This is a genomic window from Xanthobacter sp. 91 (assembly GCF_000702385.1).
In the GTDB taxonomy this organism is placed as follows: domain Bacteria; phylum Pseudomonadota; class Alphaproteobacteria; order Rhizobiales; family Xanthobacteraceae; genus Xanthobacter; species Xanthobacter aminoxidans.
Genome location: NZ_JNIB01000001.1, coordinates 2,864,113 through 2,918,804, shown reverse-complemented (window position 1 = coordinate 2,918,804; position 54,692 = coordinate 2,864,113). Strand labels below are relative to the sequence as shown.

Here is a 54,692-nt window from a genome sequence, read left to right as displayed (position 1 = left end):
GACTTGGGCGTCGAGAGGCCGATCTTGGTCATGGCCTCGCGGAACAGCTCGCGGTCCTCGGCCTTGTCGATGGCCTCGGCGGTGGCGCCGATCATCTCGACGTCATACTTTTCGAGCGTGCCCATCTTCTTGAGCGACAGCGCGCAGTTGAGCGCGGTCTGGCCGCCCATGGTGGGCAGCAGCGCGAAGCCCTTGGAGCGGTCGCCGCGCTCCTTCTCGATGATCTTGGTGACGATCTCGGCGGTGATGGGCTCGATATAGGTCGCGTCCGCCATGTCCGGGTCGGTCATGATGGTCGCGGGATTCGAGTTCACGAGGACGACCCGGTATCCCTCCTCCTTGAGCGCCTTGACCGCCTGCGTTCCGGAATAGTCGAATTCGCAGGCCTGCCCGATCACGATGGGACCGGCGCCGATGATGAGGATGGTTTCGATATCGGTGCGTTTCGGCATATCCGTCTTTGAGCTCTCGACCGCCGCCACCCGCGCCGCTGAGCCGGCGAAGACAACGGGATCCGTTTCCATCAGGAGCCGCCCCGTCGCAGCGCCCGCCCCTTCCTAGCGCCCGCCGGGCGCAAAAAAAGGGCCGCGGGTCACGCGCCCCAGAAAGGTACGAGCTTGGCCGGGGCCTGCTCCCAGACTTGCGCGCGGGCGGGACGCGGCGCGGATGTCACACCTCACGGATGTCACACCTGCGCAATTTCCCGGGCCCTTGGCGCTGATGGGCTTCCTTAGACCATAATTTGCGGCGACGGAAGCCATGTCACCGAGATGACGCCGCGCCCGGAATACACATCCTCGCGGGGTGTCCGGCGCCCGCCCGCGCTGCCTCGGCCTGAAGGATTCCTGTTCGTTTTCCTGCCGGAGACGCCTGTGCTGCCGCCTTCCCTCGCCCGGACGGTCAATGAATACCGCGCGCGCCATGGCGACCTGATCCGCCAGTTCGCCCGATTCGTCGGTGTGGGCCTCACCGCCGCCGTGGCCCATTTCTCCACGCTCGCCATTCTGGTGGAGATGGATGCCGTCGGCCCCGTGCTGGGCTCGGCGGTGGGATTCGTCATGGGCGGCATCGTGTCCTACGTCCTCAACCGCCGCTTCACCTTCGACGCCACGCGCTCCCACGCCGGGGCGGTGCCGCGCTTCATCGTGGTGGCGGGAGTGGCGTTCGTGCTCAACGAAACGCTCATGTGGCTGTTCGTGCACGAGGTGGGGCTGTTCTATCTGCTCGCCCAGTTCCTCACCACGGGCATCACCATGATGTGGACCTTCACCGGCTACCGCGTCTGGGCCTTCGCCCACCGGAGCACTGTGCGCGGCTGAGGCGCCGCAGGGGCTTTTTGTGCTTTCGCCGCTCAGGCGCCGCGCGGGCTCTCGCTGCGCTGTCTACGCTCAAGCGCCGCGCGGGCTTGCTGCGCTGTCTACGCTCAGGCGCCGCGCGGGCTTGCTGCGCTGTCTACGCTCAGGCGCCGCGCGGGCTTCAGGCGCCGCGTTCGCCGATGAAGGCCATGCGCTGCTGGTTGTGGCCGACATTGGGCTCGACCCGCCGCGCCGCGAGGCCGGCCTTGGTGAGCAAGGCGAGCACCTCCGCCTCCTCGTAGGTCGTCAGCCCGAGTTCCGCGCGCAGCTTGCGATAGGGGGAGATGGCGGTGCGGGCGAGGCCGGCGACCGCGGCCAGCAGAAATTTTTCCCGCGCGGCGAGCCGGAGCAGCGCCTGGGCGTCGGCCAGCGCGCTCACATGGGGCGGGATGACGTCGGCAATCAGCAGCCGTCCCCCCGGCGCCAGCAGTCGCCGCCATTCCAGCACGAGGCTGGCGAGCAGGTCGCGCGAGAGATACTGCGCCACCGAATTGCAGATGATGAGGTCGAAGCTGCCGTCCGGCAGGGCCGAGACCTCCTCGGGGGCCAGCACGTCGATGCTGGGGGCGGCGACGAAGCGCCCCTTCAGGCGGCGCCGGACTTCGGGTGCGGCATCGGTGAGCACGAGGTGGGCGCAGCGCAGCGCCAGCTCGGCCGAGGCGAGGGCTTCGCCGCAGCCGAAATCCAGAACCCGCGCGTGCGGCCCCGGCAGGAAGCCGACGAGATCGGTCGCGATGGCCGCATAATGCACCGCCTTGTGCCGGTCATTCACATAGATGGCGTGACTACCATTCCAGAACGAGATCCAATCAGCCATCAGCAACTTTCCGAAAACAAGGCGGCGCCGGGGTCAGCGCGCGAACTGGATGCCGGCCTCGGTCTCGCCGATGGCCCGGTCCACGAGGTCGATGGCGCGCTCGCGATGGCCGCCCTTGTTGGGCTCCGCCTGCTGCAGGAAGGCGCGCGCGGTGCGCAGCGCCTCGAGCGCGCGCTGCATGTTGGGCTGGTCGGCGAAGGCCGACTGCACGAGCCCGGCGGTCGCAAGGCCCGCGGCGAAGGTCAGCGCGAGGGTCAGCGGGCGCAGGGCGGCCCTGGGGCGGATCATGATGTCTCTCACGGTTTCGAGGAGCGACGTCCGGCGGCAGCGGGGTGCTGGCACGCAGGGGTGAAACGGCACCATCAAGACGGCACCATCATGGCAGACGGCCACAGACGCGAACGCCCCGCCGCGGGGTGCGGGCGGGGCGCGCGTCTAACGGCGGAAGATCAGGCTCACCAGCGGCAGTGCAGGCCGCCATAGGGGCCGCGCCAGCAGCCGCCGCCACCCCAGCGGCCGGGTCCGGGACCCCACCAGCGGTGATAATGCCACCAGTCGATGAACAGGCTGGCATTGGCGCCGGAGAGGGGCTTGTCCTCGCTGAGGAGTTTGTAGTCGTAGGTCAGCGTGTCGCCGGAGAGCACCGGGTTCGACAGCTCGATCACCGACAGGTTGGGCTCGCCGTTCACCGTCACCGAGAGGGTGGCGTTGGGCGGGTCCTTCTGGAAGCTGTCCTTGCCCTCGTTCCAGATCTTGATGAAGGTCGCCGTCGAGGCGTCGCCGGTGATCCGCTCCGGGCGGTCGGCGAACATGATGACCTGCGGCGCGACGCCCTTCAGCGTGATGGTCTTGTCGGTGACGGAAATGGAATCCGCCACCTGCACGAACAGCCACTGGACGCCCTTCAACTCTTCGATGTTTGCGGGCGGACCGTTCATGCCGCCGGCGGGTCCGCCGGCCATGGGGGCGTTGGCGGGCGCCCCCTGTGCGAAAGCCCCGCCGACGGCGCAAACGGCCCCCAGCAGCGCTCCAAGGATCAGGCGTTTCATTGGGAAAGTCTCCTACGCGCAGCAAGGTTCGCGGCGCGCAGTGGCACTCTACAACCGCCACGCTTCTTGGAAAGGCGACGGCGCGGGCTCAGCGGTATTTAGAGAGCGTTAATCTTAACGTCGGCGCTGGTTTCGCAATTCGCGACGACCGGCGCCCTTCCCCCTACCGGTAATTCACCCAGAACACGCCCACGCTCGGGTTGGCGGCGCGGATGGCGGGATCGTTCGAGGTGTAGACCTTGGGGCCGGAAACGCGCGCCTGCGCGCCGTCCGAGGCTCCGGCCGAAAGCGCCAGCTGCGCCCCGAGCACGCAGCCGCCGCCCAGATTGCCCAGCCGGCCGCCGCGCCAGTCGGCCACCACGCCGCCGGCATTGCCGCCGAAGCCCTGGATGCGGAACGGCTTGCCGTTGGCCCGTTCAAGGTCTGCGAGGCTGGTGCCGATGCCGATGCCGTTCACGGTCCAGGCCGAGCTTTCGGTGAAGGCCACCCGGCGCGGGGCGGCCATGTTGGCCGGGTCCTTCCAGGCGATCTCCAGGCTCAGGGCGGGATCGTTGGGCAGGAGGATGATGCCCGGCGCGGTGCTGCCGTCCGGCGACATGATGTTGCCGGTGATGACGTTCGCCTGCCCGAAGTCGGCGGCGATGTTGATGGCGGTGGTGTTGGGCGCGAAGGGGCCCGTGCATTCGAACTGGCGCGGCCCGGCGGTGGGCTTGGGGACGGAGACCACCGTCTCCGAATAGTCGCCGAAGGCGTCCGTCTGCTTCACCACGCCGGTGCCCCAGCTATCCGGATTGCCCTGGCAGGCGGCGAGGGCGAGGCTCGCGGCGAGGGCCGCGAGGGACAGGGCAGAGACGCGGGAAAAGACCATGGGAACCTGCGGCGCCGGACGGGAGGGGGCGCGCCTTGCGCTGAGAGGCCGCGGAAACGGCCGGGCAGCACGCCGGTGAACGCCTTTCTTAGCCGCTCCCCTTTCGGCCCGCCAGCCCCCGGGACGGTAGCCGGCCCCGCGACCGTCATAGGCAATTCACGGCTCGCGCTCTTTCTGTCACGCTGGAGCGTGGGGGAAGGCCATGAACGAGATGCGGGACCTGCGCGGGTTCGACCACAAGCGCTCGGTGCAGGATTATATCGACGAGACCCCGATCTGGCGCGACGGCACGCGGGTGGCGGCCACCCCCATGACCGCCATGCAGTGGCGCATCTGGTGGCTGGCCGCTGCGGGCAAGTTCTTCGAGGGCCTCGTGGTGTTCATGACGGGCGTGACGCTGCCCCTCATGTCCCGCGAATTCGGCATGGACGCCTTCCAGCACGGCCTTGTCGGCGCGGCGAGCCTCGCCGGCATCCTCTTCGGCGCGCTGCTGCTGGGTGGCCTCGCCGACCAGTTCGGCCGCAAGCTCATGTTCGTGGCGGAGATGGTGATCTTCATCATCTTCCTCGCGCTGCTGGCGGTCAGCCCCTCCTTCGGCTGGACCGTGGTGTTCCTGTTCGGCATCGGCATCGCGCTCGGCTGCGACTATCCCACCGCCCATCTCGTGATCTCCGAGAGCATCCCCTCCGTGGCGCGCGGGCGGCTGGTGCTCAGCGCCTTCGGCTTCCAGGCGGTGGGGGCGCTCACGGGCACCCTGCTGGGCTATCTCGTCCTGTCCAACATCGAGGCCGTCTCCGCCTGGCGCCTCATGTATGCGGCGGCCATCCTGCCCGCCGTGGCGGTGGCGGTGGCCCGGCTGTTCGTGCCGGAAAGCGCGAGCTGGCTGCTCGCCCACGGCCGCGTGGAGGAGGCCCAGCAGGCGGCGCAGCGCCTGCTCGCCCGCTCGCCGCAATATCCGAAATCCATCGCGCTCAGCCATCGCCACCACGGCCATGCCGGAGGGGCAGCGCACGATCAGGGCCACGATCGCACCCCGGCCGCCCTGTTCAGGACTCCGCACAACCGGCGCGCGACCGTCCTCGCCGCGGTGCCCTGGTTCCTGCAGGACCTGTCCACCTACGGCATCGGCATCTTCACGCCGACCATCCTCGCAGCCGCCTTCGGCCATCAGGCGGATGTCGGGCGCAATTTGAGCGATCTCGTCTCGGCGGACCTGCTCGCCTCGGAGGGGGCGGCGCTGATCGACCTGCTGCTGCTCGTGGGCATCGGCGCGGCGGTGGCGCTGTCCGACCGCATCGGCCGCATCCCGCTGCAGATCGCCGGCTTCGTCGGCTGCGCGGCGGGCCTGCTGGTGGCCGCGCTCTCCACCTATTACAGCGGCGACCGCGCCGTCACGATGGTGGTCATCGGCTTCATGCTGTTCAACTTCATGACCAATCTCGGCCCCAACGCGCAGACCTACCTGATCGCCGGCGAGGTCTTCCCCACCCGCATCCGCGGCATGGGGGCTGGCTTCGCCGCGGCCTTCGCCAAGATCGGGGCGGTGCTCACCGCCTTCCTGTTCCCGATCCTGCTGGCGGACCTCGGCACACGCACGCTGCTGTTCGTGCTGATCGCCGCCTCGCTGCTTGGCGCGGTCGTGACCTGGCACTACCGCATCGAGACGCGCGGGCGCAGCCTGGACGATATCGGGGTTTGATTATTCCGCCGGTTCGGGAACGGGCACGCCCCACCACGCATCGATGGAAGCCGGCACCGCCGGGCGCAGCTCGGCGAGGTCGCCGGCGAAGCCCGCCCATTCGGCGGTGATGCTGGGCGAGACCGAGGTGAGGACGCACAGCTCGGCCGCCACCGCCGCATGGAAGGCAGAGGTGAGGCCGCGGCCCTCGGCCTCCTGCCGGCCGAACTTGGAGAGCACCACCACCGTGTCGGACAGGTCGCCGCCCTCGGCGAGGCGATCGGCGATGGCCCGCTCCACCCCCGCCGAGGCGGCGGCGAGGCCCGCCGGATCGAGGCTGCACCCGGCCGCGCCGGGGCCGAGGTCCTGATGCAGGCGGTTGGTCTCGCCGGAGACGAGATCGAGCAGCAGTACGTCCTCATGGGCGCAGCCGGGGGTGAGGTGCTCCACCACGCCGAGCACGCGCACGCCCTGCGCGGCAAGCCGCCGCGCCGCTTCCGCCAGCAAGGACTGGATCGCTTCCCGGTCGCCGCCCTGAAGGGCGAGGATCATCGGCCGTTCGTCCCCCGTCATTCCGAACATCCGTCCTCTGCGCCGTTGCCGGCCGATCCGCCCGTCGCCCCCGACAGCCGAAGCTGTATCGTGAATACCATAACACGCAGGGGCTCCGGCGGGCGAGACCCCTCTTCCCTACCACGCCACCGTCCCGTCCCATCCCTGCCACAGATTCGGCCTAGAGGCGGCACGCTTCCCTGTCTGCGGAGATGCTCCCGCCGTGATTCGCCCGCTCGTGCTGCCCCTCGTCCTCCTCACTGCCGCAACGGCCGCTCCGGCGCTCGCCGGTCCCGGCCGGCACGACGACATGATGCTCCATGTGGACCCCGGCACCCGCATCGAGCAGCGCTGCAACGCCCGCGCCATGGGCGAGATCGGGCGCGAGCACAAGGACATGCGGCCGGAAGAGGTGGTGGCCTATGCCTTCGCCGATCCCAAGCTCGGCGACTTCCGGCACGGCGACGCCGCCATCTCCGCCCCCGGCGCGGCCATCCGCAGCCGGCAGCACTGGTATCACCTCTCCTATCGCTGCAAGACCAGCCCGGACGGCATGGATGTGGTAGCCTTCAGCTACACCTTGGGCGCCGAGGTGCCGCGGCACGACTGGGACGCCCACAGCCTCGTGCCCTGACCCGCCTTCCCAGATCCCAAGCCGCCCGATCCCAGCCCCCCGATCCGAGAACATGCGATGACCGCCGATCCAGAGACCGAGGCCGAGGCTCCCGCCGCAACGCCCGCCCGCAGGCGCCACATCCGCAAGGCGGCCGTGGGGGCCGGGGCAGTCGGCGCGGGCACCGTGGGTGCGGGATCTCTGGGCGCCGGGTCCATCGGCGCCATCGCCATCGGCGCGCTGGCTTTCGGGGCGCTCGCGGTGGGCGCCGTCGCCATCGGCCGCCTCGCCATCGGCCGCGCCCGCATCCGCCGGCTGGAGATCGACGAACTGGTCATCGGGCGCATCAGCCGGCGCGGGTAGCCGCCATGCCCCGGCTCGTCCGGGGCATCCACTGCGCCCCTCGCCGGGTGCCAAAAAGCAAAGCGCCAGCCCGGCCGCTCCGTGGACCCTCCGGACAAGCCGGAGGGTGACGGTTCATTTTAGACCACCTCATCCGACCCCTATTTGCAACCAGAGGGCGACTCTCTAACATTCAAAAATTGTTTAGTGGGAGCGACGCACTTGAGCGAGCCACTGCCAGATCAGAAAGCCCTAAGATCGGAAGCGATTGAGGAATACAAACTTCTTTTCCAGAGATGGGACGACATCGACCGAAGAGCACTAACCATGAAGGGCTGGAGCACGGCAGGCTTCGCACTTGTTGCAGCAATATCAAATAAGCAAAATTTACTCTCAATAACATTTCTAATTATTCTTTTCTTGTCGATATGGGCTATGGAGGGAATTTGGAAATCTTGGCAGCACTCATTCGAACCAAGAATTCATTATATTGAAAAATATCTCAAAAATGGAGGAGACTTTTATCCGTTTCAGGTAACGGAGTTTTGGAAGGCACAATATCAGCCAGACGGAATAAGCCGAACAAATTTCCGCCTCATGCTCCTAGAAATGATTCGATTCCCGTGCATGCTACCATATGTCGTTTTCATATTATATTTTGTTTGTGCTTTATTATATTCATATATGCACTATCAAATTCTCGAAATACCGCAATAGCCCTTAAAATCAGATCCACCGAATCACCCCTTCCGCCTGCCACCCTTGCGATAGCCCTTGGTGCCGGGATCGGGCCGCGGGCCGGGGCGGAAGGTGTCTTCGGCCAGCGGCACCACGCGGTCGGAGCCGGGGCCCATGTCGTCGAGGGACGGCTTGTGGGCGCGCGTGGATAGAGGCGCGGCCAGCGGCGTCTCGGCGGGAGTGCGGGCGGCCTTCGGCGTGGCCGCGCCCGGCGGGATGTAGGGCGCCTGCGCCTCCCCCATGCCCTCATCATCGGCGGCCGCGCCGCGCCCCTTGGCTGAGGGCTTCCCCCGGCCGCGCGGCAAGAGGCGCCCGGCCTCCTCCTTCGGCGGCAGGTTTGCCGCCTTGCCGTATTTGCGCGCCCCCTTATAGCCGCCGGTGCGGTCGTCCACCGCCTCCTGCCGCGCCAGCGGATCGTCGGAGACGGCCAGCTCCGTGGCCTCCAGCCGGCGGATCTCGTCGCGCAGGCGGGCGGCGGTCTCGAAATCGAGATCGGCGGCGGCGGCGCGCATGCGCTTTTCCAGGTCCGCCATGACCGCCTTGAGATTGTGCCCGAAGGCCGCCCCCTCCTCCGCGAGGCCCGCATCCACCTGCACGTGGTCGCGCTCGTAGACGGAATTGAGGATGTCGCCGATGGCCTTCTTCACGCTCTCGGGCGTGATGCCGTGCTCGGTGTTGTAGGCCACCTGCTTCTCGCGGCGGCGGGAGGTCTCCGCCATGGCCCGCTCCATGGAGCCGGTGATGTGGTCGGCATAGAGCACCACCCGGCCGTCCACGTTGCGCGCGGCGCGGCCGATGGTCTGCACCAGCGAGGTTTCGGACCTGAGGAAGCCTTCCTTGTCCGCATCGAGGATGGCGACGAGGCCGCACTCGGGAATGTCGAGGCCCTCGCGCAGCAGGTTGATGCCGATGAGCACGTCGAACGCCCCGAGGCGCAGATCGCGGATGATCTCGATGCGCTCGATGGTGTCGATGTCCGAGTGCATGTAGCGCACGCGGATGCCGTTCTCGTGCAGATATTCGGTGAGGTCCTCCGCCATGCGCTTGGTCAGCACGGTGACGAGGGTGCGATAGCCCTTGGCCGCCACCGCCCGCACCTCGCCGAGGAGGTCGTCCACCTGCGTGCGCGCCGGGCGCACCTCCACCGGTGGGTCGATGAGGCCGGTGGGGCGGATGACCTGCTCCACGAACACGCCGCCGGTCTGGTTCATCTCCCATGAGCCGGGGGTGGCGGAGACGTGGACCGTCTGCGGCCGCATGGCCTCCCACTCCTCGAAGCGGAGCGGGCGGTTGTCCATGCAGCTCGGCAGGCGGAAACCGTATTCCGCCAGCGTCGCCTTGCGGCGGAAGTCGCCGCGATACATGGCGCCGATCTGCGGCACGGTCACGTGGCTCTCATCGATGAAGACGAGGGCGTTGTCGGGCACGTATTCGAACAGGGTGGGCGGCGGCTCGCCCGGCTTGCGGCCGGTGAGCCAGCGCGAATAGTTCTCGATGCCGGCACAGGAGCCGGTGGCCTCCATCATCTCCAGATCGTAGCGGGTGCGCTGCTCCAGCCGCTGGGCCTCCAGCAGGCGGCCCATCTTGTACAGCTCGTCAAGCCGCATCTTCAGCTCGGCCTTGATGCCGGAGATGGCCTGGATCAGCGTCGGGCGCGGGGTGACATAGTGCGAGGCGGCGTAGACGCGCACGCTCTTCATGTCGCCGCTCTTCTGGCCGGTGAGCGGATCGAACTCGGCGATGCTCTCCACCTCGTCGCCGAACAGGGAGACGCGCCACGCGCGGTCCTCATAGTGGGCGGGGAAGATCTCCACGCTGTCGCCGCGCACCCGGAAGGTGCCGCGGGCGAAGTCCGACTGGATGCGCTTGTATTGCAGGGCCACGAGATCGGCGATCAGGCCGCGCTGGTCGATGCGCTCGCCCACCTTGATGTCGAAGGTCATGGCCGAATAGGTCTCGACCGAGCCGATGCCGTAGATGCACGACACCGAGGCGACGATGATCACGTCGTCCCGCTCCAGCAGCGCGCGGGTCGCCGCATGGCGCATGCGGTCGATCTGCTCGTTGATGGAGGATTCCTTCTCGATGTACGTATCCGTCCGGGGCACGTAGGCCTCTGGCTGGTAGTAATCGTAGTAGGAGACGAAATATTCCACCGCATTGTCGGGGAAGAAGCTCTTGAACTCCCCGTAGAGCTGCGCCGCGAGCGTCTTGTTGGGCGCCAGCACGATGGCCGGGCGCTGCAACTGCTCGATCACCTTGGCCATGGTGAAGGTCTTGCCCGAGCCGGTGACGCCCAGCAGCACCTGGTCGCGGTCCCCCGCCTCCGCCTGCGCGCACAGCTCCTTGATGGCCTGCGGCTGGTCGCCGGCGGGCTGGAAGTCGCTCTTCATGGTGAAGGCGACGCCGCCTTCCGACTTCTCAGGCCGCGGCGGACGGTGCGGCACCCAGGTCTGGCCGTTCACCTCCGGCCGCCCGGTCTCGATCAGCCGCGACAGCGCCTGCACCGTGGCCGAAGCCCCGGCCGATTCGAAGTCGAGCGAAAGCGCCCCCGGCTCCAGCCCGAGGGATTTCGCAACGGCGGGATCAAGCGCCTGCTGGGGCGCCGGCTCGAAATGACGCTGGGAGCGCTCACCGAGCTTTCCGGGACGGGATGCTTTGGCCATGGGGGGAATATGGGGGCGATCACCGACCATGAAAAGGCGGTACCGACAGCCGAAGTGCCGGCTCCGCAGCACTGGACTCCTGATGCAAAAAAGACACGCTATGATAGAATGATTAATAAACAACTACTTTTAATTGCAGACGCCACCCACCCCACCATCATGGGTGGAGGGGGAGGCAATCATGCAGATGAAATTCGGGCGTCGGGGCACCACAATTCTGATGTTCGTCACGGGCTTCGCCCTGACGGGATGCGAATCACTGCCAGCCGGGATGCGGGCACCCATGCGCCCCACAACCCTCGTCGACTACAACCTGCGACTGTCCTACGTGGACCAGCAGAATGGGCGTACCGTCACTGCGCTACCTGCCGCGTCGGCCGCCGGTGAAACTGCCACGCCGCAGCCGTCGGCCTTTTCCGGCCGTTACGTGCCGCTGATCGATTGGGATATCCTTGACTTCGCCCAGCGCAGCACAGCCAACCGTGATTTCGTCCAGGACGCGCTGATGCAGCGGTCGGACGTGCTGTGCGAAGCTTTTATCGACGATCTCTATGTCCGCGTATCGCACCGCAAGCTCTTCCTCGGCGAAATCGCGATGGTCGCCTCCACCGTTGGCGCATTTGCTGGCGGACAAGCGGCGCAGGCGCTCAATCTCGTCTCCGCTCTGGCCCAAGGCACCGACACGCTCAGCGACAGCACGTTGATGCAGAACCAATTGGTTTCGCTGATCGCCAACCAGATTCAGGCCAATCGCACCCGCATTCGCGACCAGATCATCGCCAATCGCAAAACCGCGACACTGGCGGACTATTCGGTCGCCCTCGCGCTACGTGATGCACAGTCATACCATCAGGCCTGCTCTTTCATGTCCGGCGTGACCAGCCTCGCCGTAACCTCCAACAAGCCTGACGCGCAGGCCGCCAACGCTGCCTCGGTGACGCCGCAGGCCAAGGCGGCTGAAAAGCTAAAATAGGCGAGGCCCACCGCCGCGCATTCCGTGCTAGACGGCGGATCGGTTCAGATCCGCCGGAACACTGCCTTATGCCCCCCCTGACGAACCTTCTGCCCCCCCAAATCCTGCCCATCGTCATGCTCGTGGCCTCGAACGTCTTCATGACGTTCGCCTGGTACGGCCACCTCAAGCACAAGTCGGCGCCGCTCGTTCTCGCCATCATCGCGAGCTGGGGCATCGCCTTTTTTGAATATTGCCTCGCCGTGCCGGCCAACCGCTTCGGCTCCGAGGTCTATTCCACGGCCCAGCTCAAGACGATGCAGGAGGTCATCACCCTCATCGTCTTCGCCGGCTTCTCGGTGCTCTATCTGAAGGAGCCGCTGGGCTGGAACCACCTCGTCGGCTTCGCCTTCATCTCGGCCGGCGCCTTCTTCATCTTCCACAAGTTCTGAGCAACGCGGCGCGGCATCGGCGCCGCGCGTTCAGCCCGCGCGGCGCCTGACCGACGGCAAAGCCGAGAACCGCTCAGGCCAGCGCGCGGCGCACCAGCGCCTCGACGGCGTTCACGGGCTGCTTCAGCCAGCCGTATTCGGCCGGGATCACCGCCTCGGCCAGCTGGTCGGCGAAGCGCTCCACGTGGCGGCGCGGGTCGGCCCGGAACTGGGGCTGGGCCATGAAGAACTGCACCGACACCGTGGAGCACGGGTGCTTGGAGGCGGCCGAGAGATAGAGCGGCACCTTCTTGGGCGGCCACCAGAATTTTCCGAAGCGCCGGTCCGCGTGATAGTGCTCGAACAGGCGCGGATAGCCGTGGTGGTTCAGCGCGCGGCCGGTGACGGCATAATTGTTGGTGTAGATCACCCGCTTCAGCGGCCGCAGCTCGATCAGCGGGACGGTCTGGGATTCCTCGTAGGTGGTCAGCTGCGGGCCGACCAGGATCGAGCCCCACCAGATGCCGTTGAGCGGGCGCGGGCAGGCCTTGTCCAGTTCCTCGAACAGGCCGGGGGAGAGCCAGTCGTCGTCATCCACGAAGGCGATGAGATCATCGCTCGCGCGCTTGGTCTCGCGCAGCACCTCGTGGGAGATCACCTCGGCGCCCCGCACGGCGGCGAAGCTCGCGCGGGAGAGCTTGGCGATCTCGTCGCGGAAGCTGCGGTAATCCACCTTCAGGTTGCCATCCCACAGCGCCATGAAATCCACGAGCAAATTCTCGTCGATGTGGTGGCGGCGCAGGAAGCGGCGGGTGTCGTCGTCGGTCAGGGCGAGCCAGTCGGGACTGTAGCGCACCGCGACGATGCGTTTGCCCATCGTCAACTCCGGACGGTCGTCTTCAAAAAAGCAGCGCCGTTTCCGGCACCGGGAGGGCGGGCCGCCAGCCGCCGCGGTCGTCTTATCAAGCTGAAGCCAAGCGCGCCAGTTCGGCGGCCATGGCGTTGTGCCGCGCCACCGTGGCGGCAAGGTCGATGGTGAGGAGCCGCCCGTCGCGCACCACCACCCGCCCGTTGATGACGCTGAGGGAGACATCCTGCGACTGGCAGAAGATGAGTGCCGCCACCGGATCGTGCAGCGCCCCTGCGTAAGCGAGGCGCGACATGTCGAAGGCAATGAAATCCGCCGCCATGCCCGGCACCAGCGCGCCGATGTCGTCACGCCCGAGCACCCGGGCGCCGCCCAGCGTCGCCATTTCCAGCGCCGTGCGCGCGCTCATGGCATCGGGACCATGGGCGACCCGCTGCAGCAGCATGGCCTGCCGCGCCTCCCCCAGAATGTGGCCGCTGTCGTTGGAGGCGGAGCCGTCCACCCCGAGCCCCACCCGGATGCCCTCGGCGAGGAAGCGCTTCACCGGCGCGATGCCCGAGGCGAGGCGCATGTTGGAGCACGGGCAATGGGCGATGCCCGTCCCGGTCTTGGCAAACAGGGCGATGCCGTCGTCGTCCAGCTTCACGCAGTGGGCGTGCCAGACATCCGGCCCCACCCAGCCGAGCGAGCGCACATATTCGGTGGGCCCCATGCCGAAGGTCTTCTCGGAGAAGGCGACGTCGCTGTCGTTCTCGGCGAGGTGGGTGTGGAGCGTCAGGTTGTTGTCGCGGCCGAGCTTCAGCGTCTCCAGCATGAAGTCACGGCTCACCGTGAAAGGCGAGCAGGGCGCGAGCACGATGCGCAGCATGGAGTAGCGGGCGGGGTCATGATAGGCGCCGATCAGCCGCTCGGTGTCCTTCATCACGAAGCCCTCGTCCTCCACCACCCGGTCGGGCGGCAGGCCGCCCTTGCTCTCGCCAATGGTCATGGCGCCCCGCGCCGCATGGAAACGCATGCCGATGCGCCGCGCCGCGCGGATGGAATCATCGAGCCGCGCGCCGTTGGGGTAGATGTAGAGATGGTCCGAGGAGGTGGTGCAGCCGGAGAGGATCAGCTCCGCCATGGCGGTTTCCGTCGCCGCCTCCACCATCTCGCCGGTGAGGCCCGCCCACAGCGGATAGAGCGCGCGCAGCCAGGTGAAGAGTTCGCCATCCTGCGCCGCGGGCACCGCCCGGGTCAGGCTCTGCACCATGTGATGGTGGGTGTTCACCATGCCCGGCATCACCACATGGCCGGAGAGGTCGATCACCTCGTCGGCGCTCGCCGGCAGGTCCTGCGGCCGGCCCAGGGCGACGATGCGGCCATCCTCCACATAGAGCCCGCCGCCCGCGATCTCCCGCCGTTCGCCGTCCATGGTCACGAGCACGAGGGCGTTGCGGGCGAGCAGGGTCGAGGCCATGGGAACTCCGGGTCGGACGCCGCGCGGCTGCGGCGGTCCGATCTTAGGGAGCTTCAGGGGAGGAGGGAATCCGCTCAGCGCCCGGCCGGCACCACGCGCAGGATCTCGCCCGTGCTCTCGGCGGCGAGCCAGAGCGCGCCGTCCGGCCCCATGCGCACGTCGCGGATGCGCTTGCCCAGCGGCAGGCGCTCCTCGCCGATGACGGCGCCGTCGCGCACCTTCACCATCACCAGCGCCTGACCCGCCAGCGCGCCGACGAAGAGCTGGCCGCGCCAGCCCGGCAGCGCATCGCCGGTGTAGAAGGCGGCGCCGGACGGGGCGATGGAGGGGTCCCAGTAGAACAGGGGCTGCTCCATGCCCTCCTTGGCGGTGCCGACGCCGATCTGGGCACCGGAATAGTGCCGGCCATAGCCGATCACCGGCCAGCCGTAATTCTCGCCCGCCTCCGGCCGGTTCACCTCGTCGCCACCGCGCGGGCCATGTTCGACGGTCCACAGCGCGCCGGTGCCCGGCTCGATGGCCGCGGCCTGCACATTGCGGTGGCCATAGCTCCAGATCTCAGGCCGGGCGCCGACCCTTTCGACGAAGGGATTATCGGCCGGAATTGAGCCGTCGGGCGCGATGCGGACGACCTTGCCCAGGGTCGTGGAGAGGTCCTGCGCCTTGTCCATGTAGTTGAACCGCTCACCGAGGGTGACGAACAGCATGCCATCGGGCGCGAACACGAGGCGGGAGCCGAAATGGTTGCCGCCGGAGACCGCCGGCTGCTGGCGGAAGATCACGTCCAGGTCGGTCAGGCGTGTGAGGTCTTCGGAGAGCCTGCCGCGGGCGACGGCGGTGGCGGCGCCTTCCGGGCGCGGCTCGGCATAGCTGAGATAGATCAGGCGGTTCTGCGCGAATTTGGGGTCCAGCACCACATCCAGCAGGCCGCCCTGCCCACGCGCGGCTACCTGCGGCACGCCGGAGACGGGGGCGCCCACCTTGCCCGTCGCATCGATGGGGCGCAGCCGGCCGTCGCGCTCGGTGACAAGGAGGCGGCCATCGGGGAGGAAGGCGATGCTCCAGGGCGTGTCGAGGCCGCTGGCGAAGGGCACGACGCGCACCTGCGCGCCGCCGAGCCGGGCCTCCACGGGCTGGGCGAACGCGTAGGTCGCGACCGCAAGGAGAATGAGGAGAAGGATAGAGCCGAGCGCCGCACCGCCTGTGCCGCGCCGCCGCTTCGTGCGCGGCCCGGCCGCACGCTGCGCCTCGGGCAGCGCGTCGTTCAGCGGCGAAGGCGTATGCCGCGCGGCCGGATCAACGAGACCGCGCACGCGCGCGGGTTTCAATGCGCGACGTCGCAAAACGCCGCGCCGCAAGGGCCGACAGGAGAACCGCGCCGCCGACCACGCCGAGCGACAGGAGGAAACCGGAGGATTCCTTGACGCCACCGGCGATCAGATCCCCCGCCATGGCCGCATGACCGCCGAGCACCAGCGCCACGGCGCCGATGGCGACCATGAGGGCAAAGGTGAGAACCGCCTGGGCCAGCGCGTCGCCCTCCTTGTGGGCGCGCACCGCACGGGCCAGCAGCTCGGGATCCGCCGGCGACTGGCGCACGGCCCGGCGGGTGAGGGAAAAGTGCCCTGCTTCCATGTAACCGCCGACGTCACAACGTCCGGACATGATGGTCTCGCTCATTGGGGCAGCCTCCTCATCCCCTGATCCGCGCGCTCTCCAGCAACGTGAAAAGGGGCGAATCAGTTCCGCCGACATAAGGCAGGGTGGAAAAGAATCGTGGCGCGACGGCGGCTTAGCCTTCACGGATGATGGCAAGATGATGTCGATCGCTCACGGACGCGCGAGCCGTCCCCGCTGTTTTGGCGCGCCATTGCGTCGCTCAGGATGGCGTCGCTCAGGATCGCGTCGCTCAGGCGTGCGCCGGGTCGGCCGCCGCGTTTCCGGGCCGCCAGTCCATGTCCACATGCCCCGGCTCCGCCGCCACGCGGGCGAGCCAGTCGCGCACGGCAGGGAAAGCGGCGAGGGAGAAGTCGCCCTCCTCCGCCACATGGGTGTGGGCGAACAAAGCGATGTCGGCGATGGTGAGCCCATCGCCAACGAAATAGCGGCGGGCGGACAGGTGCCGCTCCATCACCTTGAGCGCCGCATAGCCCTCCTCCATCCAGCGATCCACGTCGTGGGCGCGCAACTCACGCCCACCGCGCACCTGCCGCAGCCAGAAGCGGGCTGTGGCGATGCCCGGCTCGTGGCTGTTCTGCTCGAAGAACATCCAGCGCAGCACCTCGGCGCGGGCGAAGGCGTCGGCGGGCAGAAGCGGCGTGCCCTCGGCGAGATAGAAGAGGATGGCGTTGGACTCGGCGAGGAAGCGCCCGTCCACATCCAGGAGCGGCACCCGCCCCTCCAGATTCATGGCGAGGAATTCCGGCGTGCGATGCTCGCCGGCGAAGATATCCACCTCCACGAGGCGGAACGGCCAGCCGAGCTTCGCCAGCATCAGGCGCGCCTTGTAGGAATTGCCCGACGACTGCGTGGAATAGAGCGTCAGCACCTCAACCGTCCTCCCCGCCCCCGAACGCCCAGCATGTGGCGGCAGGCCGGGGAGGCCGCAAGCCCCGGATCAAAGCCCGCGCGGCGCCTGAGCGTAGGTAGCGCAGAGGGCCGGTCGGCACCGCGCCCCGACCCATCAATCCGGCGTGGCGCGACATTCACGATCCTTGCTTGTTCGCGGCAAAGCTCTGAACTAGTGTCCGCCCCGCCGGCATCCGGCCGGCCCTCGACCTGTCATCGTTGCGCCCGTGCCGCGGCATCCGCTCCGCCCACGATCGCGCGTCCCGGAGCCCAAAGGCCATGAGCCTCCTTTCGTCCGCCCTCAAGCGCATCAAGCCCTCCCCCACCATCGCCATCTCCAACAAGGCGCGGGAGCTGAAAGCGTCGGGGCGGGACATCATCGCGCTCTCGGCCGGCGAGCCGGACTTCGACACCCCCGAGAACATCAAGGAAGCCGCCATCGCGGCCATCCGTCGCGGCGAGACCAAGTACACCGCCGTGGACGGCATTCCCGAGCTGAAGGCCGCCATCTGCCGCAAGTTCAAGCGCGAGAACGGGCTCGACTACAAGCCCTCGCAGGTGACTGTCGGCACCGGCGGCAAGCAGGTGCTGTTCAACGCGCTGGTCGCCACAGTCGACGCCGGTGACGAGGTCATCATCCCGGCGCCCTTCTGGGTGAGCTACCCGGACATCGTGGAATTCTGCGGCGGCACCCCGGTGCCGGCGATGACCACGCTGGAAGACAATTTCAAGCTGCGTCCCGAGGTGCTGGAAGCCGCCATCACGCCGAAGACCAAGTGGCTGATCTTCAACTCGCCCTCGAACCCCTCGGGCGCCGCCTACAGCTTCGACGAGCTGAAGGCGCTCACCGACGTGCTGGTGAAGCATCCCCACGTGTGGATCCTCACCGACGACATGTACGAGCACCTCGTCTATGACGACTTCAAGTTCGTCACCCCGGCGCAGGTGGAGCCCGCGCTCTACGACCGCACGCTGACCATGAACGGCGTCTCCAAGGCCTATTGCATGACCGGCTGGCGCATCGGCTACGCCGCCGGCCCGGAGGCGCTCATCAAGGCCATCGGGACGCTGCAGTCCCAGTCCACCTCCAACCCCTCCTCCATCGCCCAGTGGGCGGCGCTCGAGGCGCTGGACGGGCCGCAGGACTTCATCGCCGAGAACAACAAGGTGTTCAAGGAGCGCCGCGACCTCGTGGTCTCCATGCTGAACCAGACCAAGGGCCTCACCTGCCCGAAGCCGGAAGGCGCCTTCTACGTGTTCCCGTCCTGCGCCGGCACCATCGGCAAGACCACGCCCACGGGCGTGAAGATCACCAACGACGAGGTGTTCGCCACCGAGCTGCTCAATGCAGAAGGCGTCGCGGTGGTGCACGGTTCGGCCTTCGGCCTCGGCCCGGCCTTCCGCATCTCCTACGCCACGGCCACCACGGACCTCGAGGAAGCCTGCCGGCGCATCCAGCGCTTCTGCGGCTCCCTGGGCTGACCCTGCGAGAGCGAGCGGCACCCGTCGCTCGCTCTCGACCCGGCCGCCGCGCCGGCCCCGCGTCCGCCCGGCCTCCCGTGAAATTTACCTTCCGGGAGGGTGGGAATTGCAACAGCGACGGGAAAACGGAACCCTGCGCCAACTGGAGCGTTGGCGCCGCGGTGAAGTCTGGGCTAAGGCTGCGCGGTCGTCGGGCGCCGGATTCGACCCGCCCGCTTCCCACAGGAGGAACGACATCATGAAGACTGTTCTCAAGGCCGGCCTCGCTGCTGCCGCCGTGCTCGTCGCCGGCGCGCTTCCCGCTTCGGCCCAGTCCCGCGTCCAGGTGGGCACGCTGACCTGCAACATGGCGCCCAACGTGGCGTTCGTGATCGGCTCGGTCCGCGAGATGAGCTGCGCGTTCCGCCCGGCCGTCCACGGCGCCAAGCGCGGCACCTATCAGGGCACCGTGCGCCGCTTCGGCCTCGACATCGGCGTGAACGGCCGCGGCACGCTGGTGTGGGGCGTGTTCGCCCCGTCCGCCAAGGTTCCCGCCGGCGCCCTGCGCGGCACCTACGTGGGTGCGGCCGGCTCCGCCTCCATCGGCGTGGGCCTCGGCGCCAACGTCCTCGTGGGCGGCTCCCAGAACACCTTCGCGCTGCAGCCGCTGTCGCTCGAAGGCCAGACCGGGCTCAACCTCGCCCTCGGCGTGTCGGACCTCACCCTGCGCTGATTCGGCCCTGCCCGGCGGCAGGACGGCCCAAACGCCTCCTGCCGCAACGGCATCTGCCCCATCTGCAAGCCTGCCCCGCGCCCCCGGCCCAACCGGGGGCGCGAGCATTTTCAAGCCTCTGTCTCCGCCCGCTGCGCCGGATGATTCCGCGCGCGCCAAGCCACCCGGGGCGGAGATTGCACGGGACTCCCCGACGACGTACCTCTCGAGCGTCGCCATCCGGGGGATTGTCCATGCGCGCCACCATCGCCGCCGCCCTTCTTGTTGCCTCGACCGTCCTCGCCGCCGCGATTCCGGCTGCCGCCCAGCCCCTCCCGCCGGTGCAGCTTCCCCCGCCCCCGACGGGACCGCTGGTCCAGTCCGGCATGCTGGTGTGCAAGGTGGCGCCGTCCATCGGCTTCGTGCTCGGCTCCATGCGCGAGGCGGCCTGCGAATTCCGGGACAACGCGGCGCAGCCCTATGTGGTGCTGTCGCGCTACAAGGGCACCATCTCCCGCTTCGGCATCGATCTCGGCGTGCTCGCCGCCGACACCCTCGCCTGGGCCGTGTTCGCCCCCACCGCCCGGCCCAACCCGAGCGACATCGCCGGCAGCTATATCGGCGTCTCGGCGGATGCCGCCTGGACCATCGGCGCGGGCGCCAACGTGCTGCTCGGCGGCTCCAGCAACCAGATCGCCCTGCAGACCATTTCGGTGGAGGGCATGGTGGGTGCCGACGTCGCGGCCGGCATCGCCGACCTCACCCTGATTCTGCTGCCGAACTGAAGGTATTTCGCGACCCACCATAAAAGGGCCGCAGCCTTCGTGGCAGATTGAGCTTTGCCTCGGCCGGACGACATGTTCCCGCCGAGGCGCCATCCCTGTGCGGAGGGGTTCGGCATGTTCAGGTTTGTGTCTCGTTCGGTGGCGGTCGCGCTTTGCGGCGCCGGCCTCGCCGCCATGCTGGCGCCGGCCTTCGGCGGCCCGGCGATGCCCCAGGTGGCGGCCGGCTTGCTGGAATGCCGCAGCGCCTTCGCCACCGGCTACGGCTTCGGCTCCTCGCGCTCCGTGAAATGCGAATACCGGCCCTCCATGGGGGTCAATCACTATTACAGCGGCACCATGGAGCGGATCGGGCTCGACTTCGGCGTGTCCGATCAGGCCAGCATGCTGTGGGCGGTGATCGCCACCTCGCCGGCCGTGGCGCCCGGCGCGCTGGCGGGGAAATATGTCGGCATCTCCACCGGCTTCTCCCTCGGCCCGGGTTTCTCCGCCAACATGCTCGCCTCCGACGACGCCACCAAGCAGGTGACGCTGCAGCCCCTCAGCGTATCGTCCGACAGCGGCCTCAGCGTTTCCATCGCCGGCGCGACGCTGACCCTCGAGCAATCCGCCGCCGCCCCCCAGTGAGCCCACCGGAGAGGACTCACACCGGCGCATAAGACACGCCCGTGTGAGACACGCCTGTGTGACTTGCCCCTTCGTCCCCCCGCCCCGATCTTGGCGCCGCGACGGAGGACACTGAATGCTCATCAGATCAAGGCGCGGCTGGGAACTTCCCGAATCGGCGGCAACGCCGGAGGACGTCTATCTCAACCGCCGCCAGGCCATGGGTGCGGGGGCCATGCTCCTCGCCGGCCTCGGCGCCGGGACGCTCTCCAGCCCTGCCGCAGCCCAGCGCGTCGGCGACATTCCCGACCCCTCGGCCAGCCTTTACCCCGCCCCCCGCAACCCCCGCTACACACTTGAACGGCCGGTGACGCCGGAGGCGAAGTCGAGCCTCGTGAACAATTATTACGAGTTCAGCTACGGCAAGGTCGTCGGCCCCTCCATGACGCGCTTCCAGCGCCGGCCGTGGCTGGTGAAGATCGACGGGCTGGTGGAGAAGCCCCAGGAGATGGGCATCGATGACCTCTTCAAGAAAGTGAAGTTCGAGGAGCGCCTCTATCGCCACCGCTGCGTCGAGGCGTGGTCCATGGCGGTGCCGTGGACGGGCTTTCCCATGAAGGACCTCGTGGCCCTCGCGGCCCCCACCTCGGGCGCGAAATACATCAAGATGGAGACCTTCCTCGATCCCAAGGTGGCGCCCAACCAGCGGGACTTCCGCTATACGTGGCCCTACGTGGAAGGCCTGACGCTGGAAGAGGCGACCAACGAACTCGCCTTCCTCGTCACCGGTGTCTACGGCAAGCCCGCGCCCAACCAGTTCGGCGCGCCGCTCCGGCTGGTGCTGCCGTGGAAATACGGCTTCAAATCCATCAAGGGCATCGTCCGCTTCACCTTCACCGACAAGCAGCCGGTGAGCTTCTGGGAGCAGCTCCAGGGGTCCGAATACGGCTTCTGGGCCAATGTGAACCCTAAGGTGCCGCACCCGCGCTGGAGCCAGGCGAGCGAAGAGGACATCGCCACCGGCCAGCGCGTGCCGACCGAGCTCTTCAACGGCTACGGCGCGTATGTGGCCGACCTCTACAAGGGCCGCGAGACCCAGAAGATCTGGTTCTAGGGCCGGGACCTCACCATCCCTTTCGACCGTCATCCCCCGGCTTGTCCGGGGGATCCACTCAGCGGCCGGGCGGCCTATCGGGAAACAAAACATCGCTCTGTCGGCACGGTGGATGCCCCGGACAAGCCGGGGCATGACATCTCAGGTTGAAGGCTCAGCCTTTCCTTACCCCTCCACACCACCCCGCCGCTCGGGCTCGGCGAAGCCGTCCGGCGCCTCACCGGCGTCGAACGGCGTCGTCACCTCCACGAAGGTGTCGGGGTAGAAGCCGTTGAAGCGGGTGCGCAAAGAGAGGGAATAGGCCCCGATGTGGCCGATCTCGATCCAGTCGCCCGTATCCACGCTCTCCGGCAGATAGAAGGGGCGCGAGAGCACGTCCACGCTGTCGCAGGTGGCGCCGTAGATGCGGAACGGCGCCATCACGTCCGCCCGCCCCGGCCGGCGGCGGCGGGCGGGATCGGGGATGTGACGCACCGGAAGAAGGATTTTCCCCGTCCACGAATCCGACAAGGACGACCACACCCCGTCATTGATGTAGAGCCGCTGCCCCTTCTTCAGCAGCACCCGCACGATGACCGAGAAGGCGCGGGCGACGATGACCCGCCCCGGCTCCGCCACCAGGGGGATGCCGGAAAAGCCGTGCCGCTCCACCGCCCCCATCAGCCCGCCGACAATCTCGCCCAGCGGCGGCATGGGCGGCACCGGCCGGCGCGGGTCTACCGCATAGGTCGCCGGAAAGCCCCCGCCCACGTCGAGCACCGAGATGGGCACCTTCGCCGCGTCGCGCACCTCGGCGGCGGTGGCGACGGCGCGGGCATAGGTGTCCACATCCTCCACCTGGCTGCCCACGTGGAAGCACAGGCCGCAGCGGATGCCGAGGCCATGGATGCGCTGGAGCAGCTCCGCCGCATGGCCCGGCGCCGCACCGAACTTGCGCGACAGCTCGTAGGCCGCCTCCCCCTTGGAGGCGATGCGCACGAACAAGGTGAGGTCTTCCGGATCGAGATCGAGCGCGCGAACGATGCGCAGGATCTTCGCCACCTCGTCCTCATGGTCGAGGGCGGTGGCGCGGATGCGGTAATGTTCCAGCGCGAGGCGGATGTCCGACTGCGCCTTCACCGGGTGCATGTAGAACAGCTCCGCCCCCGGCGCCGCGGCGCGCGCCGCCGCGAACTCGGCGGGAGAGGCGACATCGAAGGCGTTGATGCCCGCGCGCGCCAGCACGTCGAGCACCATGGGCTCGCCATTGGTCTTCACCGCATAGGCGGTCTTGCCGGGAAAGGCCTTGAGGAAGGCCGCGGCGTCCGCCGCCAGCACCTCCGGGCGGAAGCAATAGACCGGCTGGTCTGGCCGCATCTCCAGCGCCGCCTCCCGCCCGGTGGAGAAGCGCGGCAGGCCCGAAGGCACAGGTGCGCTCCGGCCGGCGGTCACGAGGTGGGGCGTCGTTTGCGGCATTCGGGGCTCCTCCCGCGAGTCGGACCCAGGCAGCTTGCCGTTCTTTTCCGGCGAGAGCACGACAGGCGCCATCGAACCGCTCGTTCATTTTCTCTTAAGGTGTTGCCGCCGCGTCCTTGACCGCGGCCGAACCCGGCCGCATCGTCCCGCCGAGGTACGCCCGGAGGGGCGGAAGGCCGAAGTGGAGACGACCATGGGTGAGCGGGCGCTGGGCGCGAAGGCCGTTGGCGAAAAGGCTGGCGGCAAGATGAAGCGCGTGCGCGCGGCCTTGGGAGCCTCCATCGGCCGGATCGCCGCGACGGCGGCCGTGGCTGCTCTTGCGTTCGCGCCCGTGTCCGTCGCCCCGGCCAAGGCGGCGAACCTGCTGGAGCTGAATTTCTGGCTCTCCGGCCCGAACTATTCCGGCGTCGTCCCGGCCTGCGACAGCCAGGAGGCGCTCGACCTCATCGCCACCCGCTTCGCCGAGACCGAGCGGCGCTTCTGGGCCTCCAGCCTCTCCATCACCGACTTCGAGAAGGTGCACGAGATCGCCTTCCGGCCGTGGGGGCAGGAATACCAGCCGCGCCGCTACTGCCGCGGCACGGTCTTCACCAACGACCTCAAGAAGCGCGTCATCTATTATTCCATCATCGAGGACGGCGGCTGGACCGGCGCCACTTGGGGCGTGGAATGGTGCGTGGTCGGGCTCGACCGCAACTACGCCTATGCTCCGTCCTGCAAGATGGCGGGTCCGTGACGCGGCCTTTGGCGCAGGCCTCTTTCGCGCAGGCCTCTTTCGCACAGGCCCTGCGGACGACCGCAGGCCGGCTCGCCGCCGGTCTCGCGCTGCTGCTGGCGCTCGCGGCTTTCGGCCCGGCGCGGGCCGAGGGCCAGCCCGGCCAGTTCGATTTCTATGTGCTCTCCTTGTCCTGGTCGCCGACCTATTGCGAGGACCAGGGCAAGCGCGCGGACAGCGAGCCGCAATGCTCGCTCACCCGCCCCTACGCCTTCGTGGTGCACGGCCTGTGGCCGCAATATGAGCGCGGCTTCCCGCAATATTGCCAGAACCCGCCGCCCTACGTGCCCAACCCGCTCGTCAATTCCATGCTGGACGTGATGCCGAGCCGGCGCCTCGTCATCTATGAATGGAAGAAGCACGGCACCTGCTCCGGCCTGTCGCCGCAGGCCTATTTCGATCAGGTGCGCGCGGCGAAGGCGAAGGTGGTCATCCCGGCAGAGTTCTCCCGCCTCGACGACTACAAGATGGTCGCGCCGCAGGAGGTGGAAAATGCCTTCCGCGCCGCCAATCCCGGCCTGGAGGCTGGCATGATCTCGGTGGACTGCGACCGGCGGCGCCTCAGGGAAGTGCGGGTGTGCCTCAGCCGCGACCTCGCCTTCCAGCCCTGCCCGGAGGTGGAGCGCCGCGCCTGCCGCCTCTCGCGCATGGTGATGCCGCCGGTGCGCGGCGGGCGCTGAGGGCACCCGCCGGCCGGTTTGCGAACCTGCCTTACGGCTGCTTGGTGAGGCGCGCGCAGAGCGCCAGCGCGTCGTCATCGTCCGCTTCGAGATAGCAGAGGTCGATCACGCCGTCGGGCTGGATCGTCCCGATGTGGATGCCGTCGTCACCCGAGAGATAGAGGGTTTTCAGATCGGGCGTGAGCGTGCCGAAGACCGGCTCGGACTTGGTGCCGCCGCGCACCGGATAGACCACCTTGGCCTTGAAGGAGCGGCCGCGCTGCTCCTCGACGACGAGGCCGTAGTCGGCGTTCACATAGCCCATTTCCATGCCCACACCGTCGCTCGGCCCCTTCCAGGTCCCGACGAGGGAGGGCGCCTGCTGCGCCGAAGCGGGCACCGCGACCGCGAGCGTGGCAACAAGGGACAGCGCGAAAACGAGAGGCTTCATGTTTCCCTCCTGCGGACGCGGGGGGCGCGGGTGGAGCACTGCCGCTTGACGTCCCGGCGTCCATGCGTCACGCCGGAACGGTCGCACGGCGTCACGAGGGCCACAATACCGCTACGTCACAGCTGCCCGCGCCATCCACACCCTCCCTTCCGCGCCATCGCCGAGCCGAGATGAATTATCGCCACGCCTTCCACGCCGGAAACCCGGCCGATGTCATGAAGCACGCCGCGCTTGCCCGCGTGCTCGCCTATCTCGGCAAGAAGGATGCGCCCTATCGCGTGCTCGACACCCATGCCGGCACCGGGCTGTATGATCTCGACGGCATCAACGCCCGCAAGACCGGCGAGGCGGATGCCGGCATCGAGGCGGTGCTGGCGGCGCAGGACGCCGGCACCCTCCCCGCCCCCGCCGCGGCGTTGCTCGCGCCCTATCTCGATTGCGTGCGCGGCCTGCGCGAGGGCGGGCGCAAGCTCTATCCCGGCTCGCCGGCCCTCGCCCTCGCCCTGTCGCGGCCGCAGGACAAGTTCCTGTTCTGCGAGCTGAACAAGGAAGAGCGCGTGAAGCTGGAGAAGCGCGTGGGCGAGGACCCGCGCGCCGAGGGCCGGGTGAAGATCCTCGCCCAGGACGGCTGGCAGGCGCTTGCCGCGCATCTCCCCCCGCGCGAGCGGCGCGGCGTGGTGCTGGTGGATCCGCCGTTCGAGGAGCCCGGCGAATTCCAGCGCATGGTGGCGGGGCTGGAGGCGGCGCACCGGCGGTTCGCCACCGGCATCTTCATGCTCTGGTATCCCATCAAGGATTTACGCGCGGTCGACGCCTTCCGCCGAGACGTGGCCAGCCTGAGGCTCCCCAAGACCCTGCGGGTGGAACTGGATTTCGCGCAGGTGCGCGCCCTCGACACCCTCTCCGGCTCGGGTCTCATCATCGTCAATCCGCCCTTCACGCTGGCGGACGAGATGAAAACCGTGCTCAACGCCCTCGCCCCGCTGCTGGCGCGGGACGGCAAGGGGCGGGCGCGGGTGTCGTGGCTGACGGAAGCCGGCTGAGGCGCCGGAAGAACGGGGTAGCGACGACGCTGCGCCGAATCCCGTTGTTTTTGCGTGGCAGCATGGCCACGGCCGGGCTATCCAGAAGGTCCCTCCTCCCGTCCCCACGGACCCCCGCCCATGCTGCTCCGCCACTCCCCCACCTCTCCCTTCGTGCGCAAGGTGCGCGTCGCCGCTGCCATCCTCGGCATTCCGCTCCAGCTGGAGCCGGCCGACACGCTCGACCCCAACGACACGCTGCGCCAGCAGAACCCGCTGGGGAAGATCCCCGCGCTGCTGGCCGACGACGGGCAGGTGCTGTTCGATTCGTCGGTGATCCTCGCCTATCTGGACCATCTGGCCGGCGACGGGCGCATCCTGCCCACCGCGCCGGCTGCGCGCATCAAGGTGCTGCGCCGCGAGGCCCTCGTGGACGGGATGATGGATGCTGGCATCCTCATTCTCTATGAGGCGCGCTTCCGGCCGCAGGAGAAGCACGAGCCGCGCTGGCTGGAGCATCAGGCCGGCAAGCGCCTGCGCGCGACCGATGCGCTGGAGATGGAGGTGGAGCCCTATTCCGGCACGCCGAACGTGGGCGACATCGCCCTTGCCTGCGCGCTGGGCTGGTTCGATTTCCGTTTCGGCGGCGACTGGAGGGCCGAGCATCCCAAGCTCGTCGCCTGGTTCGACGCCTTCAGCGCCGCGCATCCTGAGTTTGCGGGCTCCGCGCCGGTGGCCTGACACGCCAAAGGCGCCACCCCGAGGGGTGGCGCCTTCGACGCGGTACCAGCGCTTTCGTCACTCGACGATGTAGACCACCTTGCGGGTCTTGGGCTCGACGATGACGCGGCGGTCGTTCACCACCGTGTATTCATACTCGCTGTTCTGCGGGATATCGTAGAGCGTCACGCTGGGCGGAAGCTGGCGGCCCACCACCACCTCCTGCTCCATGCGGACGGAGGGACGGCGCTCCTTCATCACGTAGGTGCGCACCTCCTGCGGGGGCTCGGCGGCCGCGCCGACACCGGCACCGACCACGCCGCCCACCACCGCGCCCACGGGGCCACCCACCACCGCGCCGACGGCGGCACCGCCGACCGCGCCCGTGGCGGTGGAGGCCTGCGCGAAGGCGGCGGCGGGAGCGATCACGGGAGCCGCAAGGGCGGCGATCACGGTACTCATCAGCAACGTCTTTCGCATCTTACCTCTCCTGCTGCGTTCAGATCGCATCAGAAACAGTGGTCGAGGCAAAAACGTTCCCGGCAGCATCCAAGAGCTGCAGATACCTGGGACTGACTTGGGGAAAACCGGGGGCGAAAACCTTGGCCTTCGCCCCAATGCCGTCATCTTTGACTTCGGCTTTGCCGTGCGCGGTGCGCTCAGGCGCTCGCCACGGCCTTCGCAGGCACGCGCGGGACGGGAACCATCATCCCGCGCTTGATCAGCTCCGCATGGGTGAGGTCCAGCACCCGCCAGGCGGTGGCGACCAGTTCGTCCGCCTCCTCGTGCGACAGGGTGAAGGGCGGGGCGAGGATCATGCCGTCGCGCACCGCGCGCATCACCAGCCCCTCCTTGAAGGAGAAATCGCGGCAGATGAGGCCCACCGTGCCCTCCTCGGCCGCGAAGGCGGCGCGGGTGGACTTGTCGGGGGTCAGCTCCATGGCGCCGATCAGCCCCACCATGCGCGCCTCGCCCACCAGCGGATGCTCGGCCAGCTTCAGCCAGCGTTCCTGCAGGTAGGGGCCGATATCGGTCCGCACCCGGTCCACCAGCTTTTCCTCGTGCATGATCTTGAGGTTGGCGAGCGCCGCGGCGCAGCCGCCGGGATGGCCGGAATAGGTGTAGCCGTGGTTGAAGTCGCCGCCATGCTCGATGAAGCCTTCGGCGAAATGATCGCCGACGATGACCCCGCCCAGCGGGAAGTATCCCGAGGTCACGCCCTTGGCGAAGGTGATGAGGTCCGGCTTCACGCCCATGTATTCGGAGCCGAACCAGCGGCCCGTGCGCCCGAACCCGCAGATCACCTCGTCGCAGATGAGGAGCACGTCGCGATCGCGGCAGATCTTCTCCACCTCGGGCCAGTAATTGGCGGGCGGGATGATGACGCCGCCGGCGCCCTGGATGGGCTCGCCGATGAAGGCGGCCACATTCTCCGGCCCCGCCTCGTCGATGGCGCGGGCCACCTCGCGCGCGGCATAGAGGCCGAAGTCCTCGCGGCTCATCTCGCCACCCTCGGCCCACCAATAGGGCTGGGCCACGTGGATGATGCCGGGAATGGGCAGCCCGCCCTGCGCATGCATGGGCTTCATGCCGCCGAGCGAGGCGCCGCCCATGGTGGAGCCGTGATAGCCGTTGCGGCGGGAGATGAAGATATGCTTCTCGGGCTTGCCCAGCGCTGCCCAATAGTGGCGCACCATGCGCAGCACCGTGTCCACCGCCTCCGAGCCGCCGGAGGTGAAGAACACATGGTTCATATGGGCCGGCGCCACCTCGGAGATGGCCGCCGCCAGCTCCGCCGCGGCGGGGTGGGTGGTCTTGAAGAAGGTGTTGTAATAATCGAGCTGGTAGAGCTGCTGCGCCATGGCATCGACGATGGCGTGCCGCCCGTGCCCCACCTGCGAGCACCACAGGCCCGACATGCCGTCGAGGATCCTGTTGCCGTCGCTGTCAAAGACATAGACCCCCTCGGCCCGCGTGATGACCCGCACCCCTTCGGCGTTCAGCGCCTTCGTGTCGGAGAACGGATGCAGGTGGTGCGCCGCATCCAGCGCGCGCCAGTGGGCGGTGGAGTTGGACAGGGGGGCGGACGTCACGATGGCGATGCTCCGTGTTGAACCTCTGCGGTTCTAGAGCATTTTCGAGCGAAGTGGATTCCGGTTCGCGTGAAGAAAATGCGTTTCGCCAAAAATCTCCGGCGAACCGGAGTTCGCCGGTCATGCTCCAGCGCGAAAGCGGGACCGTGGGCCACCCCCGCGCTGTCGCCGCCCGCCTGATCTGCTAAAGCTGCGGCGGTGATCGAGCGTGCGGAGGCGAGGGCATGGAACCGGGGTTCTGGCAGGCGCGGTGGGAGACGAAGCAGATCGGCTTTCACGAGGGAAAGCCCAACGCCTATCTGGTGAAGCACCTCGACCGCCTCGGCCTCGCGCCCGGCGCGCGCATCTTCCTGCCCCTGTGCGGCAAGACACGGGACATCGCCTATCTGCTGGGGCAAGGCTTCGCCGTGGCCGGCGCGGAACTGAGCCGCATCGCGGTGGAGGAGCTGTTCGCCGAGCTGGAGGTGGTGCCCGAGATCACCGCGGCCGGCGACCTCCTGCGCTTCAGCGCCCCCGGCCTCGACATCTTCCAGGGCGACATCTTCGCGCTCGAAGCCGAGACCCTCGGCCCGGTGGATGCGGTCTACGACCGCGCCGCCTTGATCGCTCTGCCGCCCGACATGCGCCCGCGCTATGCGGCCCATGTCACGGCCATCACCGGGGCGGTGCCGCAGCTGGTGGTGACGCTCGTCTATGACCAGTCCCTCGTCGGCGGCCCGCCCTTCTCCGTGCCTTCGGTGGAGGTCCATGCGCTGCACGACGCCGGCTATCAGGTGACGCACCTCGATGCCGTCACCCGTCCCGACGCCCTCAAGGGCCAGTGGGAAGCGACCGAAGAGGTGCATCTGCTAGAGCGGCGGTGAGGGGTCTCGCATCCCGGCCGACTGGAGCGCAGCGGAAGGAGAGCCGGGATCCAGCGCAAGGACGACCGCGCAGCGGACAATTCCTGCAACCGCCGGATTTTAAAGCGCCTGCGGCGGACTTTTGCGCTGGCCCCCGGATCGGCGCTCCACCTCCGGTGTCGCTTGTCCGGGGAGCCGGGCCGCTCCAGTCTCAGAGCCGCGTCCACACCGTCTTGAGGTCGGAATACTTCTCCAGCGCGTGGAGGGACTTGTCGCGCCCGAAGCCGGACTGCTTCACGCCGCCGAAGGGGGTGGTGATGTCGTCGGCGTCGAAGCAGTTCACATAGACGATGCCGGCCTTGAAGCGCCGCGCCACCTTGTGCGCGGCGGCAAGGTCGGCGCTCCACACCGAGGCGCCGAGGCCGTAAACGGTGCCGTTGGCGATCTCCACCGCCTCGTCCAGCCCGTCGAACCCGATCACCGACAGCACCGGCCCGAAGATCTCGTTCTGCGCCAGCGCGGAGGACGGCGCCACGTCGTCGAACACGGTGGGCGCCACGAAGGCGCCGCCGGTCTCGGTGCGCACCGCCGTGCCGCCCGTCACCAGCCGTGCACCGCTCTCGCCGCCGGCCTGGATGGCGGAGAGGATGCGGCCCTGATGCTCGCGGCTCACCACGGCACCGGCCGGCGCGTCGGGATCGAGCGGATCACCCGGCATCCAGCGCGGGGCGAGCGCGGCGACACGCTCCACCAGCTCGGCGCGGATGCGGTTGTCCACGAGCAGCCGCGAGGCCGCCGTGCACATCTCGCCTTGATTGAAGAAGATGCCGCCGGCCACCGCCTCAGCCACGGCGCCGAGGTCCTTCACGTCGTGGGCCACCACGAAGGCGGTCTTGCCGCCCAGTTCGAGCGCCACGCGCTTGATGTTGCTCTCGGCGGAATAGCGCAGGAAATAGCGGCCCACCTCGGTGGAACCGGTAAAGGCGATGGCGTCCACATCCATGTGGAGCCCCAGCGCCTTGCCGGCCTCGACGCCGAGCCCCGGCACCACGTTGAACACCCCGGCGGGAATGCCGGCCTCCGCCGCCAGCTCGGCGAGGCGCAGCGCGGTGAGCGGGCTTTCCTCCGCCGGCTTCAGCACCACGGAATTGCCCATGGCGAGGGCCGGCGCCACCTTCCAGGCGGCCATGATCATGGGGAAATTCCACGGCGTCACGCAGCCGACGATGCCCAGCGGCTCGCGCAGCACGAGGGCGAGGTTGTCGTCGGTGGTGGGCGCGACCTCGCCATAGACCTTGTCGCAGCACTCCCCGTAATAGGCGAAGCAGTCGGCCGCCGCGCGCACGTCGATGGCGCGGGCGTCCGAGATGGGCTTGCCCATGTTCAGCGTCTCGGTGAGGGCCAGTTCATCCCGGTGGGTGCGGATGAGCTCGGCGAAGCGCAGCAGGGCGCGCTTGCGCTCCAGCGGGCGCTGGCCGGCCCAGCGACGATCCTCGAAGGCGCGGCGCGCGGCCTTCACGGCCCGGTCCACATCCTCCGCATCGCAGGCCGCGACCTCGGCGATGGCGTGGCCGGTGGCGGGATTGACGGCGCTGAAGGTGCGGCCGGAGGCGGCCGGCACGAAGGCCCCGTCGATGAAGGCGTGGGTCCGGAAGGAAGGAATGTCCGCCGCCGCCCGTTCCACCGCCGCCATGATGTGCGCTCCGCTGCCAGACCCGGCCCGTGCCAGACCTGCGGCACCCTCGCGCGCCGTAACGGGAGCCGTCAAGGTGGGGCGGCGGGCGCCTATTCGCGCTCGGGCGGGCCGCTCTCCCCGTCCTCGTCCTCTTCGGGACGGCCGGGGATGGCGTAGCTGCCGGACAGCCAGCGGTTGAGGTCCACGTCGGCGCAGCGCTTGGAGCAGAAGGGCTTGTAGCGCTCCACCGGCGGCTTGCCGCAGATGGGGCACGGCCGGGCGGCGGGGATGGGCTTGGCGGGGGTATCCGCGCTCACGCCGCGCGCTCCACCCAGCCAGCGCGCACGTCGTAGCCCTGGCCGGTCAGCAGGCCGAGGGTTTCCGAAAGCGGCAGCCCGACCACGTTGGTGTAGGAACCCACGAGCTTCACCACGAAGCCGCCGGCGATGCCCTGGATGGCATATCCACCGGCCTTGCCGCGCCACTCGCCGCAGGCGAGGTAATCGTTGATCTCGTCGCGCGACAGCCGCTTGAAGCGCACCCGCGTCTCCACGAGGCGGGTGGCGGTACGGCCGCGCGGATCGATGAGGCAGACGCCGGTATAGACGCGGTGGGTGCGGCCGGAGAGCAGGCGCAGGCACGCCTCCGCCTCGTCCACCAGGTCCGGCTTGGGCAGGATGCGCCGGCCCACCGCCACCACGGTGTCGGCGGCGAGCACCAGCGCGTTCATCTCGGCGTCCTTGGCCCGGCCGGCCACCAGCTTCGCCTTCTCCTGCGACAGGCGCTGGGCGAGGCGGCGGGGCAGCTCGCCGCGCTCGGGCGTCTCGTCCACGTCGGCGGGCATGAGAAGGTCCGGCTCGATGCCGGCCTGGTTCAGCAGCGCGAGGCGGCGGGGAGAGCCGGAGGCAAGGACGAGCTTCACCTGATCGTTCACGGAGCAAAATCCTCCCGGGCCGACCCGCGTCGGCCCCTGTCTGGTCGTGGTCTAGCGGAATTGGCCGGGCCTGTGAACGCCTTCAACTGCCCGTGATGGCTCCGCCGGCCTGTAACCGCTCGGGCCCGCTCCCCGAAAAGCCGGATGTCGGCCAAGCGCAGCCGATCCAGGGAAGAAGGACGCCATCCATGTTCACCCGCCGTTTCACCCTCGCCTTCGCGATCGCCCTCCCCCTCGCCGCAGCCGCCTTCGCCGGCGCATCCGCCCTAGCCGGCACCGAACACGGCGCCACCACACACGCCGCAACCGAACACGCCGCCTACACGCCCGCCGCCTTTGCCGACGCGCAGAAGGCGGGCAAGCCCATCCTCGTGGAGATCCACGCCAGCTGGTGCCCGGTGTGCGCGGCCCAGGCCCCCATCCTCGGCGAGTTGCTGGCCACCCCCAAGTTCAAGGACGTGGTGGTGTTCCGCGTGGATTTCGACAGCCAGAAGGATGCGGTGAAGGCGTTCGGCGCCCGCTCGCAGAGCACCCTCATCGTCTACAAGGGCAAGACCGAGGAAGGCCGTTCCGTGGGTGATACCGCGAAGCCCTCCATCGAGGCACTGCTGGCCAAGGGCGTCTGAGGCGACCATGGCCCTCGGCAGCCTCGGCCTCGCGTTTCTCGCGGGCGTCCTCTCCATCCTGTCGCCCTGCGTGGTGCCGCTGCTGCCTTTGGTGCTCGGCGCGGCAGCGGCCGAGCACCGCCTCGCCCCATTGGCGCTGGCGGTGGGGGTGACGCTCTCCTTCACCGTCATCGGCCTGTTCGTCGCCACCGTCGGCTACGCCATCGGGCTGGAGGGCGACGCTTTCCGCATGGTCGGGGCGGTGCTGATGATCGGCATCGGCGCGGTCCTCGCCGTGCCGCCCTTGCAGACGCGGCTCGCCACCGCGGGCGGGCCGGTGAGCGACCTCGCCAGCCGGCACCTCTCCGGCTTCGCGACCGAGGGGGTGGGCGGCCAGTTCGCCGTCGGGCTGCTGCTCGGCGCGGTGTGGAGCCCCTGCGTCGGCCCGACGCTCGGCGCCGCCTCGGTGCTCGCCGCGCAGGGCCGCAACCTCGGCGAGGTGGCGGCGGTGATGGGCCTGTTCGGCCTCGGCGCCGGCCTGCCGCTGGCGCTTGCCGGAACCCTCTCGCGCCCCACGCTGATGCGCTGGCGCTCGCGGATGATCTCCGGCGGCAAGGGGGCGAAGGCGCTCATGGGTCTCGTGCTGGTGGTGGTCGGCCTTTTGATCGCCACCGGCGCCGACAAGCGGATCGAAGCGGCGCTGGTTCAGGTCTCCCCGGCCTGGCTCACCACGCTGACGACGCGGTTCTGACCTCCCGCAGGTCGTCTCCGCTTCGATCCAGAGACGGGCCGAACAGGGGCCGTCTCCCTCCGGCCGCAGGTGTCCTGCTCGTCCCGCAGGCTGTGGCCGGCGCCCGGTGGCGCACGCCTATCCCACGTGCGCCGCCGGGCTCTTCGTGTGTGCGGGGGTATGCCTCTTGCATGGGCGCGGGTGAAAAGGACCCGCGCGGCATGAAAACCTTTCTGGATTGGTCGGCTTACGACACCTACGGCATCGGCGACGCCTATTCCGGCATTCCCGCCACGGGCGGGAACTACGCCAAGGCCGTGGCCGTGTGCATGCACAGCCGCGATTGTCAGAATACCGGCAAGGGCGTGATGTGCCCGAGCTACCGCATCACCGGCGACCGCGCCCACTCCACCGAGGCCCGCGTCGCCGCCTTCAAGGCGGCTTTGAACGACGGCGGCGACGCGGCCGCGTTCGCCGATCCCCGGCTCGACGCCGCCATGGACCTGTGCGTGTCCTGCAAGGCCTGCAAGAAGGAATGCCCGAGCGCCGTCGACATGACGCTCATCAAGACCGAGTATCTGGCGCAACGGCACGAGATCAAGGGCGTGCCCCTGCGCACCCGCCTGTTCGGCGGGGTGCCGGAATGGACCGGCCGCCATCGCCGCCTGCTGCGCCGCGCCATTCTGCTGCGCAACCGCGTGCCGCTGATGGCCCGGCTCGCCGAGTGGTTCCTCGGCATCACCGCCCGCCGGCCGATCCCGGAGCCGGCACCAGCGGCCTATGTGGCGCCGCCCGCCGCGCCGCATCTGGCGGAACGGGGCGACGTGATCCTGTTCGTGGATACCTTCTGCCACCATTTCGAGCCGGAGGTGGCTGAGGCCGCCCGCGAGGTGCTGACCTTCGCCGGCTATCGTGTGCGCATCGCCAAGCCCGACCCATCAGACGCCGAGCCCGACCGGCCTTTGTGCTGTGGCCGCACCTATCTCACCACCGGCATGGTGGAAAAGGCGCGCAGCGAGGGAAAGCGCGTACTCGCCGCCTTCGAAAGCGAGATCGCCACCGGCACGCCCATCATCGGCCTCGAGCCTTCCTGCCTGCTCTCGCTGCGGGACGAGCTCTACAGCCTCGGCCTCGGCCCGAAGATCGGCGCGCTGGGCAAGCAGCTCTACCTGTTCGAGGAATTCCTCGCCCGCGAGCACCAGAACCGGGGCCTGCGGCTGAAGCTCAAGGCGCTTCCCGGTGCGAAGGCGGTGCTGCACGGCCACTGTCACCAGAAGGCGTTCGGCGTGATGAAGGCGACGCGCAAGGTGCTCTCCTTCATTCCCGGCTTCTCCTACGACATCGTGGAAACGAGCTGCTGCGGCATGGCCGGCAGCTTCGGGCTGGAGGCCGAGCATTATGATGCCTCCATGCAGATGGCCGAGATCGCCCTGCTGCCCGCCATGCGCGCCGCACCGGACGACGCGCCCCTGATCGCCAACGGCTTCTCCTGCCGCCACCAGATCGAGCACGGTTCGGGCCGCAAGGCGCGCCACATCGCGCTCCTGATCCGGGATGCGCTGGACCGGGACTGAGGCACAGGGGTAGGCGCCACGGGGAAAAGCTTTATCGGCGACGCTGCGCCAGCTATCTATGGGAGAACCGTCGTCGGCCCGATGCGTGAACCGTCGGCCTCAATGCGAGCGCCCCCATGAACGCCATCACCTCGCTGAAGTCCTTCATCCTCGACCGGGTCGAGATGATCGGCGCCCCCTTCTATACCGACGCCCACCGCCTTTCGGTGCCCGAGGACGACCCCCACGACACCCTCGCCGCTGGCGCGGCGGAGGACCATGACCCCGCCGACGGGCAGTCCTTCGCCATCGATTATGTGGACCATGCGGGCAATATCAGCCACCGCCGCATCTCGGTGTGGGCGGTGCAGCGCAATGTGGAGGGCGTGCCCATCCTCATCGCCAAGTGCCACGAGCGGCAGGCGGCGCGCGCGTTCCGGGTGGACCGCATTACCGGTGTGACCGACCTCGACGGGGCGAAGCGCGAGCCGCTGTCGCGCTTCTTTTACGAGACCTTCGGTTTCATCTGGCCCAAGGACGCCGAGGTGGTCGCCCCCGAGGAGCCCGAGGACCAGCGCTGGGACCGCATCCGCATGGTCATCCGCAAGGCCGGCATCGCGCTCCTCGCCGCCTTGGCGCGGGCGGACCGGGAGATCGGTGCCGCCGAGGTGGAGGAGATGGTCTTCTTCTGCGAGCGCGCCTGCGCCGCCGAGGAGATCGACCTCACCGGCGCCGAGCGCGAGCGCCTTGCCGCCTGGGTCGCCCGCCTGCGGCCGACGCCCGAATCCGTGGAAACCTCCCTCGACACCCTGTTCGAGAGCGGCACCGAGGCCATCGCTACCCTGCTGAAGGCCGGCATGCGCGTCATCAACGCCGACGGCTCGCTCAAGGAAGCCGAGGCCGAGATGCTCGACGCCTTCTGCTATGCCCTCACCGGCCGGCACGTAAGATAGGGTTCACCGAAAGCAGAGGCGCGGCGGCACCATATGGCCGCGCCTGCGTTGTCCTCCGAAACCATCCGGAGGACACAATGCCGTCTGCCCGCCCGATCCGCCTCTTTCGTCCCGTCCTTGCGGGAGCCTTCCTCGCGGGTGCGCTGCTGAGCGGCCCCGCGCTGGCGCAGCAGGCCGCCCCGGCCGATCCCCTCCCCTCGCGCCCCGCGCCCGCCACGGCCGCGCCCGCACCGGCGACATCGCCTGTCGTCTCGCCCGAGATCGCGCCGCCGCTGGCCGCGCCAAAACCGGGGGATGCGCTGAAGGCGCGGGCGGAACAGACCGTCACCGAGGAGGCGCTCAAGGACGCCGAAGCCGAGGCGCCCGAGGATGCCGAGCGCGCCGCCGCCTGCAAGGCCCATGCGATGGCGCGGCTCAAGGCCCGCTCGCCCTCCGTCGACGACATCTTCATCGACATGGACGGCCTCACCATCGCCAAGGCCGACGCGACCGTGGGGCAGGAGAAGATCACCGCCGTGCTGATGGGCGAGGCCTATATCAAGCGCGACCGCTCGGACAAGGCCCACCGCTTCCTCTGCCTCGTGGGCGAGAAGGACAAGGTGGTGATGACCTTCTTCACCGAACGATAAGCCTCAGGTCTCGACCAGACCCGTGGTGTTGCCGGAGGCCACCGAATCCGTGCGGCCGTGGGGCTTGGCCAGATATTCGTCCGAGCGCATCTCGTGCAGGCGCGAGATGGTGCGGGCGAACTCGAACGCCTCCGCCCCCTCGGTGCCGAGATAGAGCTGCTCCGGCTCGGCGGCGGCCGAGGCGATGAGCTTCACGTTGGCGTCGTAGAGCGTGTCGATGAGCGAGATGAAGCGCTTCGCCTCGTTGCGCTGGTCCGGCCCGAGAATGGGGATGTGCTCCAGCACGATGGTGTGGAACTGGCGGGCGAGGCTGAGATAGTCCGGGTTCGGTCCCAGCGCCGCCTCGCACAGATCAGCGAAGGAAAAGCGCGCCGCGCCCTGCCCCATGGCGGGGATGGCGAGCTTGCGCCCCTTCAGCAGCATCTCCCCCGGCTTGCCGCCGGTGGGGCCGGCGAGACGCCGCCAGGCCGCCGCCACCGCCGCGTCGGCCGCCGGGCCGAGCGGCGTGTGCCAGGTGCTCACGCCCTCCAGCTTCTCCATACGGTAATCGGTGCGGGAATCGAGGGACATGACACGCATGCGCTGCTCGATCTCGCCGATGAAGGGCAGGAACAACGCGCGGTTGAGGCCCCCGGCATAGAGGTCCTTCGGCGCGACGTTGGAGGTGGCCACCACCACCACCCCGTCGGCGAACAGCTTCTCGAACAGCCGGCCGAGAATCATGGCGTCGGCGATATCGGTGACGTGGAATTCGTCGAAGCACAGCACCTTGGCCTCGTCGGCCAAAGCCTGCGCCACCGGGGCGATGGGATCGGCGCTCTTGCGCTCGCCCTGCTTCTGCGCCTGCCGCTCGCGGAAGATGCGCTCGTGCACGTCGCCCATGAATTCGTGGAAATGCGCCCGGCGCTTGCCCTTGGCCGGCAGTGCGTCGAGAAACAGGTCCATGAGCATGGTCTTGCCGCGGCCGACCTTGCCATAGACGTACATGCCCTTGGGCTGGACCGGGGCTCGGCGCTGGAACAGCCAGCCGAGCGCCGAAGATTTCTGCGCCAGCGCCCGCTGCCGCAATTCCAGCTCCAGCCGGGCGAACTCGTTCACCACTTCGGCCTGGGCCGGATCTTCCGAGATTTCCCCAGCGGCAAGTTTCGCCGCATAAAGCTCCGTGACCCGCGCCGTCGTCTCACCCGCCATGAACGTGTTCCCGTTCACCCGCCGTTCCCGGCGCCTTCACCTGCCGCGCCGCGGTTCGGCGCTTGTGCACTGCCGCATCCGCTTAGAGCAGATCGGCGGAAAGTTGAAGCTCAGAGCGTCTCGGCGATGACCAGAGGATGGCCGGGCATGAGCTCATAGGGCGCCTTCCACCCCGGCAAAGCGGAGATGCGGCCGGCCCAGCGGGCCAGGGCGGGATAATCCTCCACCACCACACCCGCCCGCTCGGGATAGTAGATGTATCCGGCAAGCGAGATGTCGGCGATGGTGGGCCGGTCGCCCACGAGGAAGTCGGAAGCCTGCAGGTGCTTGTCCGCGACGGCATAGGCCGCCCTCGCGCGCGTCCTGAGGAAGGCGCTCAGCTCGTTCTCGCCCTCGCCCCGCAGCTCGACCATGAAGCGCAGGGTGGCGAAGTAGGATGTGAACTTGTGGTTGTCGAAGAGAATCCAGCGCAACACCTCGCGCCGGCCTTCCTCGTCGTCGGGCAGGAAGTGGCCGGTCTTCTTCGCGAGATAGTCGAGGATCACGCCCGACTGGGACAGCTTCAGCGCGCCATCCACCAGCACCGGCACCTCGCCCATCTCGTTCACATCGCGCTTGTAGGCCTCGGTGCGGGTCTCGCCGTTGAAATAGTCGACGAACCGGGCCTCCCAGGCGAGCCCGCACAGCTCCAGCATGAGGGCGACACGATAGGCATTGCCCGACTGGGCGAAGCAGTAGAGTTTGAAGGGTGACACGCCGACCGGTCTCCGTGTTGACCACCAGAGCACACTATCCCCATCAGACCCGCCCCCGTCAGGCCCGCCTGCGAAAAGGCGACCGCGCTTAGGCCAAATTCTTTCGTCATCCACCGTCCCGCCCGACAGGAACAGCCGAGCCCGCACGATGGAACCCCTTGCCCCGCCCCGCCACCGTCCGCGCGAGCCGTTCGCCCGCCGCGTGAAGCACTGGCTGGCCGACCACGATCCCGGCGGCATCGACACCACGCGCGCGCTCGCGCTGGGCATCTCTTTCGTCATCGTCATCGCCACCGGCTACGCCACCTCGGTGGGGTTCCGCTTGGGAATGGACACCACCTTTCCGATGATGGCCGGCTGCGCCGCGCTGGTGATGATCTCGTTCAATCCCGGCGCCAGCGCCGCCGCCGAGGGGCGCACCATGCTGCGCCTGTTCGGCGTCTCCGTCGCCTTCCTCGTGCTGCTCACCGCCATCGGCCCCGGCAACGGCACGGCCAACGACATGGTGCAGAAGCTGCTGCTGATCCCGCTGTCCTTCATCGCGCTGGCGCTCAGGCGCTCCGGCATGGACGGCCAGCGCCTCGGCCTCGCGCTGATCGTGGTGGCGACGGTGGGCACCATCATCCGCCCGACGCGGATGGAGGCGGCCATGCTGCTCCTCGCCTTCTGCCAGGGGGCGCTGGTGGCGGCGGCGGTGCGGCTCTCGCCGTGGCGGCCGTCGGCGGTGAACGCCTTCGTGGACACCACCCTCGACATGCAGAGCGCCGTCGCCACCTACCTGCGCGAGCTGTCGGCGGCGGTGCGCGACAATCATCCCTTCCCGCCGGACGCGTCCGAGGTTCTGGAGCACCTGCGCGGGCGCGTCTGGAACGCCCTCGCCAACGCCATCGCGGAAGATCCCGCCGCCCAGCCCGATTTCGAGCAGCTGCGCGTGCGCTTCTATCGCCTGCGCGTGGCGGTGCAGCTTCTCGCCGGCTGCGTGCCGCAGAAGACGCCCGACACCGTGGACTGGCGCCAGCCCTTCGCCGCCGCAGCCGACCACATCGCCCGCCGGCTGGAGGCGGTGGATGTCTCCGATGTCCATGCGGAAGAACGGTTCGAGCGCGCGGTGGCGCAATTGCGTCTCGTTGCCTTCTCGCCGGACCTGCCCGGCGAGGCGCGCTTCGCGCTTCTGCGGGCGCTCACCGCCTTCGATCGCCTCTCCATGGTGGTCACCGGCATCGCGGCGGCCGAGATGGCGCCCTTCCCGCCGCCCCATCCCGATGACGAGCAGGACGCCCTGCCCCCGCCGCCCAGGGCGATCCCCCTCTTCGTCAAGGGGCCGGACGGCCGCCAGATCCTCTCCGCGCCCTACCGGGTCGCCTGCCAGGGCGCCATGGCGACCGCCATCACCACCGCCTTCGACCTCCTCGTCCATCTCGATCACGCCTATTGGGCGACGATGACGGTCATGTTCGTCATCGGCAACAGCGTGGGCGAGACCTACATGCGGGTGCGCTATCGCACGGTGGGCACGCTCATCGGCGTGGCGCTGGGCTTCGGCCTGTTCCTCGCGCTGGAAGGGCAGATCTGGGTCATGGCCGGCTTCTGCATGCTGGCGCAGATGATCGCCGTGGTGACCCAGAAGGACCGTTACGATATCGCCTCCGCCGCGGTCGGCCTCTCGGTGGTGCTGGGCCTTCACATCATCTCCGGGCTCGGGCCGGAGGGCATGGTCGCCCGCGTCTACGAGACGGCCATCGGCGCGGCGGTGGCGCTGGCGGTGTCGTTCATCGTGCTGCCGGTCTACCTCACCGATCAGGTGCGGCCCGAGGTGCGCGCGCTGCTCCGGCGCTGCCGGGCGGCCTTTGCATCGTGGTGGCCGCACCCCGGCGAGACGACCAGTGTCGCGGCGCTGGTGCGGGATGTCCGCTCCCTCGGCCTGCGCCTGCCCAATCTCGGCGCCGAGCAGGTGTTCGGCCATTCGGCGGGAGACGTGGCCAACATCGTCTCCACCCTCGACGTGCTCATCACCTATCTCGCCCTCATGGAGGACGTGGCCCACCGCCTCGCCGCCGCGAACCCCTCGGAGCAACTCGTGACCGTGGTGGAGGCCGCCCGCTCGCGCACCCTCACCGCCTTCGAGGTGGTGCTGGGGGAGGCCGGCGCCGGCAGCGCCGATGCCGCCAATCCCGCTGTGGCCGCCGCCGTTTCCACCGTGCTCGGCCTCGCCGACGACGCCAAGCTCAGGGAAACGTTGCCGCTGGTGGCGGACTATCTCGCCTATTCGGAAGCGCTGCTGCGCCCCCTGCGCGAACTCAATGCGGGCCTGCGCGACAAGCCATGGCGCAAGGAAGACATGATCGCTGCGGGTGCCGCCCCGGCCACGCCAGCGCCTTAGATCCCGCCTTGCCCGCAGTCCACGTGGCTGTACAGTCGAAATCGGGGTGACGGCCGGGCAAAATTGGGGGCCACGACCATCACCCATGGGGGGAGACGATGACGCGGGCTGGCGTTTGCAATTTGGTCGCCGTGATGGCGCTTACGACTGCGGGAATGCATCTGGCCAACGCCCAGACGCCCGTCGATCTGGGCACAATCTGGAACGAGCAGGAAGCCGGATGGCAGGGCGTGTGGACGCGCGTCGGCCGGTCCAACACATTTCAGGCCGTCTGGACCAAAGACAATCGCGTTGTCCGCGCCAGTCTTCAGATGACCGTGAGTGGAAATGTCGTTTCGATCACGCGGGATGACACGTCCGGGCCCGGCGTCGGCAAGGCCGGCTGCGAATATACCGGAACCGTAAAGGGCAATATGATCGCCGGCGATTACAATTGCGCCTGGTCGAAAGCTGCCGGAAAGTGGAAGGCGACCATTTCGCGTTGACCCGTCATACGCAAGCCGTGTCTGGCGCCCGCAGCGGCTTTCTTTAGCGGCGGCCCCCTCGACACGCGCAACGGAGCGCTCCAAGGACGAGCCGGCGCGTTCTCCACTCTGGGTTCAGAGGCCACTCACTGAGCGGGTTGATTCTAATCCGCTCGGGTCGCGCTCTAGAGCGCGACCGGCTTGAAGTGCTTGGAGAGCTTCAGCCCCTGGCCCTGATAGTGGGAGCGCATGTCGGCGCCATAGAGCGTGTGGGGGCGCGCGGCCATGCGCTCGTAGACGAGGCGGCCCACGGTCTGCCCGTGCTCCAGGATGAACGGCACCTCACGGGAGCGCACCTCCAGCACCGCTCGCGCACCGCGCCCGCCGGCCGCCGGATTGCCGAAACCGGGATCGAAGAAGCCGGCATAATGCACCCGGAACTCGCCCACCAGCGGATCGAACGGCACCATCTCCGCCGCATAGTCCGGCGGCACATGCACCGCCTCGCGGGAGGCGAGGATGTAGAAGGCGTCCGGGTCGAGCACGAGGCTGGCCGGCCGGTCCGGCCGCACATGGATGGGCTCCCAGAAGTCCGCCACGTCCAGCACGCCCGCCTGATCCACGTCGATCACGCCCGTATGCTTCTTGGCGCGGAAGCCCATGAGCCCGCCCAGCGCATCGCCCGCGAGGTCCACCCCCAATGCGATGCCGCCCGCCGCCACATCCGGGCTCGTCGCATCCACGAGGCATTCGGCGGTCTGGAGGTTCAGAAGCTCCAGATCGGACAGGCGCGACACACCCCGGCGGAAGCGCACCTGCGACAGGCGCGAGCCGGTGCGCACGAGAATGGGGAAGGTGCGCGGGGAAATTTCGAGATAGAGCGGGCCATTATAGCCGGCCGGGATGGTGTCGAACGCGCGGGCGCCATCGGTGATGACACGCACGAACACGTCGAGCCGCCCGGTGGAGCTTTTGGGGTTGGCGGCGGCAGCCAGATCCGCCGGCAGCTTCAGCCGCTCGAACAGTTCCACCAGATAGACGCAGCCGGTTTCCAGCACCGCGCCCTTGGTGAGATCGAAATCGTGCAGGGCGAGGTCGCCGAGCCGTTCCTTCACCGAGACGCCGGCGCCCGGCAGGAAGCTCGCGCGCACCCGCCATGCGGTGCGGCCGAGGCGCAGGTCCAGGCTCGCCGGCTGGATCTGGTCGTCGTCCAGCGCCTTGCGGCAGGCGATGGCGCCGGACGCCTTCAGCGCCCCGATTGCCTCTGCAGGCAGGATGCCGGGCTTCAGATGCTCCGTGGCACGCATCGTCATATCCGCTTTCCCGTCCTTTTTGTTCGATTTACCGGACGGAGCCCTTGACGCCAAGGGGGCCCCGCTCTTTAGTGCGGCCGTGGAGAATTTGAGCCGGCCGGCTTGCAGCCACGTTAAACAACCATGCTAAAAGGCCGGGGAGACGACAAGGTCGGTCCGTCTGTGCAGCAGCTCCGTCTGCGCATATGGCGAACGCCCGGTCCGGTCCCCTCGGCCTCCCCTCGGAGACCGTCATGTCCGTGGCGCCAAAGCCCCCCCGGTTCGTCCCCCGCGATCCCCTTACACTCCACCCGGAAACACGGCTAGTCCATGGCGGGACGACGCGCTCCCCCTTCGGCGAAACCTCCGAGGCGCTCTTCCTGACGCAGGGCTTCGTCTATGACGATGCCGAAAGCTGCGAGGCGCGCTTCAAGGGCGAGGACCCCGGCTTCGTCTATTCCCGCTATTCCAACCCCACCACCGCCATGTTCGAGGAGCGCATGGCGCTGCTCGAAGGGGCGGAAGCGGCGCGCGCCACAGCGTCCGGCATGGCGGCGGTGAATGCCGCGCTGCTGTGCCAGCTCTCCGCCGGCGACCACGTGCTCGCCGCCCGCGCTTTGTTCGGCTCCTGCCGCTGGATTCTGGAGGATTTCCTCCCCCGCTTCGGCGTCGAGACCACGCTGATCGACGGGGGCGACCTCGACGCCTGGAAGGCGGGCGTGAAGCCCAACACCAAGATCCTGTTCCTCGAAAGCCCCACCAACCCGACGCTGGACCTGATCGACATCGCCGCGGTGGCGGAGATCGCCCACGCGGCGGGGGCGCGCCTCGTGGTGGACAACGTGTTCGCCACCCCCCTCCTCCAGCATCCGTTCGAGCTGGGAGCGGATGTGGTGGTCTATTCCACCACCAAGCATGTGGACGGCCAGGGCCGCTGCCTCGGCGGGGTGATCCTCTCCTCCAAGCAGTTCGTCACCGACCACCTCCAGACCTTCCTGCGCCAGACCGGCCCCTCCATCTCCCCCTTCAATGCGTGGATCATGCTGAAGGGGCTGGAGACTCTGGCCCTGCGCGTGGAGCGCATGCAGGCGAGCGCCGGCAAGGTGGCCGACGCCCTCGCCGCCCTGCCGGGCGTGGAAAAGGTGATCTATCCCGGCCGCGCCGATCACCCGCAGGCAGAGCTGGCGAAACGGCAGATGAAGGGCGGCGGCACCCTCGTCACCTTCGTGGTGAAGGACGGCAAGGCCGGTGCCTTCCGCTTCGCCAACGCCCTGCGGCTCATCCGCATCTCCAACAATCTGGGCGATGCGAAGAGCCTCATCACCCACCCCGCCACCACCACGCACCAGCGATTCACGCCGGAGACGCGGGCGGAGATGGGCATTTCCGACGGCCTCCTGCGCCTCTCCGTGGGCCTCGAGCATGCAGACGACCTGATCGCCGACCTGACTGGAGCCGCCGAAGCCTTGTGATTGCAGGCGTCGTGCTGCGCGGACTGCCGCGCCGCACCATGTCCTGTTGCGCGCGGGCGACAACGCAGGTTCACTATGCACCGCGGGGGCATTTTCTCCCGCGGTGTGAGGAGGTCGAGCGGGTATGTACCGCGCCATCACTCGGAATATTCAGGTGACCGCGACGCCGCGTTATGTGGCCGAGCGGTCGGAGCCCGACCAGGGCCGTCATTTTTGGGCCTATACGATCGAGGTGGCCAATTTGGGCCAGGAGACGGTGCAGCTCAAGGCGCGCCACTGGATCATCACCGACGCCAACGGCCGCACCGAGGAGGTGCACGGGGCCGGTGTCGTCGGCGAAGAGCCGACCCTGCCGCCCGGCGGCCGGTTCGAATACACGAGCGGGGTGCCACTCAACACGGCCACCGGCATCATCCGCGGACGCTACGAGATGGTCACCGACACCGGGGAGGCCTTCTCCATCGAGATCCCGGCCTTCTCGCTGGACGTGCCGGACGTGCGCCGCGTCCTCAACTGACCCCACCCATCCGCCCGGCGCAGGCCGGGCGGGGAAACCTGTTCAGCTTTAACCTTTTTCAGCCTTGGCCTTTTCGGCTTTAGCTTTTTTTGTCCCCTGTCCTTTATTGACGTTGCAGCGAACCGGGCGAGAGGGGAGATCATGCACGCGGGCATTCCCACCGTGGAGGCCGAGGCCGTATCGGTCCTCAGCCTGCGCCCGGTCGCGGCCACGCTCGGCATCCTGCTCGCCATCCTCGGCGCCGCCATGCTGGCACCCGCCGTAGCCGATTTCGCCGCCCGCGCCAACAGCCGGGAGACGTTCGCCGGCGCGGCCTTCGTCGGCTCGGCCGCCGTCACCATCTTCGTCGGCGTGCTCCTGTGGATGACCGGGCGCGGCCAGCTCACCCGCAAGCTCGATCTGCGCCAGGCCTTCGTGCTCACCACCTCGGTCTGGGTGGTGCTCTCGGTGTTCGCCGCTCTGCCGCTGATGTGGGGGTCTTCGCGCCTCTCCTTCACGCGGGCTATGTTCGAGAGCATGTCCGGCCTCACCACAACCGGCGCCAGCGTCATGTCGGGGCTCGACGCCATGTCGCCGGGCATCCTCCTGTGGCGGGCGCTGCTGCACTGGTTCGGCGGCATCGGCATCATCGCCATCGCCATCGCCGTGATGCCGGTGCTCTCCATCGGCGGGATGCAGCTGTTCCGCACCGAATCCTCCGACAAGTCCGACAAGTTCCTGCCGCGCGCGGGCAGCATCGCCAAGCGCCTGCTCCAGGCCTATGTGCTGCTCACCGTCATCTGCGCCGGGTGCTATCTGGCGGCGGGCCTCAAGCCGTTCGATGCGGTGACGCTCGCCATGTCCACCCTGTCGAGCGGCGGCTTCGCCAATTCGGACGCCTCGCTCTCGGTGTTCGCGAGCCCGGCGGTGGACTATGTGGCCATCGTCTTCATGCTGGCCGCCGCCCTGCCCTTCCCGCTCTATGTGCGGGCGCTGTCGGGGGATGCGAGCCGGCTGTTCACCAATCCCGAGGTGCGGGTCTTCCTCGCCATCGTCGGCGTGTTCACGCTGCTGTCCTTCGCCCAGCAGAGCCTACAGGGCATCGCCAGCGGCGAGATGGCGCTGCGCAGTGCGCTGTTCACTGTGAGCTCGCTCATTTCCACCACCGGCTTCATGTCGGTGGACTACACGAACTGGGGCCCGTTCTCGGATGCCCTCTTCTTCGTTCTGATGTTCCTCGGCGGCTGCACCGGCTCCACCTCGGGCGGGCTGAAGGCGCTCCGGCTCGCCATCACCGCCAAGGCCATCCGCCAGCACCTGAAGCGCATCTCGTTCCGGGCCGGCATCTTCCCCATCCGCTATGGCGGGGCGCCGGTGTCTGACGACGTTGTGGGCTCGGTGCTCTCCTTCGTCTTCCTCTATCTCCTCACCTTCTTCCTGGTGGGCGTGGCGCTGAACGCGATGGGGCTCGATCTGCGCACCGCCTTCTCGGCGGCCATCGCCTGCCTCGCCAATGTGGGGCCGGGCCTCGGTCCGGTGGTGGGTCCGGCCTCCAATTTCGGCGGCCTGCCCGATCCCGCCTTGTGGCTGCTCACTGCCGCCATGATGCTGGGGCGGCTCGAAATCCTCACCGTGCTGGTGCTGTTCATGCCGCGCTTCTGGGTGCGCTGAGGCGCGCGTCAGAAGTGGGCCATATAGCCCCCGTCCACCGCCAGGATCTGGCCGGTGATGTAGGAGGCCGCCGGCGAGGCGAGGAACACCGCCGCCCCCGCCACCTCCTCCGGGTGCCCCCAGCGGCCGAGCGAGGTGCGGCGGGAGAGCCATTCCCTGAGCGTCTGGTCGCGCGACTGCGCCTCGTTGGCGGCCGTGAGCATGTAGCCGGGGGCGATGGCGTTCACCGTGATGCCGTGCGGGCCGAGATCGGCGGCGAGCGCGCGGGTCAGCGCCTCCAGCCCGCCCTTGGCCGTGGTGTAGGCGGCATCCCCGGCGCGGGAGAGCGGGCCGGCGATGGAGGTGATGTTGATGATGCGTCCGCCCGCCTTGCGCGCCACCATGCCCCGCGCCACCTGCCGGGTGAGATGGGCGGGGGCGAGGAGGTCCATCTCCACCAGCCGGCGGAAGTCGGCATCCTCCATGTCGAGGAAGGCGCGGCGGTCGCGGGCGCCGGCATTGTTGACGAGGATGTGGATGGGCGGGGCCTTGGCCAGGACCGCATCCACCGCCGCCGCGTCGAACACGTCGAGCAGGAAGGGTTCCGCCTTGCCGCCCTTGCGGATGATGGCGGTGACGGCGGCGCCGAGCCGCTCGGCATGGCGCCCGTTCACCAGCACATGGGCACCGGCCTGCGCCAGCGCCAGCGCCATCTCGAAACCGAGGCCGGAGGCCGAACCGGTGACGAGGGCGGTCTGTCCATCGAGGGCGAAGGGGTGGGTCACGGCGGGGCTCCGGGGTTCGTCTCCCCTGCCTACCGCTCCCGGACGATTCAGGCCAGCAGGTAGCCGGTGAGCGCGCCGCAGATGGCGAGGGCAAACAGGCCGCCGTCATGGAGCGCCAGAGCGAGGCGGCTCGGCTGGCCGGACTGGTAGATCCAGGCGGTCGCCCCCACCGTGGCGACGGACCAGCCGGCGCCGACGCAGATCAGCGCCGCCGTGATGCTCTCCGGCGTCGCGAGCCGCTGGAGCGGCACGCCGATGGCGACGAGCACGACGCCCGTCAGCGCGATGGCCAGCGGCGGCAGGCGGTCGCCCGCAAGGGCCAGCGGCACGGCCGGCGCATACATGGCCGCGACGTGCAAAGCGATGAAGCCGAACACCGCCGCCCCGCCGATGCCGCAGCCCACCAGCGCCAGCGGCGCCCCGGACATGACGGCGTTCATGCCGAACCACGCGATGCCCGCCACCAGCGTCGGCCACACGATGGCCGAGAGGGGGGCCGTCACCTTGGGGCGGAAGGTGGAAGTGGGATCGTCCGCCAGCATCACCGCGACGCCCAGCGAGCAGGTGTGCGCCAGCGCCGCCAGCGCCGCCGCACCGACGAGGAAGAAGGGGGCGGCGAGGCTTTCGGCGAAGCCCGCCAGCGTCGGCCCGGCCACAGCCGCGAGGAGGCCGCCGGCCAGCACCCCGGCCGTGGCGGCGGCGGGCCGCCCGCTCGCGGCGGCCGCCTCGTGCCGGTAGAAGAAGGAGAAGCCCTGCGCCATGCCGAGCCAGAGGGCACCAAGGCAGGCCCAGGCGAACTGCCGCTGGATCAGCGCCGCCACCAGCAGCGCCCCGCCGGCGATGCCCACCGAGGCGCCGAGCGCAAAGCCGGTGCGCCGGCCGAAGGCATCGCGCAGGAAGGAGGCGGGGAAAGAGGCGAGCGCCGCGCCGAGCAGCAAAGCGGCGAACGGCCATGTCACCAGTTCCGGCCGGGGGGCCAGCTGCGCGCCGGCCAGCGGCAAGGCGGCGGAGGCCACCGTCTGCGCCAGCACGGCGAAGGCGAAGCCCACCGCGAGACCGAAGGTGGAGACGGCACGGGGGCCGTTGTCATTGGCCGGAGCGTCGAGCTGCGGGTCGCAGACGCAGACCAGCATCCCCGCGCGGGGCTCGGGAGCGGGTGCGGCGCGCCTCACGAGTGGTGCCTTTCCGGTGCGGCGCTGGACGCGGGTCTTGCACTGTCCGGCAGGTCGTCGTCGGACAGCACGCGAACGGCCGCGCCGTCGAGGTCGTCATACTGCCCGCTCTTGAGGCTCCACAGGAAGGCGAACAGGCCGCCGAGGCCGAGCAGCAGCGCGAGGGGCACGAGATAGACGAGGACGTTCACGCCGCCACCTCCGTGAGCGCACCGGCTTCGCCCGTCGCGCTGTCATCCCCCACCGCCTCTTCCTTGCGCCCGGGACGGGCCGCGCGCAAGGCGTTGACGGTCACAAGGATGGAAGAGCCGGACATGGCGAGCGCCGCCACCAGCGGCGTCACGAAGCCGGCGATGGCGAGCGGCACCGCGATGATGTTGTAGCCCACGGCAATGGCGAGGTTCTGCCGCATGAGCCGCGCCGCCGTGCGGGCACCGTCCACCGCGGCAAGCACCGGCCACAGCCGGCGGCCGAGGAACACAGCGTCCGCATGGGCCTGGGTGACGGCCGCACCGGTCGCAGGCGAGAGGGACACGGCCGCCGCCGCAAGGGCCGGCGCGTCGTTCAGGCCGTCGCCCACCATGAGCACGCGGCGGCCCCCGGCCTTGAGGGCGTCCAGCGCGGCGATCTTGTCGGCGGGCTTGAGGCCGGCCTCGGCCTGCGCAATGCCGAGCGCCGCGGCGACCGGGGCCACGGCGGCGGAACGATCACCCGAGAGGATGCGCACGTCGAGGCCACGCGCCTTCAGCTCGGCCACCACCTCGCACGCATCGGGCCGCAGCGCCTGGGCGACGCCCATGACAAGCACTTTCTCGCCATGGCGGAAGGCGATGAGGGAGGCGTCGGCGGGCAGATCGGCAGGAGCCACGGCGCCGCAGAAGGAGAGGCTGCCGAGGCGGGCGCGGCGGCCGTCGATGATCGCCTCGATGCCCTGCCCGCTCACCTCGGTGACATGCTCCAGCGCCGGCCCCTTCGCCCGGGCGGCGATGACGCCGGCGAGGGGATGACGGCTCGACAGGGCCAGCCGGCCGGCCAGCGCCACCAGGTCCGGATCGGCGCCGCGCGGCAAGGCCAGCGCCGGCTCGGGCAGGGTCAGGGTGCCGGTCTTGTCGAACACCACCGTGTCCACGGCGGCGAGGCGCTCCAGCATGTCGCCGGCATTGATGAGCATCCCGGCGCGGAACAGCCGGCCCGTCGCCGTCACCTGCACCGCCGGCACGGCGAGCGCCAGCGCGCAGGGGCAGGTGATGATGAGCACGGCCACCGCGATCATCACCGCATCGTGCAGCCCGGAGCCGGCCAAGAGCCAGCCGATGGCCGAGACCAGGGCGGTGAGATGCACCATCGGCGCATAGAGCCGCGCCACCCGGTCGGCGAGGCGCACATAGGCGCCCTTCTCGGCCAGAGCGCCGTCGAGCAGCCGCTGCACGTCGTCCACCAAAGTGTTCTCGCCGCCGGCGGTGACCGTGAGGTGCAGCGCGCCCTCGCCGTTCAGGCTGCCGGCATAGACGTGATCTCCCGCCTTGAGGGCGCGGGGCAGCGTCTCGCCGGTGACGAGGCTTTCGTCCACCGCCGAGAGGCCGGAGGCGACGACGCCATCCGCCGCCACCCGCTCGCCGGGATGAACGAGGATGGTGTCGCCCGGCTGGAGCGCCTGCACCGGCACCAGCACGGGCACCCCGTCGGCGCCGATGCGGTGGGCCATCTCGCCCCGAAGCGCGGCGATGTTACCGGCCGTGGCGCGGGTGCGCCGACGCGCCTCGTGGTCGAGGTAGCGGCCGGCGAGGAGGAAGAACAGCAGCATGATGGCGCTGTCGAAATAGGCGTGGGGCTGGCTCATGGCCGTTTCCAGCACGCTCATGCCCAGCGCCAGCGTGACGCCGATGGTGATCGGCACATCCATGTTCAGCCGGCCGGAGCGAATGGCCCGCACCGCGCTCTGGAAGAAGGGCTGGCCGGCATAGGCCGCCGCCGGCAGCGCGATGAGCGCGGAGATCCAGTGGAAGAAATCGCGCGTCTCGGGGGTGATGTCGGTGACGTTGCCCGACCACACCGAGACCGACAGCAGCATGATGTTCATGGCCGCGAAGCCCGCGACGCCGAGGCAGCGCAGCAGCCAGCGGGCGTGGCGCGCCTCGCTCTCCTCCGCCCGGCCGGCGAAGGGATGGGCGCGGTAGCCGAGCGCCTCCAGCTGCCCCACCACCCGGTCCGGCGAGGTGCCCTCCGACCAGGCGACGGTGAGGCGGTGGGTCGAGTAGTTGAGGCGGGCGCGCACCACGCCGGGCAGCGCCTTCACCCCGTTCTCGATCTCGCCGATGCAGGCGGCGCAATCGATGCCGTCGATGGCGAGACTCATCTGCGCCAGACCGTCCTCGGACGTGCCGACGAAGATGGAATAGTCGATCGCCTCAGACATCTTCAGGTCCCCGGGGGCTGCAGGGAGGGGTGCGGGCTCAGCCCGCCGGATCAGCACCGTGCCATGAAATAAAAAGAGTACGACAGGCCGGCGGCGCGACGAGCCGCCCAGCCTCTCGTACCCAAGGCACGGACGGCACTGGACGGTAGCCGCCCGGCAGTCTCGATGCCGCCTCGGGAGGCCCGGAGGATGCCGGTTGCCCGTTTAAGCGGCTTACGGAAGCTGCACACGATTCTTGGACCGGAAGACCCGCTCGCCGCCTTGCGCAAAATCAATCACCAGATCCCACTGGCCGGCTCCGGCCTGGGTCCGAGCGCGGTAGCGGCCGTCGCCCAGCGGTTCGAGGTCCAGCGCCACATCGCGGCGGGCGTCGGTGGGATGGGCCAGCTCGCCGTCGGCGACGAGGTTGGTGAGCGGCTTTCCGTTGGCGTCGCGCACCACGATGTTGACCTCGCGGGCGCCGCCGCCGGGCGAGCCGAGCGACACATCCACCTTCCAGTGCATGGCCGCCTGCCGCTCGGCCGCCTGATGCTCGGCGGTGAAGGCAAGGCCGGCCTTGTAGGAGCTTTCGGTCTCCACCCCCGCGAAGGTGGTGACGGCGAAGCGCGCCATGATGACGTTGACGCCGATGACCACGCCGAAGAAGGCGAGGAGGATGGCGAGCACCGCGCGGCCGGTCAGTTCGCGCGGTGCCTTCGGGGGGGTGGCGGCCGGGGCAGAGGCTCGAGCCATGGTGTGTTTCCCTTCGTGCGGCCCGCTCAGGGGCCGATGAAATGGTCGGTGACGGAGGCCGACAGGCCGGAGGCCTTGTCGCGGATGCGGAACGTCACCGGCAGGGAAGCCGCGGGCGGAAGCTTGTCGCCGGTGGTGACGAGCACGCGCACCTCCCGCGTCTGGTCCGGGCCGATGGTGAGGCCGTCCGCATTGTCGCCGATCACTTCGAGGCTGGCGTCGGGAACGCCCTCGACGGAGAGGATGAAGGTCCGCTCCTCCAGCTTCTTGTTGATGAGGCGGATGGTGTAGGCATTGCGGATCGCACCGCTGGAGAGCCGCACGAACAGCGGGTTGCGGTCGTGGATGGCGGCGACGCCTTCCGTCGAGCGCCCGATCAGCGCGGTGAGCATGAGGCCGGAGACGAGGGCGATCAGCACGCCGTAGAGGATGGTGCGCGGGCGCAGGATGCGCTGGACGAAGGGCTTGCCGGCGGCCCGCGCCTCAAGGTTCGCCTCGCTCTCATAGGTGATGAGGTTCCCCGGACGGCCGATCTTGTGCATCACCGTGTTGCAGGCATCGATGCACAGGCCGCACTGGATGCAGGGCAGCTGGAGACCGTGGCGGATGTCGACGCCCGTGGGACACACCGCGACGCACTGGCCGCAGTCCACGCAATCGCCCGCAGGCAGCCCCTTCTCGCGCAGCACGGCCGCCTTCTTCACCGAGCCGCGGGGTTCGCCGCGATCGTAGAGATAGGTGACGTTGAGCGCGTATTCGTCGGTCAGCGCGGCCTGGATGCGCGGCCAGGGGCACATATAGGTGCAGACCTGCTCGCGCATGTGGCCGGCGAGGGCGTAGGTGGTGAAGGTCAGCACCCCGATGGACATGTAGGCCACGGCAGACGCCTGGAACGTGGCCAGCTCCACCACCAGAGTGGGCGCATCGGCGAAATAGAGCACCCAGGCGCCGCCAGTCCACCAGGCGATCAGCAGCCAGACGGAGTGCTTGAGCGTCTTGTGGGCGACCTTCTCCATGGTCCACGGCCCGGCATCGGAGATCATCCGCTCGCGGCGATCACCCTCGATCAGGCGCTCCACGGCCATGAACAGGTCGGTCCACACCGTCTGCGGGCAGAGATAGCCGCACCAGACGCGGCCGGCCACCGCGTTCATCAGGAACAGGATGAGCGCGGAAAGGATGAGCAGGCCGGCGACGTAATAGAATTCCTGGGGCCAGATCTCGAGGAAGAAGAAGTAGAAGCGGCGGGCCGGGAAATCGATGAGCACCGCCTGATTGGGCGCATCCGGCCCGCGGTCCCAGCGCACGAACGGCAGCAGATAGTAGATGCCGAGGGTGATCCCGAGCAAAACCCACTTGATGGTGCGGAAGCGACCGTGGACGCTCTGGGGATAGATCTGGCGCCGGGCTTCGTAGAGCGGGATGTCGTCGTCGCCGCTCACGACCACGGGGGCCTTCTTGTCCTCGGACTTGGTGGACAGGGCAGTCATCATCTTCACCGCGGTTCGCCGGTCAAGACGGACCGGCCATACGTGTCGGGGCCGAGCCCCTCGGGCGCAGACGCGAAGACCCCCGTCTCCGTTCTGCTGCACTACATTCATATCTTAGAATGTAGATGTGATCCCCAAAGCAAAAGGTCGCGCCGACGTTTGGTCGCGCGACCTTTTGGCATCTGCGCCTCTCGGCCAATCCGGGCGGTGCGCGTGTCCGCCCGGAAGACTGGCCGGTGGGCGCGTCCGGGGCGGAAAGCCCCGGACTTCAGGCTCAGCGTCCGCCGCCCAGCGAGTGGACGTAGACGGTGAGCGCCTTGATCGTGGTCGGGTCGAGGCGCGCGTGCCAAGCCGGCATCACGTTGCCGCGTCCGTTGGTGACACCATACTCGATGGTGGCCTTGTCGGAGCCGTAGAGCCAGATGCCGTCGGTGAGGTTGGGGGCGCCCATCTCCTGGTTGCCCTTGCCATCCTCGCCGTGGCACGCGGCGCAATTGCCCTCGAACACTTCCTTGCCCTTGGCGAAATCTGCGCCGGGCTTGGCGATGCCGGAGAGGGTCCGCACGTAGTCCGCCACCGCCGAGATTTCCGGCTTCTGCAGGATGCCGTCCTTGCCGAAGGCCGGCATGCTGCCCTGGCGGGTGTCGGGATCGTTGGCGCGGATGCCGTGCTCGATGGTCGTCTGAATCTGCTCCAGCGAACCGCCCCACAGCCAGTCATCGTCATTGAGGTTGGGGAAGCCGGTGGCGCCGCCGCCGCCCGCGCCGTGGCAGGGCGCGCAATTGTCGGCGAAGGCCACGCGGCCCTGGGCCCGGGCGAGGGAGAGCAGCGTCGGCGTCTGCTCGATCTGCTCGAGCGAGGCGTTGGCGAGCTTGGCCGCGCTCTCCGACCGGATGGCGTTGAGATCGGCGATCTGCATCGCCACCGCCGAGCGCGAATGCCAGCCGAGGAGGCCCGGCGTCGCCGAGGAAACGAGCGGCCACGCCGGATACAGTATCCAGTAGCCGATCGCCCAGACGATGCAGGCGTACCACACCCACAGCCACCAGCGCGGCAGCGGGTTGTTCAGTTCGGAGATGCCATCCCATTCATGACCGGTGGTCGAGACGCCGGTTGCCTGGTCGACCTTGCCGTGGGTGTCGTTGGTCGTGCTCACGGGATCAATCCTCTTTGAGCGGAATGTTGGCGGCGTCGTCGAATTCCTTCTTCCTCGCTTTAGAGGGCCAGAAGGCGTAAGCGACCACCAGCAGGAAGGCGACGACGAAGAGGATCAGGCCCCCCGTCTGGGCGAAGGCCGCGAGACCGAGATAGGTGTCGTGCATCGATCACCTCACATTCGCCTGGTTGTCGTAGAGCTTGAAGTCGACGAGCGTGCCCAGCATCTGCAGATAGGCGATGAGCGCGTCGGCCTCGGTGAGTTCGCCGGGATTGCCGTCGTAGTCGCGGCCCTGCGCCTTGGGATAGCGCTTCTGCAGGCCGTCGGAGTCGGCCGCGTCGGTGGTCGCCTGGGTCTTCAGGTCATCCTGCGCCTTGGCGATCATCTCGTCGGTGTAGGGCACGCCGAGGACCTGCTGGACCCGCATTTCCTCGCCGATGTGCTTGGCGTTGAGCTTGGTCTTCGCCAGCCAGGGGTAGCTCGGCATGATGGAGGCCGGCACCACGGAGCGCGG

The 54,692-nt window shown here is 68.7% G+C and carries 58 protein-coding genes and 1 riboswitch (2 of these 59 only partly in view); of the genes, 27 read left to right on the top strand and 31 right to left on the bottom strand.

The features are described 5' to 3' along the window. Positions 1-452, bottom strand: the start of a protein-coding gene (gene carB, locus A37E_RS0113815; protein WP_029557131.1) for a carbamoyl-phosphate synthase large subunit. It extends 2,923 nt beyond the left edge of the window; only the first 452 of its 3,375 coding nucleotides appear in the window; its start codon is at positions 450-452; the stop codon falls past the left edge of the window. A 420-nt stretch (positions 453-872) separates the two neighbouring features. Between carB and A37E_RS0113810 the strand changes: the two genes are divergently transcribed. After that, the gene (locus A37E_RS0113810) at positions 873-1,319 is read left to right on the top strand and encodes a GtrA family protein (protein WP_051679019.1); all 447 of its coding nucleotides are present in this window, start codon (positions 873-875) and stop codon (positions 1,317-1,319) included. 157 nt (positions 1,320-1,476) lie between these two features. Here A37E_RS0113810 and A37E_RS0113805 read toward each other — a convergent pair whose 3' ends face one another. The 4 genes from A37E_RS0113805 to A37E_RS0113790 form a co-directional block, all read right to left on the bottom strand. Further along, positions 1,477-2,172 carry a class I SAM-dependent methyltransferase gene (locus A37E_RS0113805; protein WP_029557129.1) on the bottom strand — a complete coding sequence of 232 codons (696 nt, stop codon included), beginning with the start codon at positions 2,170-2,172 and terminating at the stop codon, positions 1,477-1,479. Between the two features lie 33 nt (positions 2,173-2,205). Further along, positions 2,206-2,460 carry a hypothetical protein gene (locus A37E_RS0113800; RefSeq protein WP_024277506.1) on the bottom strand — a complete coding sequence of 85 codons (255 nt, stop codon included), beginning with the start codon at positions 2,458-2,460 and terminating at the stop codon, positions 2,206-2,208. 167 nt (positions 2,461-2,627) lie between these two features. Continuing rightward, positions 2,628-3,221: a hypothetical protein gene (locus tag A37E_RS25370; protein WP_051679018.1), complete on the bottom strand. Its 594-nt coding sequence runs from the start codon at positions 3,219-3,221 to the stop codon at positions 2,628-2,630. 163 nt (positions 3,222-3,384) lie between these two features. Beyond that, positions 3,385-4,089 carry a hypothetical protein gene (locus A37E_RS0113790; protein ID WP_024277504.1) on the bottom strand — a complete coding sequence of 235 codons (705 nt, stop codon included), beginning with the start codon at positions 4,087-4,089 and terminating at the stop codon, positions 3,385-3,387. Positions 4,090-4,291: 202 nt separating this feature from the next. Between A37E_RS0113790 and A37E_RS0113785 the strand changes: the two genes are divergently transcribed. Next, positions 4,292-5,788, top strand: coding sequence for an MFS transporter (locus A37E_RS0113785; RefSeq protein ID WP_051679017.1), 1,497 nt, complete (start codon positions 4,292-4,294; stop codon positions 5,786-5,788). Here A37E_RS0113785 and A37E_RS0113780 read toward each other — a convergent pair whose 3' ends face one another. Further along, positions 5,789-6,340: a DUF2478 domain-containing protein gene (locus tag A37E_RS0113780; RefSeq protein ID WP_024277502.1), complete on the bottom strand. Its 552-nt coding sequence runs from the start codon at positions 6,338-6,340 to the stop codon at positions 5,789-5,791. Between the two features lie 202 nt (positions 6,341-6,542). Between A37E_RS0113780 and A37E_RS0113775 the strand changes: the two genes are divergently transcribed. The 3 genes from A37E_RS0113775 to A37E_RS26925 all read left to right on the top strand — a co-directional run bounded on the left by A37E_RS0113775 (position 6,543) and on the right by A37E_RS26925 (position 7,991). After that, a complete protein-coding gene (locus tag A37E_RS0113775; protein ID WP_038193104.1) occupies positions 6,543-6,953 on the top strand; it encodes a DUF930 domain-containing protein in 411 nt (136 codons plus the stop codon). A gap of 57 nt (positions 6,954-7,010) precedes the next feature. Then, on the top strand, positions 7,011-7,295 hold the full coding sequence (locus tag A37E_RS0113770) for a hypothetical protein (RefSeq protein WP_245279331.1): 285 nt from the start codon (positions 7,011-7,013) through the stop codon (positions 7,293-7,295). A 201-nt stretch (positions 7,296-7,496) separates the two neighbouring features. Continuing rightward, positions 7,497-7,991 carry a hypothetical protein gene (locus tag A37E_RS26925; protein WP_156026319.1) on the top strand — a complete coding sequence of 165 codons (495 nt, stop codon included), beginning with the start codon at positions 7,497-7,499 and terminating at the stop codon, positions 7,989-7,991. 23 nt (positions 7,992-8,014) lie between these two features. On the opposite strand, the gene uvrB is transcribed toward A37E_RS26925, so the two are convergent. Further along, positions 8,015-10,678 carry an excinuclease ABC subunit UvrB gene (gene uvrB, locus A37E_RS0113765; RefSeq protein WP_038193102.1) on the bottom strand — a complete coding sequence of 888 codons (2,664 nt, stop codon included), beginning with the start codon at positions 10,676-10,678 and terminating at the stop codon, positions 8,015-8,017. Positions 10,679-10,859: 181 nt separating this feature from the next. Here uvrB and A37E_RS0113760 point away from each other — a divergent pair, with 181 nt between their 5' ends. Both A37E_RS0113760 and A37E_RS0113755 read left to right on the top strand, forming a co-directional pair. Further along, entirely contained in the window at positions 10,860-11,651 is a 792-nt protein-coding gene (locus A37E_RS0113760; RefSeq protein ID WP_029557122.1) for a hypothetical protein, read from the top strand. 68 nt (positions 11,652-11,719) lie between these two features. Beyond that, the gene (locus A37E_RS0113755) at positions 11,720-12,082 is read left to right on the top strand and encodes a DMT family protein (protein WP_029557121.1); all 363 of its coding nucleotides are present in this window, start codon (positions 11,720-11,722) and stop codon (positions 12,080-12,082) included. Between the two features lie 73 nt (positions 12,083-12,155). On the opposite strand, the gene A37E_RS0113750 is transcribed toward A37E_RS0113755, so the two are convergent. From A37E_RS0113750 to A37E_RS0113730, 5 genes are all read right to left on the bottom strand, one after another. Continuing rightward, a complete protein-coding gene (locus A37E_RS0113750) occupies positions 12,156-12,938 on the bottom strand; it encodes a hypothetical protein (RefSeq protein WP_029557120.1) in 783 nt (260 codons plus the stop codon). 85 nt (positions 12,939-13,023) lie between these two features. Then, the gene (locus A37E_RS0113745) at positions 13,024-14,388 is read right to left on the bottom strand and encodes an 8-oxoguanine deaminase (RefSeq protein ID WP_029557119.1); all 1,365 of its coding nucleotides are present in this window, start codon (positions 14,386-14,388) and stop codon (positions 13,024-13,026) included. Positions 14,389-14,462: 74 nt separating this feature from the next. Next, positions 14,463-15,701 (bottom strand): PQQ-dependent sugar dehydrogenase, encoded by a 1,239-nt coding sequence (locus tag A37E_RS0113740; protein ID WP_245279330.1) that lies wholly within the window; start codon positions 15,699-15,701, stop codon positions 14,463-14,465. Then, on the bottom strand, positions 15,685-16,068 hold the full coding sequence (locus A37E_RS0113735; protein ID WP_029557117.1) for a hypothetical protein: 384 nt from the start codon (positions 16,066-16,068) through the stop codon (positions 15,685-15,687). Before A37E_RS0113735 ends, A37E_RS0113740 begins: the two co-directional genes overlap by 17 nt. 229 nt (positions 16,069-16,297) lie before the next feature. Continuing rightward, positions 16,298-16,936 carry a glutathione S-transferase family protein gene (locus A37E_RS0113730; protein WP_029557116.1) on the bottom strand — a complete coding sequence of 213 codons (639 nt, stop codon included), beginning with the start codon at positions 16,934-16,936 and terminating at the stop codon, positions 16,298-16,300. 299 nt (positions 16,937-17,235) lie between these two features. On the opposite strand from A37E_RS0113730, the gene A37E_RS0113725 reads away from it, so the two are divergent. The 5 genes from A37E_RS0113725 (at position 17,236) to msrP (ending at position 21,631) form a co-directional block, all read left to right on the top strand. Next, positions 17,236-18,438: a pyridoxal phosphate-dependent aminotransferase gene (locus tag A37E_RS0113725; protein ID WP_029557115.1), complete on the top strand. Its 1,203-nt coding sequence runs from the start codon at positions 17,236-17,238 to the stop codon at positions 18,436-18,438. Positions 18,439-18,676: 238 nt separating this feature from the next. Next, on the top strand, positions 18,677-19,150 hold the full coding sequence (locus tag A37E_RS0113720; RefSeq protein ID WP_029557114.1) for a DUF992 domain-containing protein: 474 nt from the start codon (positions 18,677-18,679) through the stop codon (positions 19,148-19,150). Between the two features lie 233 nt (positions 19,151-19,383). Next, a complete protein-coding gene (locus A37E_RS0113715) occupies positions 19,384-19,914 on the top strand; it encodes a DUF992 domain-containing protein (protein ID WP_029557113.1) in 531 nt (176 codons plus the stop codon). A gap of 114 nt (positions 19,915-20,028) precedes the next feature. Continuing rightward, positions 20,029-20,538 carry a DUF992 domain-containing protein gene (locus tag A37E_RS0113710; RefSeq protein ID WP_197022974.1) on the top strand — a complete coding sequence of 170 codons (510 nt, stop codon included), beginning with the start codon at positions 20,029-20,031 and terminating at the stop codon, positions 20,536-20,538. A gap of 115 nt (positions 20,539-20,653) precedes the next feature. Next, on the top strand, positions 20,654-21,631 hold the full coding sequence (gene msrP, locus A37E_RS0113705) for a protein-methionine-sulfoxide reductase catalytic subunit MsrP (protein WP_029557111.1): 978 nt from the start codon (positions 20,654-20,656) through the stop codon (positions 21,629-21,631). Between the two features lie 165 nt (positions 21,632-21,796). Here msrP and A37E_RS0113700 read toward each other — a convergent pair whose 3' ends face one another. Next, complete coding sequence (locus A37E_RS0113700) at positions 21,797-23,026, bottom strand: alanine racemase (protein WP_029557110.1); 1,230 nt, start codon at positions 23,024-23,026, stop codon at positions 21,797-21,799. A 253-nt stretch (positions 23,027-23,279) separates the two neighbouring features. On the opposite strand from A37E_RS0113700, the gene A37E_RS0113695 reads away from it, so the two are divergent. Both A37E_RS0113695 and A37E_RS0113690 read left to right on the top strand, forming a co-directional pair. Beyond that, positions 23,280-23,822 (top strand): hypothetical protein, encoded by a 543-nt coding sequence (locus A37E_RS0113695; protein WP_245272211.1) that lies wholly within the window; start codon positions 23,280-23,282, stop codon positions 23,820-23,822. Continuing rightward, positions 23,819-24,541, top strand: a complete 723-nt coding sequence (locus A37E_RS0113690; protein ID WP_348550879.1) for a ribonuclease T2 — start codon at positions 23,819-23,821, stop codon at positions 24,539-24,541. Before A37E_RS0113695 ends, A37E_RS0113690 begins: the two co-directional genes overlap by 4 nt. A gap of 31 nt (positions 24,542-24,572) precedes the next feature. Here A37E_RS0113690 and A37E_RS25985 read toward each other — a convergent pair whose 3' ends face one another. Next, the gene (locus tag A37E_RS25985; protein ID WP_029557107.1) at positions 24,573-24,971 is read right to left on the bottom strand and encodes a hypothetical protein; all 399 of its coding nucleotides are present in this window, start codon (positions 24,969-24,971) and stop codon (positions 24,573-24,575) included. 170 nt (positions 24,972-25,141) lie between these two features. Here A37E_RS25985 and rlmJ point away from each other — a divergent pair, with 170 nt between their 5' ends. Beyond that, positions 25,142-26,014, top strand: coding sequence for a 23S rRNA (adenine(2030)-N(6))-methyltransferase RlmJ (rlmJ, locus tag A37E_RS0113680; RefSeq protein WP_029557106.1), 873 nt, complete (start codon positions 25,142-25,144; stop codon positions 26,012-26,014). Between the two features lie 120 nt (positions 26,015-26,134). Then, positions 26,135-26,734 carry a glutathione S-transferase N-terminal domain-containing protein gene (locus tag A37E_RS0113675; RefSeq protein WP_029557105.1) on the top strand — a complete coding sequence of 200 codons (600 nt, stop codon included), beginning with the start codon at positions 26,135-26,137 and terminating at the stop codon, positions 26,732-26,734. A gap of 57 nt (positions 26,735-26,791) precedes the next feature. Here A37E_RS0113675 and A37E_RS0113670 read toward each other — a convergent pair whose 3' ends face one another. Together A37E_RS0113670 and A37E_RS0113665 are read right to left on the bottom strand one after the other, a co-directional pair. After that, the gene (locus A37E_RS0113670) at positions 26,792-27,193 is read right to left on the bottom strand and encodes a DUF1236 domain-containing protein (protein WP_029557104.1); all 402 of its coding nucleotides are present in this window, start codon (positions 27,191-27,193) and stop codon (positions 26,792-26,794) included. Between the two features lie 179 nt (positions 27,194-27,372). Beyond that, positions 27,373-28,806 (bottom strand): aspartate aminotransferase family protein, encoded by a 1,434-nt coding sequence (locus A37E_RS0113665; RefSeq protein WP_029557103.1) that lies wholly within the window; start codon positions 28,804-28,806, stop codon positions 27,373-27,375. A 224-nt stretch (positions 28,807-29,030) separates the two neighbouring features. Between A37E_RS0113665 and tmpT the strand changes: the two genes are divergently transcribed. Next, positions 29,031-29,669, top strand: a complete 639-nt coding sequence (gene tmpT / locus A37E_RS0113660; protein ID WP_029557102.1) for a thiopurine S-methyltransferase — start codon at positions 29,031-29,033, stop codon at positions 29,667-29,669. Between the two features lie 190 nt (positions 29,670-29,859). Here tmpT and A37E_RS0113655 read toward each other — a convergent pair whose 3' ends face one another. From A37E_RS0113655 to A37E_RS0113645, 3 genes are all read right to left on the bottom strand, one after another. After that, positions 29,860-31,341 carry an aldehyde dehydrogenase gene (locus tag A37E_RS0113655; protein WP_029557101.1) on the bottom strand — a complete coding sequence of 494 codons (1,482 nt, stop codon included), beginning with the start codon at positions 31,339-31,341 and terminating at the stop codon, positions 29,860-29,862. Positions 31,342-31,433: 92 nt separating this feature from the next. Beyond that, the gene (gene yacG / locus A37E_RS0113650) at positions 31,434-31,640 is read right to left on the bottom strand and encodes a DNA gyrase inhibitor YacG (RefSeq protein ID WP_024277474.1); all 207 of its coding nucleotides are present in this window, start codon (positions 31,638-31,640) and stop codon (positions 31,434-31,436) included. Further along, entirely contained in the window at positions 31,637-32,257 is a 621-nt protein-coding gene (locus tag A37E_RS0113645) for a Maf-like protein (RefSeq protein WP_029557100.1), read from the bottom strand. The genes yacG and A37E_RS0113645 overlap by 4 nt, the downstream gene beginning before the upstream one ends. A 188-nt stretch (positions 32,258-32,445) precedes the next feature. Between A37E_RS0113645 and A37E_RS0113640 the strand changes: the two genes are divergently transcribed. From A37E_RS0113640 to A37E_RS0113620, 5 genes are all read left to right on the top strand, one after another. Then, entirely contained in the window at positions 32,446-32,883 is a 438-nt protein-coding gene (locus tag A37E_RS0113640) for a thioredoxin family protein (protein ID WP_029557099.1), read from the top strand. 7 nt (positions 32,884-32,890) lie between these two features. After that, positions 32,891-33,613 (top strand): cytochrome c biogenesis CcdA family protein, encoded by a 723-nt coding sequence (locus tag A37E_RS0113635; protein WP_029557098.1) that lies wholly within the window; start codon positions 32,891-32,893, stop codon positions 33,611-33,613. 200 nt (positions 33,614-33,813) lie between these two features. Beyond that, positions 33,814-35,166 (top strand): (Fe-S)-binding protein, encoded by a 1,353-nt coding sequence (locus A37E_RS0113630; protein WP_029557097.1) that lies wholly within the window; start codon positions 33,814-33,816, stop codon positions 35,164-35,166. Positions 35,167-35,282: 116 nt separating this feature from the next. Then, entirely contained in the window at positions 35,283-36,098 is an 816-nt protein-coding gene (locus tag A37E_RS0113625) for a WYL domain-containing protein (RefSeq protein ID WP_029557096.1), read from the top strand. 77 nt (positions 36,099-36,175) lie between these two features. Next, positions 36,176-36,727: a hypothetical protein gene (locus A37E_RS0113620; protein WP_029557095.1), complete on the top strand. Its 552-nt coding sequence runs from the start codon at positions 36,176-36,178 to the stop codon at positions 36,725-36,727. 3 nt (positions 36,728-36,730) lie between these two features. Here the strand turns inward: A37E_RS0113620 and zapE are convergent, their stop codons facing one another. Together zapE and A37E_RS0113610 are read right to left on the bottom strand one after the other, a co-directional pair. Further along, positions 36,731-37,918, bottom strand: coding sequence for a cell division protein ZapE (zapE, locus tag A37E_RS0113615; RefSeq protein WP_024277467.1), 1,188 nt, complete (start codon positions 37,916-37,918; stop codon positions 36,731-36,733). Positions 37,919-38,028: 110 nt separating this feature from the next. Further along, a complete protein-coding gene (locus tag A37E_RS0113610) occupies positions 38,029-38,673 on the bottom strand; it encodes a glutathione S-transferase family protein (RefSeq protein WP_029557094.1) in 645 nt (214 codons plus the stop codon). 148 nt (positions 38,674-38,821) lie between these two features. Between A37E_RS0113610 and A37E_RS0113605 the strand changes: the two genes are divergently transcribed. Both A37E_RS0113605 and A37E_RS0113600 read left to right on the top strand, forming a co-directional pair. Then, positions 38,822-41,053, top strand: a complete 2,232-nt coding sequence (locus A37E_RS0113605) for an FUSC family protein (RefSeq protein ID WP_029557093.1) — start codon at positions 38,822-38,824, stop codon at positions 41,051-41,053. A 155-nt stretch (positions 41,054-41,208) separates the two neighbouring features. Further along, complete coding sequence (locus A37E_RS0113600) at positions 41,209-41,538, top strand: hypothetical protein (protein WP_051679015.1); 330 nt, start codon at positions 41,209-41,211, stop codon at positions 41,536-41,538. 164 nt (positions 41,539-41,702) lie between these two features. Here the strand turns inward: A37E_RS0113600 and A37E_RS0113595 are convergent, their stop codons facing one another. Next, entirely contained in the window at positions 41,703-42,830 is a 1,128-nt protein-coding gene (locus tag A37E_RS0113595) for a 2'-deoxycytidine 5'-triphosphate deaminase (protein ID WP_029557091.1), read from the bottom strand. 69 nt (positions 42,831-42,899) lie between these two features. After that, positions 42,900-42,980, top strand: a riboswitch (SAM riboswitch). 83 nt (positions 42,981-43,063) lie between these two features. Between A37E_RS0113595 and A37E_RS0113590 the strand changes: the two genes are divergently transcribed. From A37E_RS0113590 to A37E_RS0113580, 3 genes are all read left to right on the top strand, one after another. Continuing rightward, the gene (locus tag A37E_RS0113590) at positions 43,064-44,281 is read left to right on the top strand and encodes an O-succinylhomoserine sulfhydrylase (protein WP_029557090.1); all 1,218 of its coding nucleotides are present in this window, start codon (positions 43,064-43,066) and stop codon (positions 44,279-44,281) included. Positions 44,282-44,405: 124 nt separating this feature from the next. Further along, positions 44,406-44,798, top strand: a complete 393-nt coding sequence (apaG, locus tag A37E_RS0113585) for a Co2+/Mg2+ efflux protein ApaG (RefSeq protein WP_024277461.1) — start codon at positions 44,406-44,408, stop codon at positions 44,796-44,798. A 141-nt stretch (positions 44,799-44,939) separates the two neighbouring features. Continuing rightward, complete coding sequence (locus A37E_RS0113580) at positions 44,940-46,448, top strand: TrkH family potassium uptake protein (RefSeq protein ID WP_024277460.1); 1,509 nt, start codon at positions 44,940-44,942, stop codon at positions 46,446-46,448. An 8-nt stretch (positions 46,449-46,456) separates the two neighbouring features. Here the strand turns inward: A37E_RS0113580 and A37E_RS0113575 are convergent, their stop codons facing one another. The 9 genes from A37E_RS0113575 to ccoO all read right to left on the bottom strand — a co-directional run. Further along, entirely contained in the window at positions 46,457-47,212 is a 756-nt protein-coding gene (locus tag A37E_RS0113575; protein ID WP_029557088.1) for an SDR family oxidoreductase, read from the bottom strand. Between the two features lie 47 nt (positions 47,213-47,259). Then, positions 47,260-48,384, bottom strand: a complete 1,125-nt coding sequence (locus tag A37E_RS0113570; protein ID WP_029557087.1) for a hypothetical protein — start codon at positions 48,382-48,384, stop codon at positions 47,260-47,262. After that, the gene (ccoS, locus tag A37E_RS0113565; protein WP_029557086.1) at positions 48,381-48,575 is read right to left on the bottom strand and encodes a cbb3-type cytochrome oxidase assembly protein CcoS; all 195 of its coding nucleotides are present in this window, start codon (positions 48,573-48,575) and stop codon (positions 48,381-48,383) included. Before ccoS ends, A37E_RS0113570 begins: the two co-directional genes overlap by 4 nt. Beyond that, entirely contained in the window at positions 48,572-50,800 is a 2,229-nt protein-coding gene (locus A37E_RS0113560) for a heavy metal translocating P-type ATPase (protein WP_038193085.1), read from the bottom strand. Before A37E_RS0113560 ends, ccoS begins: the two co-directional genes overlap by 4 nt. Positions 50,801-51,013: 213 nt before the next feature. Beyond that, the gene (locus A37E_RS0113555; protein WP_051679013.1) at positions 51,014-51,532 is read right to left on the bottom strand and encodes a FixH family protein; all 519 of its coding nucleotides are present in this window, start codon (positions 51,530-51,532) and stop codon (positions 51,014-51,016) included. A 26-nt stretch (positions 51,533-51,558) separates the two neighbouring features. Then, positions 51,559-53,022: a cytochrome c oxidase accessory protein CcoG gene (gene ccoG, locus A37E_RS0113550; RefSeq protein WP_081837824.1), complete on the bottom strand. Its 1,464-nt coding sequence runs from the start codon at positions 53,020-53,022 to the stop codon at positions 51,559-51,561. Positions 53,023-53,296: 274 nt separating this feature from the next. Further along, complete coding sequence (gene ccoP, locus A37E_RS0113545) at positions 53,297-54,178, bottom strand: cytochrome-c oxidase, cbb3-type subunit III (protein ID WP_024277453.1); 882 nt, start codon at positions 54,176-54,178, stop codon at positions 53,297-53,299. Positions 54,179-54,182: 4 nt separating this feature from the next. Further along, positions 54,183-54,344: a cbb3-type cytochrome c oxidase subunit 3 gene (locus A37E_RS0113540; RefSeq protein WP_029557082.1), complete on the bottom strand. Its 162-nt coding sequence runs from the start codon at positions 54,342-54,344 to the stop codon at positions 54,183-54,185. 3 nt (positions 54,345-54,347) lie between these two features. Beyond that, positions 54,348-54,692: the 3' end of a cytochrome-c oxidase, cbb3-type subunit II gene (gene ccoO / locus A37E_RS0113535; protein WP_029557081.1), read on the bottom strand. The gene runs 405 nt beyond the window's last position; only the last 345 of its 750 coding nucleotides appear in the window; its start codon lies beyond the right edge, outside the window; its stop codon occupies positions 54,348-54,350.

What these genes read in the sequence shown, in the direction of transcription:
- apaG (WP_024277461.1), top strand. Translation starts at nt 44,406, where the DNA reads ATGTACCGCGCCATCACTCGGAATATTCAGGTGACCGCGACGCCGCGT.
- A37E_RS0113560 (WP_038193085.1), bottom strand. Translation starts at nt 50,800, where the DNA reads ATGTCTGAGGCGATCGACTATTCCATCTTCGTCGGCACGTCCGAGGAC.
- A37E_RS0113725 (WP_029557115.1), top strand. Translation starts at nt 17,236, where the DNA reads ATGAGCCTCCTTTCGTCCGCCCTCAAGCGCATCAAGCCCTCCCCCACC.
- A37E_RS0113605 (WP_029557093.1), top strand. Translation starts at nt 38,822, where the DNA reads ATGGAACCCCTTGCCCCGCCCCGCCACCGTCCGCGCGAGCCGTTCGCC.
- A37E_RS0113635 (WP_029557098.1), top strand. Translation starts at nt 32,891, where the DNA reads ATGGCCCTCGGCAGCCTCGGCCTCGCGTTTCTCGCGGGCGTCCTCTCC.
- A37E_RS0113600 (WP_051679015.1), top strand. Translation starts at nt 41,209, where the DNA reads ATGCATCTGGCCAACGCCCAGACGCCCGTCGATCTGGGCACAATCTGG.
- A37E_RS0113790 (WP_024277504.1), bottom strand. Translation starts at nt 4,089, where the DNA reads ATGGTCTTTTCCCGCGTCTCTGCCCTGTCCCTCGCGGCCCTCGCCGCG.
- A37E_RS0113580 (WP_024277460.1), top strand. Translation starts at nt 44,940, where the DNA reads ATGCACGCGGGCATTCCCACCGTGGAGGCCGAGGCCGTATCGGTCCTC.
- A37E_RS0113785 (WP_051679017.1), top strand. Translation starts at nt 4,292, where the DNA reads ATGAACGAGATGCGGGACCTGCGCGGGTTCGACCACAAGCGCTCGGTG.
- A37E_RS25370 (WP_051679018.1), bottom strand. Translation starts at nt 3,221, where the DNA reads ATGAAACGCCTGATCCTTGGAGCGCTGCTGGGGGCCGTTTGCGCCGTC.
- A37E_RS0113675 (WP_029557105.1), top strand. Translation starts at nt 26,135, where the DNA reads ATGCTGCTCCGCCACTCCCCCACCTCTCCCTTCGTGCGCAAGGTGCGC.
- A37E_RS0113755 (WP_029557121.1), top strand. Translation starts at nt 11,720, where the DNA reads ATGCCCCCCCTGACGAACCTTCTGCCCCCCCAAATCCTGCCCATCGTC.
- A37E_RS0113745 (WP_029557119.1), bottom strand. Translation starts at nt 14,388, where the DNA reads ATGGCCTCGACCCTGCTCGCCCGCAACGCCCTCGTGCTCGTGACCATG.
- A37E_RS0113715 (WP_029557113.1), top strand. Translation starts at nt 19,384, where the DNA reads ATGCGCGCCACCATCGCCGCCGCCCTTCTTGTTGCCTCGACCGTCCTC.
- A37E_RS0113760 (WP_029557122.1), top strand. Translation starts at nt 10,860, where the DNA reads ATGCAGATGAAATTCGGGCGTCGGGGCACCACAATTCTGATGTTCGTC.
- A37E_RS0113625 (WP_029557096.1), top strand. Translation starts at nt 35,283, where the DNA reads ATGAACGCCATCACCTCGCTGAAGTCCTTCATCCTCGACCGGGTCGAG.
- A37E_RS0113805 (WP_029557129.1), bottom strand. Translation starts at nt 2,172, where the DNA reads ATGGCTGATTGGATCTCGTTCTGGAATGGTAGTCACGCCATCTATGTG.
- zapE (WP_024277467.1), bottom strand. Translation starts at nt 37,918, where the DNA reads ATGGCGGGTGAGACGACGGCGCGGGTCACGGAGCTTTATGCGGCGAAA.
- ccoG (WP_081837824.1), bottom strand. Translation starts at nt 53,022, where the DNA reads ATGACTGCCCTGTCCACCAAGTCCGAGGACAAGAAGGCCCCCGTGGTC.
- A37E_RS0113540 (WP_029557082.1), bottom strand. Translation starts at nt 54,344, where the DNA reads ATGCACGACACCTATCTCGGTCTCGCGGCCTTCGCCCAGACGGGGGGC.
- A37E_RS0113620 (WP_029557095.1), top strand. Translation starts at nt 36,176, where the DNA reads ATGCCGTCTGCCCGCCCGATCCGCCTCTTTCGTCCCGTCCTTGCGGGA.
- A37E_RS0113770 (WP_245279331.1), top strand. Translation starts at nt 7,011, where the DNA reads ATGACCGCCGATCCAGAGACCGAGGCCGAGGCTCCCGCCGCAACGCCC.
- A37E_RS0113780 (WP_024277502.1), bottom strand. Translation starts at nt 6,340, where the DNA reads ATGACGGGGGACGAACGGCCGATGATCCTCGCCCTTCAGGGCGGCGAC.
- msrP (WP_029557111.1), top strand. Translation starts at nt 20,654, where the DNA reads ATGCTCATCAGATCAAGGCGCGGCTGGGAACTTCCCGAATCGGCGGCA.
- A37E_RS0113670 (WP_029557104.1), bottom strand. Translation starts at nt 27,193, where the DNA reads ATGCGAAAGACGTTGCTGATGAGTACCGTGATCGCCGCCCTTGCGGCT.
- A37E_RS0113735 (WP_029557117.1), bottom strand. Translation starts at nt 16,068, where the DNA reads ATGAGCGAGACCATCATGTCCGGACGTTGTGACGTCGGCGGTTACATG.
- A37E_RS0113590 (WP_029557090.1), top strand. Translation starts at nt 43,064, where the DNA reads ATGTCCGTGGCGCCAAAGCCCCCCCGGTTCGTCCCCCGCGATCCCCTT.
- A37E_RS0113695 (WP_245272211.1), top strand. Translation starts at nt 23,280, where the DNA reads ATGGGTGAGCGGGCGCTGGGCGCGAAGGCCGTTGGCGAAAAGGCTGGC.
- A37E_RS0113750 (WP_029557120.1), bottom strand. Translation starts at nt 12,938, where the DNA reads ATGGGCAAACGCATCGTCGCGGTGCGCTACAGTCCCGACTGGCTCGCC.
- rlmJ (WP_029557106.1), top strand. Translation starts at nt 25,142, where the DNA reads ATGAATTATCGCCACGCCTTCCACGCCGGAAACCCGGCCGATGTCATG.
- A37E_RS0113555 (WP_051679013.1), bottom strand. Translation starts at nt 51,532, where the DNA reads ATGGCTCGAGCCTCTGCCCCGGCCGCCACCCCCCCGAAGGCACCGCGC.
- A37E_RS0113630 (WP_029557097.1), top strand. Translation starts at nt 33,814, where the DNA reads ATGAAAACCTTTCTGGATTGGTCGGCTTACGACACCTACGGCATCGGC.
- A37E_RS0113595 (WP_029557091.1), bottom strand. Translation starts at nt 42,830, where the DNA reads ATGACGATGCGTGCCACGGAGCATCTGAAGCCCGGCATCCTGCCTGCA.
- A37E_RS0113710 (WP_197022974.1), top strand. Translation starts at nt 20,029, where the DNA reads ATGTTCAGGTTTGTGTCTCGTTCGGTGGCGGTCGCGCTTTGCGGCGCC.
- A37E_RS0113720 (WP_029557114.1), top strand. Translation starts at nt 18,677, where the DNA reads ATGAAGACTGTTCTCAAGGCCGGCCTCGCTGCTGCCGCCGTGCTCGTC.
- tmpT (WP_029557102.1), top strand. Translation starts at nt 29,031, where the DNA reads ATGGAACCGGGGTTCTGGCAGGCGCGGTGGGAGACGAAGCAGATCGGC.
- A37E_RS25985 (WP_029557107.1), bottom strand. Translation starts at nt 24,971, where the DNA reads ATGAAGCCTCTCGTTTTCGCGCTGTCCCTTGTTGCCACGCTCGCGGTC.
- A37E_RS0113800 (WP_024277506.1), bottom strand. Translation starts at nt 2,460, where the DNA reads ATGATCCGCCCCAGGGCCGCCCTGCGCCCGCTGACCCTCGCGCTGACC.
- uvrB (WP_038193102.1), bottom strand. Translation starts at nt 10,678, where the DNA reads ATGGCCAAAGCATCCCGTCCCGGAAAGCTCGGTGAGCGCTCCCAGCGT.
- A37E_RS0113655 (WP_029557101.1), bottom strand. Translation starts at nt 31,341, where the DNA reads ATGGCGGCGGTGGAACGGGCGGCGGCGGACATTCCTTCCTTCCGGACC.
- A37E_RS0113640 (WP_029557099.1), top strand. Translation starts at nt 32,446, where the DNA reads ATGTTCACCCGCCGTTTCACCCTCGCCTTCGCGATCGCCCTCCCCCTC.